The sequence below is a fragment of the uncultured Phascolarctobacterium sp. genome (assembly GCF_934190775.1).
Lineage (GTDB): Bacteria > Bacillota > Negativicutes > Acidaminococcales > Acidaminococcaceae > Phascolarctobacterium_A.
This window is the reverse complement of record NZ_CAKPTG010000003.1, coordinates 57,672-115,342: the sequence shown is the minus strand read 5'-3', so window position 1 is coordinate 115,342 and position 57,671 is coordinate 57,672. Positions and strand designations below refer to the sequence as shown.

53 protein-coding genes and 9 tRNA genes (2 of these 62 cut by a window edge) are annotated in these 57,671 nt (G+C 42.4%); 7 read left to right on the top strand and 55 right to left on the bottom strand.

The window, feature by feature from the left end; all coding sequences use genetic code 11:
* The 12 genes from Q0G26_RS02575 to Q0G26_RS02520 all read right to left on the bottom strand — a co-directional run.
* Positions 1-857: the 5' portion of a phosphoadenosine phosphosulfate reductase family protein gene (locus Q0G26_RS02575; protein ID WP_293828312.1), read on the bottom strand. 1,504 nt of this gene lie to the left of the window's left edge; only the first 857 of its 2,361 coding nucleotides appear in the window; it begins with the start codon at positions 855-857; the stop codon falls past the left edge of the window.
* Between the two features lies 1 nt (position 858).
* Positions 859-4,107, bottom strand: coding sequence for a hypothetical protein (locus Q0G26_RS02570; RefSeq protein WP_293828310.1), 3,249 nt, complete (start codon positions 4,105-4,107; stop codon positions 859-861).
* The gene (locus tag Q0G26_RS02565) at positions 4,107-4,334 is read right to left on the bottom strand and encodes a YdbC family protein (RefSeq protein ID WP_293828307.1); all 228 of its coding nucleotides are present in this window, start codon (positions 4,332-4,334) and stop codon (positions 4,107-4,109) included. Before Q0G26_RS02565 ends, Q0G26_RS02570 begins: the two co-directional genes overlap by 1 nt.
* Positions 4,335-4,430: 96 nt before the next feature.
* Positions 4,431-4,643, bottom strand: coding sequence for a helix-turn-helix transcriptional regulator (locus Q0G26_RS02560; protein WP_293828302.1), 213 nt, complete (start codon positions 4,641-4,643; stop codon positions 4,431-4,433).
* Between the two features lie 291 nt (positions 4,644-4,934).
* Positions 4,935-6,659, bottom strand: a complete 1,725-nt coding sequence (locus Q0G26_RS02555) for an N-6 DNA methylase (RefSeq protein WP_293828300.1) — start codon at positions 6,657-6,659, stop codon at positions 4,935-4,937.
* A gap of 403 nt (positions 6,660-7,062) precedes the next feature.
* Positions 7,063-7,212, bottom strand: coding sequence for a hypothetical protein (locus tag Q0G26_RS02550; protein WP_293828298.1), 150 nt, complete (start codon positions 7,210-7,212; stop codon positions 7,063-7,065).
* Positions 7,213-7,304: 92 nt separating this feature from the next.
* Positions 7,305-7,526, bottom strand: coding sequence for a hypothetical protein (locus Q0G26_RS02545; protein ID WP_293828295.1), 222 nt, complete (start codon positions 7,524-7,526; stop codon positions 7,305-7,307).
* A 542-nt stretch (positions 7,527-8,068) separates the two neighbouring features.
* Positions 8,069-9,208, bottom strand: a complete 1,140-nt coding sequence (locus tag Q0G26_RS02540) for a type II toxin-antitoxin system HipA family toxin (RefSeq protein WP_293828293.1) — start codon at positions 9,206-9,208, stop codon at positions 8,069-8,071.
* Positions 9,186-9,473 (bottom strand): helix-turn-helix transcriptional regulator, encoded by a 288-nt coding sequence (locus tag Q0G26_RS02535; protein WP_366517726.1) that lies wholly within the window; start codon positions 9,471-9,473, stop codon positions 9,186-9,188. Before Q0G26_RS02535 ends, Q0G26_RS02540 begins: the two co-directional genes overlap by 23 nt.
* 633 nt (positions 9,474-10,106) lie before the next feature.
* Positions 10,107-10,343, bottom strand: a complete 237-nt coding sequence (locus tag Q0G26_RS02530; protein WP_293828291.1) for a hypothetical protein — start codon at positions 10,341-10,343, stop codon at positions 10,107-10,109.
* A 44-nt stretch (positions 10,344-10,387) separates the two neighbouring features.
* Positions 10,388-11,128 (bottom strand): ParA family protein, encoded by a 741-nt coding sequence (locus tag Q0G26_RS02525; RefSeq protein ID WP_293828288.1) that lies wholly within the window; start codon positions 11,126-11,128, stop codon positions 10,388-10,390.
* 129 nt (positions 11,129-11,257) lie between these two features.
* Complete coding sequence (locus tag Q0G26_RS02520) at positions 11,258-11,629, bottom strand: hypothetical protein (RefSeq protein ID WP_293828286.1); 372 nt, start codon at positions 11,627-11,629, stop codon at positions 11,258-11,260.
* Positions 11,630-11,772: 143 nt separating this feature from the next.
* Between Q0G26_RS02520 and Q0G26_RS02515 the strand changes: the two genes are divergently transcribed.
* On the top strand, positions 11,773-12,246 hold the full coding sequence (locus Q0G26_RS02515) for a hypothetical protein (RefSeq protein WP_293828284.1): 474 nt from the start codon (positions 11,773-11,775) through the stop codon (positions 12,244-12,246).
* Positions 12,247-12,429: 183 nt separating this feature from the next.
* Here Q0G26_RS02515 and Q0G26_RS02510 read toward each other — a convergent pair whose 3' ends face one another.
* The 4 genes from Q0G26_RS02510 to Q0G26_RS02495 form a co-directional block, all read right to left on the bottom strand.
* Positions 12,430-13,140: a Fic family protein gene (locus Q0G26_RS02510; protein ID WP_293828282.1), complete on the bottom strand. Its 711-nt coding sequence runs from the start codon at positions 13,138-13,140 to the stop codon at positions 12,430-12,432.
* 5 nt (positions 13,141-13,145) lie between these two features.
* Positions 13,146-13,505 (bottom strand): helix-turn-helix domain-containing protein, encoded by a 360-nt coding sequence (locus Q0G26_RS02505; RefSeq protein ID WP_293828279.1) that lies wholly within the window; start codon positions 13,503-13,505, stop codon positions 13,146-13,148.
* 1,015 nt (positions 13,506-14,520) lie between these two features.
* A complete protein-coding gene (locus Q0G26_RS02500) occupies positions 14,521-14,967 on the bottom strand; it encodes a hypothetical protein (RefSeq protein ID WP_293828277.1) in 447 nt (148 codons plus the stop codon).
* 58 nt (positions 14,968-15,025) lie between these two features.
* Positions 15,026-15,214 (bottom strand): hypothetical protein, encoded by a 189-nt coding sequence (locus Q0G26_RS02495; RefSeq protein WP_293828276.1) that lies wholly within the window; start codon positions 15,212-15,214, stop codon positions 15,026-15,028.
* Positions 15,215-15,696: 482 nt separating this feature from the next.
* Between Q0G26_RS02495 and Q0G26_RS02490 the strand changes: the two genes are divergently transcribed.
* A complete protein-coding gene (locus Q0G26_RS02490; protein WP_366517725.1) occupies positions 15,697-16,953 on the top strand; it encodes an ISL3 family transposase in 1,257 nt (418 codons plus the stop codon).
* A 657-nt stretch (positions 16,954-17,610) separates the two neighbouring features.
* Here Q0G26_RS02490 and Q0G26_RS02485 read toward each other — a convergent pair.
* From Q0G26_RS02485 to Q0G26_RS02425, 13 genes are all read right to left on the bottom strand, one after another.
* A complete protein-coding gene (locus Q0G26_RS02485) occupies positions 17,611-21,942 on the bottom strand; it encodes a hypothetical protein (RefSeq protein WP_293828274.1) in 4,332 nt (1,443 codons plus the stop codon).
* 886 nt (positions 21,943-22,828) lie between these two features.
* Positions 22,829-23,368, bottom strand: a complete 540-nt coding sequence (locus tag Q0G26_RS02480) for a transposase (RefSeq protein WP_293828273.1) — start codon at positions 23,366-23,368, stop codon at positions 22,829-22,831.
* A 101-nt stretch (positions 23,369-23,469) separates the two neighbouring features.
* A tRNA-Leu gene (locus Q0G26_RS02475) sits at positions 23,470-23,558 on the bottom strand.
* A 36-nt stretch (positions 23,559-23,594) separates the two neighbouring features.
* Positions 23,595-23,668: transfer RNA gene (locus tag Q0G26_RS02470), tRNA-Cys, on the bottom strand.
* A gap of 8 nt (positions 23,669-23,676) precedes the next feature.
* Positions 23,677-23,751 (bottom strand) — tRNA-Gly (locus Q0G26_RS02465).
* 4 nt (positions 23,752-23,755) lie between these two features.
* Positions 23,756-23,831 (bottom strand) — tRNA-Phe (locus Q0G26_RS02460).
* Positions 23,832-23,836: 5 nt separating this feature from the next.
* Positions 23,837-23,913 (bottom strand) — tRNA-Asp (locus Q0G26_RS02455).
* A gap of 53 nt (positions 23,914-23,966) precedes the next feature.
* On the bottom strand, positions 23,967-24,659 hold the full coding sequence (locus Q0G26_RS02450; RefSeq protein WP_293828272.1) for a hypothetical protein: 693 nt from the start codon (positions 24,657-24,659) through the stop codon (positions 23,967-23,969).
* A gap of 1 nt (position 24,660) precedes the next feature.
* On the bottom strand, positions 24,661-25,551 hold the full coding sequence (locus tag Q0G26_RS02445; protein WP_293828270.1) for an amidohydrolase family protein: 891 nt from the start codon (positions 25,549-25,551) through the stop codon (positions 24,661-24,663).
* A 33-nt stretch (positions 25,552-25,584) separates the two neighbouring features.
* On the bottom strand, positions 25,585-26,895 hold the full coding sequence (locus Q0G26_RS02440; RefSeq protein WP_293828268.1) for a nucleobase:cation symporter-2 family protein: 1,311 nt from the start codon (positions 26,893-26,895) through the stop codon (positions 25,585-25,587).
* Positions 26,895-27,482 (bottom strand): xanthine phosphoribosyltransferase, encoded by a 588-nt coding sequence (locus Q0G26_RS02435; RefSeq protein ID WP_210684181.1) that lies wholly within the window; start codon positions 27,480-27,482, stop codon positions 26,895-26,897. Before Q0G26_RS02435 ends, Q0G26_RS02440 begins: the two co-directional genes overlap by 1 nt.
* Positions 27,483-27,624: 142 nt before the next feature.
* A complete protein-coding gene (locus Q0G26_RS02430) occupies positions 27,625-30,078 on the bottom strand; it encodes an SMC family ATPase (RefSeq protein WP_293828253.1) in 2,454 nt (817 codons plus the stop codon).
* Positions 30,075-31,241: an exonuclease SbcCD subunit D gene (locus Q0G26_RS02425; RefSeq protein ID WP_293828251.1), complete on the bottom strand. Its 1,167-nt coding sequence runs from the start codon at positions 31,239-31,241 to the stop codon at positions 30,075-30,077. Before Q0G26_RS02425 ends, Q0G26_RS02430 begins: the two co-directional genes overlap by 4 nt.
* 231 nt (positions 31,242-31,472) lie before the next feature.
* Here Q0G26_RS02425 and Q0G26_RS02420 point away from each other — a divergent pair.
* Positions 31,473-31,546 (top strand) — tRNA-Gln (locus Q0G26_RS02420).
* Between the two features lie 3 nt (positions 31,547-31,549).
* Positions 31,550-31,624: transfer RNA gene (locus tag Q0G26_RS02415), tRNA-Glu, on the top strand.
* Positions 31,625-31,980: 356 nt separating this feature from the next.
* On the opposite strand, the gene Q0G26_RS02410 is transcribed toward Q0G26_RS02415, so the two are convergent.
* The 13 genes from Q0G26_RS02410 to Q0G26_RS02350 form a co-directional block, all read right to left on the bottom strand.
* On the bottom strand, positions 31,981-35,277 hold the full coding sequence (locus tag Q0G26_RS02410; protein WP_293828249.1) for an autotransporter outer membrane beta-barrel domain-containing protein: 3,297 nt from the start codon (positions 35,275-35,277) through the stop codon (positions 31,981-31,983).
* Between the two features lie 273 nt (positions 35,278-35,550).
* Positions 35,551-35,778, bottom strand: coding sequence for a hypothetical protein (locus Q0G26_RS02405; protein WP_293828247.1), 228 nt, complete (start codon positions 35,776-35,778; stop codon positions 35,551-35,553).
* 25 nt (positions 35,779-35,803) lie between these two features.
* Positions 35,804-36,802: a nucleotidyl transferase AbiEii/AbiGii toxin family protein gene (locus Q0G26_RS02400; RefSeq protein ID WP_293828245.1), complete on the bottom strand. Its 999-nt coding sequence runs from the start codon at positions 36,800-36,802 to the stop codon at positions 35,804-35,806.
* Complete coding sequence (locus tag Q0G26_RS02395; protein ID WP_293828243.1) at positions 36,799-37,413, bottom strand: DUF6088 family protein; 615 nt, start codon at positions 37,411-37,413, stop codon at positions 36,799-36,801. The genes Q0G26_RS02400 and Q0G26_RS02395 overlap by 4 nt, the downstream gene beginning before the upstream one ends.
* Positions 37,414-38,158: 745 nt before the next feature.
* Positions 38,159-38,446, bottom strand: a complete 288-nt coding sequence (locus Q0G26_RS02390) for a helix-turn-helix transcriptional regulator (RefSeq protein ID WP_366517724.1) — start codon at positions 38,444-38,446, stop codon at positions 38,159-38,161.
* 240 nt (positions 38,447-38,686) lie between these two features.
* Positions 38,687-39,493 (bottom strand): hypothetical protein, encoded by an 807-nt coding sequence (locus Q0G26_RS02385; protein ID WP_293828239.1) that lies wholly within the window; start codon positions 39,491-39,493, stop codon positions 38,687-38,689.
* A gap of 88 nt (positions 39,494-39,581) precedes the next feature.
* Entirely contained in the window at positions 39,582-40,070 is a 489-nt protein-coding gene (locus tag Q0G26_RS02380) for a hypothetical protein (RefSeq protein WP_293828237.1), read from the bottom strand.
* Between the two features lie 53 nt (positions 40,071-40,123).
* Positions 40,124-40,249 (bottom strand): hypothetical protein, encoded by a 126-nt coding sequence (locus Q0G26_RS02375; protein ID WP_293828235.1) that lies wholly within the window; start codon positions 40,247-40,249, stop codon positions 40,124-40,126.
* A complete protein-coding gene (locus Q0G26_RS02370; RefSeq protein ID WP_293828233.1) occupies positions 40,242-40,463 on the bottom strand; it encodes a hypothetical protein in 222 nt (73 codons plus the stop codon). The genes Q0G26_RS02375 and Q0G26_RS02370 overlap by 8 nt, the downstream gene beginning before the upstream one ends.
* A gap of 401 nt (positions 40,464-40,864) precedes the next feature.
* On the bottom strand, positions 40,865-41,494 hold the full coding sequence (locus Q0G26_RS02365) for a hypothetical protein (RefSeq protein WP_293828231.1): 630 nt from the start codon (positions 41,492-41,494) through the stop codon (positions 40,865-40,867).
* 231 nt (positions 41,495-41,725) lie between these two features.
* A complete protein-coding gene (locus Q0G26_RS02360) occupies positions 41,726-43,159 on the bottom strand; it encodes an aspartate ammonia-lyase (RefSeq protein ID WP_009146231.1) in 1,434 nt (477 codons plus the stop codon).
* Between the two features lie 184 nt (positions 43,160-43,343).
* On the bottom strand, positions 43,344-43,916 hold the full coding sequence (locus Q0G26_RS02355; protein ID WP_293828229.1) for a carbonic anhydrase: 573 nt from the start codon (positions 43,914-43,916) through the stop codon (positions 43,344-43,346).
* 35 nt (positions 43,917-43,951) lie between these two features.
* Positions 43,952-44,986 carry an alcohol dehydrogenase gene (locus Q0G26_RS02350; RefSeq protein WP_366517723.1) on the bottom strand — a complete coding sequence of 345 codons (1,035 nt, stop codon included), beginning with the start codon at positions 44,984-44,986 and terminating at the stop codon, positions 43,952-43,954.
* A gap of 232 nt (positions 44,987-45,218) precedes the next feature.
* On the opposite strand from Q0G26_RS02350, the gene lgt reads away from it, so the two are divergent.
* From lgt to Q0G26_RS02335, 3 genes are all read left to right on the top strand, one after another.
* On the top strand, positions 45,219-46,034 hold the full coding sequence (gene lgt, locus Q0G26_RS02345) for a prolipoprotein diacylglyceryl transferase (protein ID WP_293828225.1): 816 nt from the start codon (positions 45,219-45,221) through the stop codon (positions 46,032-46,034).
* 77 nt (positions 46,035-46,111) lie between these two features.
* Positions 46,112-46,188 (top strand) — tRNA-Arg (locus Q0G26_RS02340).
* 152 nt (positions 46,189-46,340) lie between these two features.
* Positions 46,341-46,949 (top strand): nucleotidyltransferase family protein, encoded by a 609-nt coding sequence (locus Q0G26_RS02335; protein WP_293828223.1) that lies wholly within the window; start codon positions 46,341-46,343, stop codon positions 46,947-46,949.
* Here Q0G26_RS02335 and Q0G26_RS02330 read toward each other — a convergent pair.
* The 13 genes from Q0G26_RS02330 to rpoD all read right to left on the bottom strand — a co-directional run.
* Positions 46,915-48,321 (bottom strand): nucleobase:cation symporter-2 family protein, encoded by a 1,407-nt coding sequence (locus Q0G26_RS02330; RefSeq protein ID WP_293828221.1) that lies wholly within the window; start codon positions 48,319-48,321, stop codon positions 46,915-46,917. The two genes, Q0G26_RS02335 and Q0G26_RS02330, sit on opposite strands and share 35 nt — an antisense overlap.
* Positions 48,322-48,742: 421 nt before the next feature.
* The gene (locus Q0G26_RS02325; RefSeq protein WP_293828219.1) at positions 48,743-49,711 is read right to left on the bottom strand and encodes an XdhC/CoxI family protein; all 969 of its coding nucleotides are present in this window, start codon (positions 49,709-49,711) and stop codon (positions 48,743-48,745) included.
* Positions 49,708-50,520 (bottom strand): selenium-dependent molybdenum cofactor biosynthesis protein YqeB, encoded by an 813-nt coding sequence (yqeB, locus tag Q0G26_RS02320; protein WP_293828217.1) that lies wholly within the window; start codon positions 50,518-50,520, stop codon positions 49,708-49,710. The genes Q0G26_RS02325 and yqeB overlap by 4 nt, the downstream gene beginning before the upstream one ends.
* Before the next feature lie 3 nt (positions 50,521-50,523).
* Positions 50,524-51,225: a selenium cofactor biosynthesis protein YqeC gene (gene yqeC / locus Q0G26_RS02315; protein ID WP_293828215.1), complete on the bottom strand. Its 702-nt coding sequence runs from the start codon at positions 51,223-51,225 to the stop codon at positions 50,524-50,526.
* Positions 51,226-51,318: 93 nt separating this feature from the next.
* Positions 51,319-51,738, bottom strand: a complete 420-nt coding sequence (locus tag Q0G26_RS02310) for an OmpH family outer membrane protein (RefSeq protein WP_293828210.1) — start codon at positions 51,736-51,738, stop codon at positions 51,319-51,321.
* Between the two features lie 76 nt (positions 51,739-51,814).
* Entirely contained in the window at positions 51,815-52,546 is a 732-nt protein-coding gene (locus Q0G26_RS02305) for an aspartate/glutamate racemase family protein (RefSeq protein WP_293828208.1), read from the bottom strand.
* 10 nt (positions 52,547-52,556) lie between these two features.
* Complete coding sequence (locus tag Q0G26_RS02300) at positions 52,557-53,282, bottom strand: amino acid ABC transporter ATP-binding protein (protein WP_009146220.1); 726 nt, start codon at positions 53,280-53,282, stop codon at positions 52,557-52,559.
* Positions 53,275-53,931, bottom strand: coding sequence for an amino acid ABC transporter permease (locus tag Q0G26_RS02295; RefSeq protein WP_249747942.1), 657 nt, complete (start codon positions 53,929-53,931; stop codon positions 53,275-53,277). The genes Q0G26_RS02300 and Q0G26_RS02295 overlap by 8 nt, the downstream gene beginning before the upstream one ends.
* Positions 53,932-53,946: 15 nt before the next feature.
* Positions 53,947-54,783 (bottom strand): ABC transporter substrate-binding protein, encoded by an 837-nt coding sequence (locus Q0G26_RS02290; RefSeq protein ID WP_293828205.1) that lies wholly within the window; start codon positions 54,781-54,783, stop codon positions 53,947-53,949.
* 120 nt (positions 54,784-54,903) lie between these two features.
* Complete coding sequence (locus Q0G26_RS02285; protein WP_293828203.1) at positions 54,904-55,740, bottom strand: polysaccharide deacetylase family protein; 837 nt, start codon at positions 55,738-55,740, stop codon at positions 54,904-54,906.
* Positions 55,737-56,594 carry a polysaccharide deacetylase gene (locus Q0G26_RS02280; protein ID WP_293828201.1) on the bottom strand — a complete coding sequence of 286 codons (858 nt, stop codon included), beginning with the start codon at positions 56,592-56,594 and terminating at the stop codon, positions 55,737-55,739. Before Q0G26_RS02280 ends, Q0G26_RS02285 begins: the two co-directional genes overlap by 4 nt.
* 174 nt (positions 56,595-56,768) lie before the next feature.
* Positions 56,769-56,843: transfer RNA gene (locus Q0G26_RS02275), tRNA-Ile, on the bottom strand.
* A gap of 54 nt (positions 56,844-56,897) precedes the next feature.
* A protein-coding gene (gene rpoD, locus Q0G26_RS02270; RefSeq protein WP_293828199.1) for an RNA polymerase sigma factor RpoD crosses the window boundary here: on the bottom strand, positions 56,898-57,671 show its 3' end. 834 nt of this gene lie beyond the right edge of the window; only the last 774 of its 1,608 coding nucleotides appear in the window; its start codon lies beyond the right edge, outside the window; the stop codon is at positions 56,898-56,900.

Sequence of the window (57,671 nt, the reverse complement as noted above, 5' to 3'; positions counted from 1 at the left end):
TCAGCTGAATTCCATTCAAGGATTGGATGACAGCTATACTGACCTCTTACCTTTTCCCCAAGACTCACATCATCATATTCACTACGCGATGCGCTTTCATCTCCTCGAACACCAGTAAACGCCATACCTCTGAAGTGTGGGTTCTCCATATATTCTCGTAACAGAATGATCTGTGGAGCAGTTTTATGAACGCTACAGCACCATCTCATGGTTTGTGCAGGAGGTCCGAATTGGCGCCACGTATATTCTGGGTCAAAGTCACATTCTGATCGAAGAAATTCAATCTCGGAATCTTCACAGAACTCCCTTATCTTTTCTGCTATCTTATAGGTGTCCGGAAATTCCATTCCCGTATCACCAAACAAGACCTTAAATTTGTTATGCGGAAGCGCTCTCTGAACCAGATCGAGTGCTACAATACTGTCCTTACCACCGCTGAACGCAACATAAAAGACATCCACCTTATCCATATATTCCACATAGGTGTTGTAAATCTTCTTAATTGTCTCTGCCGCAAGCTTCTCTAAGAGATCGCTGTTTTTTTCTACCATAGCCGGGATGTCAACAAAGCGCAGAGGCATTCCATTTGGCTCAGGTTCTTCCACAATTACGATTTCAGGTGCGGTACACATACTTCCGCCCTTCGTCTTTGCAACAAGCCTTCCTCTATAGAAATAATTGTTGGCCTCTGCCCACATATAAGGATACGCATCATTCTTGGCATAGTTCCAATATTGATCGAATCCCAATATATCCAGTTCTTTGTAATATACCGGTCGAGGCTCCTTGCTGAATGAAAGCGGTGAGCTATTCAGCAACAATCCGCCTGTCTCGATATCCCAGCTATATGAGTACATATCAATCAGTGTCCTTCCTGTTTCTTTGTGCGTTTGCCTGAATAATGAGTGATTCAATGTTGGAGTATCTGCGTCTCGCAAGATATCCAGCATCACTCAGGAGCTGAAGTGCAGATGCCTTATTCAGCTCAATACTGCTTTTAGCAAGAAAATCCACGATGAAATCATCAAAAGTCTCAATTCCTGCTTTGCGTTTTACAATAGCACCTGCACATTCAGTGCCATTGTAGTTGCTATGCAAGAGCATATATTTCTGACTATACTCTGCAACATATTGCTCCAGCAGATAACTATTCCACGGGAAGCCGGCATACGGAAACACGCCAAAATTTGTAACTTCCGGAATAGATATATAGTCCTTTGAACAAACACGGTCAAGTGCCTCATCCGTTTCGGAAATAGAAAACTGTGCCCGATTCTTTGCAACAAATTGTTCTTTGCTGATTCGCAATGAGTTAGCGTACACAGAGTCAAAGTAAATTACTGTGGCAAGCTCGCTTGCAAGGGATTGAAGCTCTACCAATGTGAAACTATCATGCGTCTTGGCATAGCTTGTAAACACATCAGCCATGGACAACTCTTGACCAGTACGGCTAATAATATTTCCCTTGAACGAAAAGCGATCGCCAAATTTGTATTTCAATGCGTCCCGGAAGCCATAAACTGAGCAGAAGCTGTTGCTTTCGATGATGTAAGGATATTTGACCTTGATAGCATCATACAATTCATTGCCTCCGACAAATTCCTTTTCCTCGATGGAATAAGTAATGATAGCAGCGATGTCTTCTAACTCCTCATTAGAAAGAGCAACAGAACTTTCATGGAAGTATTCTCCCTTACCGTTATTAACGAACTCCGCATTACTTGCAAGAATAGACTTGATCTTGCTTTGAGGTAAATGCGACAATTCGGAAAACAATTTCTCGTAGGTCATTGGACGAGCGTGTTCCTTCAAGCACTCCCGAACCTCAGACAGCGGATCAATCTCAACAAAAGGCTTTTGAGAAAGATAACTTCTATTGAAAAACACACCGCTCATTCCCAGGTGCATCAGGTATGTACGGAGCATTTCTGCATCATGGATATGATAATCCAGAAATGCTTCAGAAAAATCGTTATAGATTGCCTGATAGTAGAGCGCATGTTTTCCATTTGCAAAACTCTCATTGATATATTGGAGCAGAGATTCACGCAGATCATCACTTAGCATTACATCAGGCAAGAATGCTTTTCTGTCATAAAGGAGACACATCTTCTTAATGTTCTGAGTAACTTGTTCATCAGAGTCTTCAAGCTCCATCCCATTGATGGTCGCATAATATCTCCGGAACTTTCTTAGCTCCAGTGAGGATTCCATACGAAACCCCTTTCTGAAATTCTCCTTGAGGACGGCTGAGTATTTCTCAATCCGAACAACTTGCTCGCTCCTGCCTGGCTCCGCCTTTACAGGTACACTTATTGATTCAGTGCCCAAGAAAAGCATGAATTTATTCAATGCAGCACGAAAGAGATTGTGCTGTCGGGTGTTATACCCCTGGAACTGCTCGTTTTCAAAAAGCAGCTTAATCGTAGCTTGTGCTTCTGCACGATTTTCTGTATAGAGCCTCCAGGACGAAAAATCGTGTTCTCTGGCAAATGCCTCACAGTTGTGGATTGCAGAAGAATAGCTACTACAACTCGCTTCTACCATCTTCTGTTCTTCCTTCAAAAAATGCGAAAATGTCGTCGCATTAATTGCACTATTGAACGCAGTTAACTGAGTCTTTACTGTTTTTTTACTTGCTGAAGGCGTGGTTTCCTTCTTTTTGTATTTGATTACAATGTTCTCATAATCCACACCACAAAGAACCAGCATGAACCCCATCTTTGCTACAATGTCACTTGCACTTATATTGGTTTCCAAAACAAAATCGGTTTGGGGAACAACCTTCGGAGCAATCATCAAATTGGAATCAGCAATCATGGCGAGCTCAATTCGACGATTACTCCGATTACTCTTAGTAAAAGACATACCCGGTTTGAACACATGAGGGTAGTCCTCAATCAGTGTAGCAGTGAAGTTGACATACAGTTCTGTCCAAGAAGAACCACTTGCTTTCTCTTCATCGAAATAGGTAAAGTAAATCGGCTTTGTGTACGCAAGATTATTGCGGTTATTGAAATCAACAACACCAAATTCCTCTTTATAAGCAGGTTCTGCTTCAACATGACTTTCTTCGTCTTGGACATCGGATACCGCATCCTGCTTCCGATCAGTGTATGCTACACTGTGATCGACAATGTCTGCCGAAAAGATATATTTATCATCAATAGGTTTTGACCAACTTGCGTTGTCAAGAATTTCTTCCACAACAGAAGGGCGAGCAATTCTTCCGATTTGAGTTTCAACCTCAGTGATTGAAACACCACTATTCGATTGGGAAGAAAGCTCTTGTAATGCATTGAACATTCTCTTGAAGATAATAGGATATTTTTGATGAAGACGATTATCCTCATCTGTCCTTGCCATAGAGATGGTGATGGGCTCTGTTTCGTTTCTATGTTCAGTCGGTTCGACACTCTTCTCGTCATTCAACCTCAAAGTGGACGAAGAAGTGATTTGTTCTACAGATTCTATTGCCTTATCAAGAAAACGACCTTCATAAATAAACTGAAGATAATACCTTCCCGCAGAAAGCGTTTTATCAAAAATCTTTCTGTGAGTAATCCTAAAAAACTTGTTTTGCTCAATAGTTCTTTGAACTTTGCGGATCATTAGTTCATCTGTGGTTTCAAAAAGCGGTTTCTGTAATACTTTTGTTTTTATACAGAAAGCCTCAATCTGGGCATAGCAAGGATACAGTGCAGAAAGTTTAGCAGGCGACACCTTCTTAGCAAGGTATTCAAAAAATTTTAATTCGACAGAGTTGTTTGCTGCCACCATGCCCTTTGCCTCCTTTAGCAGTTTTTCGTACTGTGAATAATCCGATTTACACATTTCTGCAACTTCAGAAAACAGCCTTGTTGCCGGCTTGAAAACGGTATATCCGCGATACGCCGACTCCATACTCTGTATCTGAAATGTAATTCCGTTAACATTTCGGAATAAGTTATCTATCTCCAGCCCACGGTTCTGAGCCATCTTTCTTAGATCTTCCGACACGCGTTTTACAACAGTTGAACTAGCCATTCCTTTTTGTTGTACATCAAGCACTCCTTCTAAAAGTAAAGCTGCTTCATATTTATCCCATGCCGGAGGCCTTGCTCCCATTACAAAAGTTCTCGAAGAACTGATTCAAGTTGAACCAATTCTTCTTTATTCAGAGTCACACCCTTACCCATTTTTTCGTGATTGGGATCCCAAGACCGAATGTCATATTTAGGTGGTGCTCCGTTATAGGAGACAAAGTTAAGTTCCTTTGTCCAACCACTCTTATCTGTTGAAAGAATGGCAATATGTTGTACAATCTCATACTCGAAAGAATCTCTTCTTGCCATAGTAAATGCCCCTTTCGCTAGCTCTCCTCATTTGTGAGTTGATGTTGTTATTCGCCATTTTTTCAACATCTATATATCACATTAAGCATCCAATAGTTAGGACTTATCATCTGGAACGAACTCCATAATATCATCCATCGAACAGTCTAAGGTTTTACAGATTCTTTCAAGCACATCAACAGTTACATTTTCACCTCTATAGAGCTTGCTTACTACGTAATGACTGACCTTTGCTTGCTCTTCCAAATCTTTCTTTTTCAAATCCTTGTCAATAAGCATTTTCCATAATTTTTTATAGCTGACTGCCATAGTATGAACCTCACCTCAATTATCAAATGGTATAAGAACTCTATCGTTTATTCTATCATAAAATCCTCGTCATTTCAACCAAAAGTGTTTGTTCGAACACTTTTGCTGCAACGTTTTACAATCTTGGGCAAGCAATGAGGCTGGGAAAAACCACCCTCTCAAAAAAACTCGATAGCTCTTCATTAGCTAAATCCACCTAATAGAAGCGATAGCTTTTTCTAAGGCACACTCGGAAAACTCCTTCATCAAGGCTTCAAAAAAATTCATACATCTGCATTTCATTTAACACGTTCACTCACCAGCCTTTCCGTTGTCAATTACATGGCGCAGTCTGTCCTTAGCATTCATGATTTTCAAATTCAAAATTTTCAATTCGTCAACAATGCTAAGATATTTTTCTGCTATTTCATTTTGTTCTTCCATATCAGGAACAGGTACAAGCATCTTTTTCAGACGTTCCAAGCTGATAACTTGCATTGCAACTCCGGTAAGCAATGCGCTCAAACCGGCTATGCCTTGTTCACTTTCAAGGTACGCTTTAAGATAAATCGGGTTAATTTTACTCGTATCGGCACGAAGAATAAGCAAGTTACCGACAGGTAAAACCTTAGTCCCGGCTTGTTCGTTAAACAATGCCACTTTAAACGGCGAACCATTACGCGACAAAATAATATCGTTGTCCTCCAACAGATATTTCTCGTATTTTTTATCAATGCAACTGATTTTAGGTAAACGATTGTCTACCATGCCATCATGTACTTCCGAAAGGCGCAAATAGTAATTCGTTGAAGCATCGTTTTCATCTACAGATAACTTATCTAATGCAGAAGCGGTGATTGCAACACTTCTTCCGAATCGTACAAGTTCTTCCAAAGGTTTTCCGTTTTTAATTGTATCTTCCGGCACAGCCAGAAAACGTGTAGGCAGCAAAGTATAGTCGCTTTTGCTGAGATCATCCACGGTAACGCATACGCTTTTTTCACCGGGATGATTATAAGCGTCAATAATCGCCTCAATGTTTTCTTCAGAAAACTCATTTTGACGTCTTCCGGGTGTAAACATATCAGAAGCATCAACCATCTTCACTTCTTTATTTCCCCTACTCAGCACTACCATTACAGGTTTTATACTCATATAAGAATACATTTTGGCTGGAAGAGCTATTACAGCCTCTACCAAACCATTATGTACTAAATACTTTCTAACCTCACGGTCCTGATTGGTAAACATGCAGCCTTCAGAAAAAAACGCCACAACTTTACCGTCCGGTGCAATATTGTCCAGAGCCAGCAAGCCACAAACCCAATCCGCTGCTGTACCGCTTCGCAAGAACGGGTAAATATCGCTGAGTTCAGGAAATTTATCGCTAAGCATTCTAACCCTTAAGCCAAAAGGGTGAGTACTGATAACGAAATCATAATCAGCTTTTCCACGCCCAGCAAGACAGTAATCAATAGGACTACGTCTGATTACTTCTATCTGAGCACCAAGTGCAAACGCTTTAAATTGGGAAATAAGTACTCCGTCACGACTTAATTCCAAGCCTGTAACAGCAAGGTTATTGTGCCGGCAAACAAGGCCGGTTAATGTATCACCGGAACCGGAATACAACTGCAATCCTTTGCCTGGTTCGGATTTGATACGCAAAAACCTTTCAGCAAGTTGATTTAAACTTGCCGGTAAGTTACACGAATTTGTTCTTGCGTCATTATCGGAAACGCTTAACAAGACTTGTAAAAAGTCTTCCGTTTCATACATTTCCAAAAGCTGTTTTACATCATCCCAAACCACGTCTACTTTCGTACAATTACGAATATCAGCTTTTATATTTTCAGGTAAAGATGCAATAGCTTCTCTATAGGTGACGATACCTGCTTGCAGACTGCTTGCTGCAAACAATACCAAAGTAATAGCAGCCTTATCCAAGGCAGTATAACCGGGCAGCAAAATTCTTAAGCCTTCCTCGATTTTCTTAGACAGATTTTCTGCTTGTTTACTAAATTCGTTATTTAACAATTAAAACACCTCCATAGCGTTCGCAAAAAGTTGGTCGCAACTTTCATTTATATTATAAGCATACCCCACTTTGTTGTCAATAGTTTTGTATAACTTTTTTCTATAAAGTTTTTAGAAACTATTTTCGAGGTGAGGTAATATTGCGTTTTGTCACTACCTTTCTACAAGCACTATCACCAATATGATTCAAAAATAAGCTATTAAACCACAAAGCAGGAGCCGCCGTACCTATGTACAGCAGCTCCTGCTTTTCATTCGAATCAATTTGTAACAATCTCAACCGTCTTACCCTTAAATGACACGCTATAACAAAAGCTCTAACATCTATTGAAAATGTACAAACAGACTTAAAATAACAGCTTTGTGAGATAGGGTACATATCATGACTTTAAGGCTTATGTTGTTATTTTATTGCGTTTTTAAGCATAAACCGAAGAACTAGATAGCCAAATAAAAGCTTGCCACCCGTATGCGTGCTAAGCAGTCCGCTATAAATAGCAAACAGCAGAAATCCCGCTGCGAGTACATCCGTTGCTTTAATGATGTCTTTCATGCTCTTCCCCCACCTTCGCTATTATACATTATATAACAGTTTAATAGTAAACTTCTATGCACATTTGCTAACATTAATCAAAACTAGGGCTTTTATTTTTTGTATTTTCCCTCAGCCAAATCACTTAAAGCCTGCTGGCACTCTTCTTTCGATACATGCTTTACTAATCTGGCAAACTCGCGAATCAGTTCCCATTCATCTGGAAACGCTCTCAGCTGATGCTGCGGACGCTGAACACTGACTTCCTTTGTTGTTCCTACCGGTCGCCCTGCTCCAGTACGTTTACCACCCCAAGTATTCTTTACCTCTTCCATATCTTTTACCTTCTTTCAAATCTTTTAATTCTCTTGCTCATCTTATGCTACTTTAATTATAGCATAAACATGAAAGTTTGCTATATCATTATTTTAAATTTAAACACAAAAAAAACTGATTGACTTCTGCAAGTTCAATCAGCATTTTTATTCTATATATTGTTCCAACATAATTTATGTTGGTGCCGCGGAACCGAACCATGACAAATCGAAACACATTAAACCCGTTCAAATATCCTTTGACTACAAATATTATAGCTCAAAACAAGCACTTTATTCAACTGAAATTCTATCAGGTTGTAAGAAATTCTCGCGGAGCCGACGTCTTTTCCGGCGCCTGCCTTGATACGGATTCACTTCAAAAAAGGATGAATCTGAAAACCCTGGTTTCTGCTTGTAACGGGAGCAGAAACGGTTTGAAGCTCATCCTTTTATTTTTATGCGTTCATGATATAATGAACCATCTCGTATAATATATTTGCAATTCAAAATCGCCACGTTTACAACGTAAATTTTGTTTCTTAAAATTTAAATATTAAACCTTAAAATCTTTTAGAAAGAATTTCTCCTAAATCATCTTCGACACAAGCCTGAACCTGCTGCGCTATATCTTCAGCCAGCTTTAGATTCATACTAAGATTCTTCGCAACTTCCAATATATCCTTCATGCCCGGATTTTTGCCATTACCAGCAACCGTTGTAGCATGCTCTCCGCCTATAGAATAACTATACGTCAAGTCATAGGCAGGCGATAAAAGCCATTTTTTCTCATCATCCGAATATATAAACGAAAAGTTTTTAGAATGATCGTCGCGGTTATGCGCAAAAACATTAAAGCACATTAACCTAAACAGTTTTTCAAGCTCCTGATAGTCCTTTGTCAACGTCAAAGTTAATTTTCCCAAGATAATATAATCAAGATTAGGAATCCTATGTGACGTTTCCAGAAGAGCACTTACCGAAACCATATGAATTCTTTTTTCACCTTCAGAAGTTTTCACGCGATCAAATCTTTTTGTACCGAAGTAACCCTCACAACGCGCCGAAGGAAACAAATGCGTTTCTGACATACTTATCCCACATTTTCTGGCACAAAGAGAATACTTGTACTCCTGCAAGCCTATATCCGGTTTATCCATAGAAGCAGGAAACTTTATAATCCAATTTTCTCCATCAACCTCTGTAAGTATTTTAGGTCTTGCACCACCTGAAGAGCCACCTAAAGAAAACAGTTCATCAATATTATCATTATACTCAGAAGACAGTATCAAACTGCACTCTTCAGCCAGCTTATCCAAATCAGCAAAACCGCTTTTCTCAGAAATATTATACTCAGGCTCATAAGACAAAGCGCCCATACCGGATGCGCCGACAATCGCCAAACGCTCAAGATTACCTACACTATGGGGATTTATTTTGTTTTTCAGTAATAAACGATCCAGCAGCAGTCTGCCCCATCCATCAGGCAAGCTGTCTGCAAAAACGCCAAACAAACCATCAAAAGGCTCTTGCTTAGCAATAAAAGGCTCTTCTCTTAAAGGCAGCGAAAAAGGACTTATAGAAAATCCATTACTCAACCATTCCGGATCATAAGCAAAAGCGGTCAGATAACGCTGATACCTAATTATATAGCCTACCAGCTTACCATTATAAGATACCTTAACCTTGTTGATTTCTTTCATTTTCTATCTCCTCAAGTGACAAATAAGGCACGTTGCTGAAAAGCTGCTTCAGCTCTTGTTCAACATTCAATGCGATAGCAATTTTAGTCAGAGATAATAAGGAAATTTCACCTGTACTCTCAAAGCGCTTCACAGATCCTAAGCTTACTCCTGATTTCTCACTTAATTTAACCTGTGAAATTTTGCGCCGTTTACGTACAGTACGAACGCGAGCTGCAATTCCTTTGTTAATCTCATCTGGGGTAGCTTCCAAAAAATCAAACATATCCATAGCTAATATTTTATCTTAAAAGCATTCTTTTTGCAAGTTTCAACTAATATATTAGCTATTGTATTTGACAGTTACCAAGCTAGAAAACTGCACCGCTCCTCCGTCGACAGCTTTGTTCACCTAAAAAAGATGAGCCTGCCATCCCTGGTTCCTGTTCGTGACGGGAGCAGCCACGGCTTAAAGCTCATCCTTTTATTTTGCAACTATGACATACTGCTTTACTTAGCAATAACACTTATCTACCTATATTTTATTATGAAATAATTAAAAGCTAAACCAAGTACTTTACGTTAATATAAGCAGCCTTTGTTCCACGTCGCTCTCCAGCGCCTATACTCTACTTCTTATGCGTGCAATTAGAACTAGCATATAATTTCATACAGCCTGAACAAGAGGTTAAAGTACTGTCTTTGTAAAAGCATCAGCCAATTCCCTCATATTATGGAGCATAAAACCTAAATAACTCCTAAACTTTTTCAAAGAAGAAATAATACGCCAAAAAGCTGCCTGCTGCTCAACAGCCGGCAGCTTTTGTCGTAGAAGGATTTATTGAAAAGTTTAAGTTAGAATGAACGAACCAGCAAATGCAAAAAAATGAGTAGCTTTTACTCATTTTCTAAGTAAAAGCTACTCATCCAGCTCTTTATGCACCAAGCTCAGGATAAAAGCATTCTTTGAAAGCCCTCTTTCTTTGGCGGCTACCTCGATTCTTTTAAACAAAGCATCTGGAGCAGAAACTGTAATTCTTCTGCTACCCTCCTTTTGTAAGCATTCCTCCTTTCTGTTCATGAAGAAGCCTGTAACCTTGTCTTTAGCCGAGGTTTTCTTCTCTGCCTTTTTTAAACTGCTTGCAAAGTCCCCCATAAAATCTCCTCCAACACGCTATCAGCTGTTCACCTGCTACACAACTAAATCTCTAATAATTCATTCACAAAATTGCGATAGTCAAGAGCAGCGTTACACCTCGGTGCATATTCCAGCAAACTCGTCTTCAGCATCTGCGCCTCCTTCACCTTTTGGCACTGCCTGATTTTAGATGTAAACAGCCTGATATGCTTACTATCTGCAAGCCTTTGATACTGCTCTGCAACCAGTCTGTCCAGCACATATCTTTTTTTGCTCATAGTAATCAAGATACCGGCGACTGCCAATTTTTTATTTTGCTGTCTAACAGTATCAATGGTATTAAGGACATCCCTGATAGCCAAATCACAAAAATCGCCTAGAACCGCCGGAATAACAACCAAGTCACTAGCTACCAGAGCATTAACAGACAGCGACGACAATGCCGGTGCCGTATCAATAATCACATAATCAAAATACCCGCTGACCGGCGCCAGCACCTTTGCCAGCGCATTGCTTCCCAAGGCAGCCTGCAGCGCAAACAGGGATCTGTCAGCAGGCAACAGTCCCAAACCAGCTTCAGTTCTCAAGATAGCATCCTTAATATTAGTTTTTCCGGTAAGCACATCGGCAACAGGGCACTTAGGCTTATCTACTGCAAGCCCGTGCGTCAGGTTGCGCTGCGGATCAAAATCAACCAGCAGTACATCATATCCACGCTGCTGCAAAATTTCTGCAGTAATAACCGCAGATGTAGTCTTGGCAACTCCGCCCTTTTGGATATTAAAAGAAATCGTTTTAGTCATATTAAACCTCCAAATGTGTTAAAACTACTCAATTTCTACTTAAATTCTACTCAATTTTTACTCATTGAGGACATTATAGCACCCAAAAGGTTAACAAAAAGTTATTCGCTTTGCCAACATTTTTCCGTTCTAGGAGTCACTTCTCGCCTTCCTCTTCAATTCTCTCAGTGCGATTGACATACCATCAATTAAAGCCTCCCTGCTGATATGATTCTCATACATTACCATAACCAGCTTAACAATTTCCATCGCATTATTCACGCCCACGAACAGCTCAATTGTGTCGTAGTAGCTTTGCTTGCCATCGCCAAACACATCATGGTAGTTCACCAGCAAATCTACACTGTAGCATTCAAGGCGTCTCTCTTTAAGCCTCATAGCGAGTGCATACGCTGTACCAAACACAGCATCCTGCACATTTTCATAAGCCTGTCCCTCAGGAAACCTTACCGTTTTAACCAATGCCCTCGGAATTACTTCAAAAGCATGCTTTTTCTGCATTTTTCTCACCCTTTCAACAAATCACACGTACACCTATCATTATATGCTGCATTCATAGCATTTTTAAGCAAACAACACGCGAAATCCTTAGAGGCCTCAGCTTTCGCTTTACATAGATAATAAATTTTTTCAAGGAGTATCCCATGAACCTAACCTATGACGTTATTATAAACCGAACACCCTATGGTCTTATTGCAAGCGTTCCTGCCCTAGATTTACGCATCATCCATAATGACAAGGAACTGAACGACTGCCTTGCGCAGCACTCTGCTATGTCCCTCAAAGACTTCTTCGCACTCTACTCCGACACCTTCTTAGTCAGCCTCAGCAGCAGAATAGAAGAAGAAATCTATTGGCTCGCTAAGTACATTCTAGATGCAGAAGGCTATATTCCTTATACCAACGTTGAACATAAAAGCGCCGATAAAGAGCATTGCTCTATCAGGATAACTACTGCTATCGAAAGAGGAAAAACTCCTCGAGTTGACCTTAAAATCGTCAAATCGATGCTCAAAAAAATCCGCATCAGGCATAACCCCAAGCTTGAGCATGATCCATACAACGGCTATCTTAAGCTCAGAAAGCTCAAGCGTAACCGCAAGCCAAAGCAACCCTAAAGCAAATTTCATATTCGGCCTTAAGGCTTAACCACTAACCCTCATACTGAACAGCAAAAAGGCTGACGCCTTGCGTAAATGCGAAGCGTCAGCCTTTGTTGATTTTGTCCATACTTATACAATTTTCACTAGGAACTATAATATATAGGCAAAAGCTTCTGCGCACGCAGCACAATACATTGCCTACTTTTTAACAGAATACTTTGCTTTGAATGCATCATAATCCGACTTTGCAATTCTATAGCTCTCTTTATTCTCAGAATTACTTTTTACAGATTCATGAGCATTCTTAATTCCCAATATAGCGTCAGTTATAATACGAGTAAGGTACTCCTTTTGTTCATAATTCGCCATCACTAAAGAATCTCTGACGTACATTGGGTTATTTCTGATTAACTCAATATGAAACTCTATATTGTGAGCTTGCAAATAGTGCCATAAAAATGTCACGCAGGTTCTTGTATTTCCTTCTCGAAATGGGTGAATACTCCACAATTCTACAAGAAAATCTACTACTATTGAAGGCAAAGCTTTATCTTCTTTATTCCAGTCAATCTTAGCATATTTGTCAAAAAAAGCTTTAAGCTTTGCCTCTATATCTTTGTAATCAGCATATTCTGCTGAACCACCTGCTAAAACCCTTTCGCTCTTATACAAATTTTCATCACGAAAAAGTCCTGCCCAATTATATAAATCTAAAAATAAATACCTGTGTATAGCAATCAGATGCTGAATATCAAACGTTGCCTCTATTCGCTCCGGTCTGATATCCAAACCTAAAAGCTTGACAGTAACCTTTTGTATTTCTAGCTTTTCAAGTAAAGCTTTATCATGTATATTGTAATTATTGATTAAGACATCACTATTAGGATAGCAATATTTTCCATTATCCATATACCTTACGCTCCTATGTACTCAAGACGATTAACCTTGTTTTCGATTTCGCTAAGAGTCAGCTTACCATTAATATATAACTCAAGCGCATTCATAAACTCTTCATTAGGCCCTTCTGTAGCAGTAAGAACTACAGCCAATGCACGTTCAACACTTTTTCTTCTTTTTTCACACTCATCAACATAATTACTGTCAATGATAATTCCCTTATATTCTAAAATCGTTTCTATCATATCCACCACATAACTCGGAGGATTGCGTCTACCATGCTCCCAATCCTTTACTGTTGCAGCAGGAATACCAAACATTGCTGCAAATTTATTCTGACTCAGTCCGGTGCATTCTCTAAGCTCACGTATGCTCACAAAAATCATCTCCTTATCATCTATTCTATAATATATTATAAGGCATTGCCTACTGTTTTTCAATATCACAGAGCCCTCCTCCTGATATCTATTGTCTACCAAAAAAATCAACGCTGATTGCTACGAATATCTTCAAACAATTTCTCTTCTGCCAATGCAAAAAGGCAACGCGCAACTTTTTTTCCACGATTAACTCACGCAGATATGCTATACTTTATTCATCGGTTGAACACCGACACGCTCCTTGAAAACTGTTTTGACAAATATATCGTATAACTCGGTGCACTAAAGGATTGTCAATCCCTCCGAGAATACCGGAAGCTGTGACCAGGCTGCCTGCAGGATACTGCGGCAGTGAGGTTTCTGTTGCTCCGCGAGGACTGATGGAGAAGCCCAAAAGGCAACACAGAACGGTATGTGCGGATCTTGGTGCCGATTAAAGCTCGAAGGATTCTGGCAGCGACAATAGACGCTAGCTCGAAAGGCTAGAAAAATCCGTGAAACCTGCAGCAGGGATGCTGCAGCGAACTTAGCGGAAACTCCGAACCAAGCTGTTGGTAGTGAAGCGGAGAAATCCGTGTATAACAGAATTCTGAGGAAAAAGTAGCTCAATACCCAAAGTTATACTGGTCTTGAAAACCAGAGATAGAAAACATTTTTCTGAAAGATGGGTGAAATTTGTTGGTAACCATTCCCGCGGCAGGCAAAAGGGGCAGGAAGCTTAGGGTCGCTCCCAAAGGCTCAGACCTGTCTTCTGCGTGGCTGAAGAAATCGGAAACCGTAGATTGCGTAAGGCGAAGGTCTATATGATATATTTGTCAAAGCGGTTTGTCATTTGGGCATAACCAAACGCAGCTATTAGCAAGCTTCATGCTTGTGTAATAGCTGCGCTTTTTTGTTGCCACGTATCATTGCAGGTTATCTGCCAGAGCTTACGCTCGCGGCAATGGAACTGCTAATACCTCCTGCGGTACACTTTTACGTGCTACTGCTAAGGCCACATTTGATATCAAAATCAGCTTTGATATTTTTCAAGATTATCTAGCATTGTTTTAATTATACCATCAAATGTAGAATCGAATTCTTCTTTTCTTATTTTAAATTCAAATCCACTTATACTATTCCCAAACGATTTAGTTTTCTTCTCTCTTTCAGGCATGCTAATTCTATATAACATTTTTTCATCATCATAAGTTATTTGAACAACATAATGTGCATCAAAAAACTTATTCCAAGTCTTATATTTTGTAAATATAAAAGCATTGCATTTTTCTTTATCACTCTTATACTCTGATAAGCTTAAAGCCATTGCGTCTTCAACAGACTTTTTCAGACATGATACATCTGTAATATCAGTAATGTTCCCAATAGCTTCGCCAAATCCAATTTTATTAGTATGATACACCCAAATAGAAAGTCTATAAGTTTTGCGTTCAATATATATCTCCAATATTCCCTTCATAATTTCGCCTCCTCGTATTACAACCATACTACCTTGTTAGTACAAAGTCAAACTCCCCTCACTCCAAGCACCTCTCTGCCAGCTCTTTCAGCGTATAAGCATCAAGCTGCTCAAAGAAAAAGGCTCTCTGCGAATGCAAGGGCAGCGACTTGCTTACTGCCAGATTGTACTCTGCACCTTTCGCAAAATCCATTGCAATAAGCTCAAGTTGCTCGCGCCAAAGCGCTGAGGCTCTGTCAAAAAGCATAGCTTCGACCTCCCTGCTGTCACAACCTTACTTTAAATATTATTTTAGCGCCAACTCGTGTTTTTAGCAAATTTTAGACTGGAGATGTAAAAAGGCGCAGCTACCAGCACGCCTTCATGCATGTGTAATAGCTGCGCTTTTTTTTGCATTAGTCCATTACTTGTGGTTGGGTCGACCTTGTCCAATTTTTGTGCTCGATTATGACCTGGTACATTTTGTGGTTTCGCTAGTACATTCTTGTGCTCGAGCTAGTCCAAATCTGTGGGTCAACCTAGTACAACTTTTGTGGTCATAGGCAAAAATTCCCTGTTCAACAAAAAACAATAATGGCTTGTACAGACTAAAATTTCTGCACAAGCCACATCTAAACAAATAAATCCTCCTTCGTTAAAATAGTAATTGCCTATATTACTAAGACGAAGGAGGACTTTTTATCTATGCGTCAGTTTATCACAAATATGCTTAACATTCAATAGGATAAGATTGAGGAACTACAAACCATTGCGCAGTCCGACGGCTCAATCATTATTAATCTTAAGCTAAAGGTTACCTCTAAGATTTGTCCGTTCTGTTCCGGACCTGTAAAAATTCATGGTTACTACCCCAGAACTCTTACACACTCTACACTGGTAAACCGTAAATGTAGCATTGTTTATTGCCAAAGAAGATTCATTTGCCCCAAGTGTTCTTATTCTTTTAACGAACACAATCCCTTTACTAAAGCCAATGACGGACTAACTCACGAAACTAAAATTAATATTTTGAAAGATTTAAAGCACCCTGAAGACACTTATACCAGTGTTGCTGAACGATACCATGTTTCCAAAGCTACTGTTCTAAGATTATTTGAGAAACACGTAGATATTATGTGTAAGCCTTTACCAATGGTATTATCCATGGATGAGCACTATTTTCCTGAATCTGATATGGATTCTCTTTATTGCTGTCTGCTCATGAATTTTATTACAGGTGAAGTAATAGATGTACTTCCTACACGCAGAAAGCATTACCTTATTGATTATTTTACCTCTATCCGTGGAGATATTCAGAATTACACTCTCAAACGCAGTGAACTTAACAATGTAAAGTATATATCTATGGATCTGTATGACAACTTTAGGGATATTGCACAGCTATATTTCCCAGATGCTATTGTTTGTGCAGACAGCTTTCATGTAATCAAACACCTTACAGATGATTTTAATAAGATTAGACTAAGATGTGCCAGAAATACTGAAAACCATACTCATGAGTATCTTCTCAGAAAATTTAATTTCGTATTTCACCATACTACAGACTTAGATAATGAACCCAAATACAATAAAGCCTTAGGCCGCTATGTTAATTTAAGAGATATCCGAGACTTACTGTTTGCTCAATTTCCAGAGTTGGAAATTGCTTATAACTTAAAAGAATTGTACCTGAAATTTAATCAGAGTGGAGAATATTACAAAGCTTCCGGCAGTCTCGAAGACAACTATGAGTTACTTAAGAACAGGTTTGGCGACTCCGGAATACCTGAATACAATGAATTTTATGGCCTCCTCGTTAATTGGAAACAAGAAATACTAAACTCATTTACAGCGATTAATGGTAGGCGCATAAATAACAGTTACATTGAATCGAAGAACAGAATTCTGAAGAAACTTATTATAAATGCCAATGGCTTTAGAAATTTTAAGCGAACCCATAACCGAATCCTTTATTGTCTCAACAAATACGATAAATTCACTCTTTAAAAACAAAAATGGCTGGTGCAATACGCTCCAGCCATTGAAAACCCAATAGCATGGACTAGGTCGACCACAAAATTTGGACTAGCCCAACCCACATATTGTAATAGGTTCACCACAACTGTGAACTAGGTCGACCCACACTCATGTAACAGCCCGACCCACAAATTTGGACCAATGCCTTAAAGCCTAACCACTACTTTTGCCATAGCGAAACCACAAAATCTGTTAAGGCCTAACCACACAAACGTTAGAGCTCATACCACAACTTTTGGGGGACACCCGTATTTAGTCCATGTTCTTTCTACTGCCAAAAAAATAGACCTGTCTCAAAAGGACAGCGTTGATTTGCTGCTACCAGAAAATGCACCAGCTGAATGCAGCGTAAATTTTACGAAATAAAGATTTATACTAGGACCGCCATGCGGTCCTGATTCTTTTCATACCCGGTAGATTTGACGCTTACGTTAAAATGTTTAGCAATAAAGTTTCAGCTTAAGATAGGGAAATTCCCTTGCTGAAAACAGGGAATTTATTCGCTCTTTTTGAGGAATTTGGGTTGACAAAATACAACCGATGAAACCGGTGGCACCAGTTACCAGAATGGTTTTGTTTTTTAATGGGGTGTTAATTTCTAAAATTTGTGTTTACTCCTTCCAAATTTCAAACATTATATCTTCTATTTGATTGGTATAAATGACCCTCTGGATGCCCCGACTCATATGCATATAGCCCAACCCATTCACAGAAAGTAGTCTCTTTTTCCTGAATGTCTTTTGCACCACGAGCAATCCATATAAGTCTCAATCCCTTTTGTCTTAAGTATTCTTCTAGCAACTCTTTTCTAACAACAAGTCCGACCTTTTGATTTGTAAGAGTTGTATCAAATGCAGCTAATTTACCATTTTGATCAAAAAAATAACCGTCATATTCCAACTGCTTCAATCCCATAGTCCGAAGAAAATCTATACTTGGCATTTCAATATTAATTGAATCTTCTTTAGAGGCATCATATTCTTCTTCCCACAACAAGCGCATAGAAGCAGACATGATATTATCTATAGTCTCTATGATTTCTTCCTCTTCGGTAAACTCTTGCACTTGAATTTCTGGTTCTAGATTTTCATCTATATCATTTTCTTCCGTTGATGATTCTCCGCTATATTTTCTTAAAAGCCGTTCTATTACTTGACTGTCAAATAACGGGATTTCTCTTTTTTGGGTTACAGTTCTTGTTTCACCTATTCTAACACGTATCTTGTGATTGCACCAGTCTTCAAGGCTATTCATTCCTTTACTCCAAGGATATTCTCGATTATACAAAGCATAGGAGTTTGGATTATCATTTAAATCGCTCGTTATAAAATCAATGTTTCTGTCCGCAATAGATGACAACTTATTTTTATTATCTTCTGTTATAAAATACGCATATACAAGATTCCATTCTGATATTTTTAGTTGAGCATTATTCTGATGTTCTATTTGCGAATATCGTTGCAAAACTACCCATGCCTGATCTTGCGTGTCCTTTGGGCATAGTTGTTCTATTTGATTTGCAAAAAAATCATCTAGCGATGTAACCCAATCACGCTGTTGTTCTTTCGAATCCAATACTTGACTTTGAAGTTCTTCCTGTGCATTATTCATGCCATCTTTATAATTCTCGAATTCGGGAGCATTCGGCAGCAACATAAAACAATTATTCAAAGTTGGATCGAAATCTCTAACGTAGGGCTCCCAAGCACCTTGATATTGAATCATCCTAGGTTCTGAATTAAAGCGGTCTTTCAAATCAAAATGATCAGATACTCTAGCTAACACATTATAAAATGTAATCCACTGATATTTTTTCCCAATTCGTTCGACCTTGATCACATTATGTCTGCTATAATTGCCATTTAAATGTGCATCATAATCCTCTAGATATTCATTATCACCATACCCTAACTCATTCAATATATAATCCATAGAATAATTGAAAATATTTACTTGATCCGTATCAAAATCTGAGAGGGCTGCCTGGTAGACATACCGGCCAAAATCTCCATACATTCCCATTCCTTCAAAGAGCATAGAATATAAGATCCTTTTTACGCCAGTTCCGACATTTTCAATATGTTGATAATCCTTTTCAATAATTGGAATTGGTTCAGATCTATACGGTGGTACGATAGTATCATAATTAATTTCTAAGTCATTCAGTGAAAACTCATAAATGAATCTATCAATGATCAATCTTGCATAATCTCTCAACAATATATCTGGATACACTTCATCTTTTGAAAAAATCGTATCAAACACATATTTACATAAGCTACGATACTCCATTTCACATTTATCGATGCGTTTGCAACAAGCACCAAATACCACTCCATATAGTCGTTGAGCAACATATGGATCATTTACCGTTTCAAATTTTTTTAAAATGGTTTCTGCCAATTCAAAATACTGCTTTAGTATTTCCACCATAGCTTTAGATGTAATATCTCTAAACCATCTGTTAGATGAGGTCAGGCACCAAGAAAATAATGTTAATACTAGTTCAACTTGTTTTTGATTTACAAAATCAAAACCTTCGCCTTTGTTTAATAATATGATGAGCTGTACAATTCTATCATCAGAGTCTTCATAAAACCCATTTATATACGTTGTCCAAATGCTATCTCTCCGTGATATCGAATATCTCATCAGCCATTCATGCAACGTATCTGCATTTAGGGAATGCGCTGTCTTGATACTATTATTAATGAACGTTGGGAAAATATCTTCTGGATACATTTCATATTGTATACAAAGTGTCAACAACTCTTCTAGGGAAAGATATACAATATTTCTCCATTGTAAAGATTTTACATATTCAGCGAATAACTCTCTTCTATCCTCCTTATTAACAACTGTTTCCAGCGTATCAATGCATTCCTCACCGTATTTTTCTGCATAAGCTGCACAAACATTTACATAAAGTGATCGATTTTCATATTTAACTTGGCCATAATTATCTGGCTTTAATAAGTCATTTATTAAGTAGTTTTTCAATTCATCTTTCGTTTTGTATTTTGCCACAGCGGCTTTTGCACAGAAGATATCGTTCATTTGGTCGTATGCAAAATACAGTGTTTCTCCATCGTTTCTTATGAAACTATGTAAAACGCCTTCTTGAAGCATTTTTGTAATGTACGGTCTAGAAACGATCCCGATATTTTGCCACACTGATAAACGTTCAATTTCTTCTTTCAGAAATGTTTTCTTACTTGAAGCTAATACATGTTCCGATATTGCACCAACCACGTTTTGAAGAATTTCTTCTTCTAAATCATATCCTTTAACTTCAAGCACTTGCATGATTTTCTTGTTGATTTTAAGATTCTGCTGATTCAACAAGCGCATATACAGAACTGGCAATTCAGCATTATCTCCAACATAAGTCTGACAATACAATGTTAAGAATAGCGGATTTGTAATATCCTGCGACAATATTTGCTCTGGTGTAAAAGGTATTTTATAGTAATTCAAAAATTCTCGGACAGATTCAATTGTCTTTCTTTCAAATCCACGATGTTCATATTGGATCACATTAAACCTTGTAATTAAATTCTTATCTGCAAATTTTGTTTCATATTCTGTACGATAAGAGATAATTAACTTAACATAAGAAAGCTCACTTACTTTCTGAAGTATTCTTGGAAGTGCATTTTTCCATAAATCCGGTTTCCAGCTTTCATTAATTGCATCGATCATTATGGGGACTATATAATTCTGAAGTTTACCAATATTTTCTAATATATCGAGTATTTCTTCAAACGGGACCGCAACTTCCCGCATACTATCTTCAATCTGTTTTATTATGTCTGATGTGGATGTGTAATCCCCACCAAGCAACAACAGCGCTGGCTGCTTATTGCTTATAAGTTGGTGTGATTTACTAGCCAGTAAGTGTGATTTGCCAATTCCAGCTCTTCCTCTTAGAAACAATATGTTTTTTCTCAAGAGGGAAATCTCCTCTTTATTCATAAAGAGAGAATCAGCAAAATCAATCAAATCCATACATATATTTCGACTTGTGACTAGGTTACCTATTTTACCATATCTTTTCTTGTTCTCTTCAGTTGTTGTATTCTTGACTTGACGCAATACATCCAATTCTTTATTTGATTCAACAACAACACTATTAAGTCTTATAAGATCATCTTGCACCGCATTATGTACTCTATCATTCCATGAAATGGCGTCTTCAATACTAATACCATCCACACTGGCAATATCTGACAGAATTTTAATCAATTTATTTAGATAATCCTTGTGTTGCTGATAAGTATAATCTTGAACTTTTTCTTTTGCCGTTTCAAGCATTTTTTCTTTTCTGCTATTTAGAATTTGACATCCGGCATTATCACGAAGGAAAAGCGAAATTATGTCTTCTGCCTCTGTAGATACATTCAAATTCGCATTAAAGCGATCTCCCAACTCAAGTTCTGCTATTTCCTGATGTTTTTCGAACCATTCTTCAGTTAACGCATGACTTTCAAAATAGTATAATGCTAATTTAGCGTATTTAACACGAAGCAAATCTAAAATTGTCTCATTTGTAATCGGTATCAGATTAATACCAGCTTTATTGAGATTCTTCTCTATCCTCTTATAACTTTCTGACGATGTCGTCAATGATTTATTACTATATAAATATACAGTCTCAATTTTCCCAGTATAATATTTTATGATTTTATTTGTTGATTGTTCAATTTGACTATAATCCGCCTGATTATAAAAATATTTTGCCTGAAATCCCACGTTTTGTTTCAAACGCTCTGAATACACGGGTGTTGTTTCGATACCTGGATGATTTGGATCACTATGCAAATAAACAGGACTAGAATTATCCGAAAGAAATTCTTCCCAAAACAACTGACGGCACAAATCCTCAAATCTCAAATTTACACTTTGGGAATCATTACAGCATATAATAAATTGATCCCACGTAATTCTCTCTGCTGACAAATTTGCTCCTCCTTCAAAAATCTTAACCATTACTAATAACCAATATGATGGTGTGCCAGAGATTCGAACCCTGATCACTCCTTCATAAATACACTAGTCCATGCTGATGTACTTATGAAGGAGAACACTCTACCATTGAGGTAACTGTATATAATATACTAAAAGTACCTAAAAAAAGCATCAAAATTCCCTAATATCAGCAAGGAAATTCCCTGAAAAACGCGTAAGATCTTGCCATACCATACCAAATAATTTATCCTTTATTTGTCAGCTACTACGAATAAAGGAGGAAAGGTAGATGCTCAAAATGTCCCAAGTTAATTATATCAGAGATTTATATAATCGTGGATGCCGAATTTCAGAAATTACTCGTGAAACTGGTATAGATCTCAAAACTATTCGCAAATACATCTCTAAGGACGATTTTTCAGAGAAACCACCGATTAAAACAACTCTCCAATCTATTTTGGATGAACATAAGCAGACGATAGATGCTTGGCTTGAAGAGGATAAGAAGGCATTCAGATGTAAACCGTACCCTTTGTCAAGGACATTTTGAATTAGTGTAGTGCCTATTTTTTAAACATCTACACAAAAGCAAATCCCTTAGTTCAAGACATGCCTTTATTATGCTACCCATAAAGTAGACACAGAACATTATCTATATCCGTATTAACTGCCATACCAATTGGTGTGGTATTTTCCTTATTTATTTTTTGAATTTATATCAACTGCTCTTTTGCCGGTACTGTCAATAGTTTTGCGCAAATTTCTTCAGACATCCTAGCAGAAGTTTAGTTATATAAGTTTAGCGGTTAGTGCACTTCACCGTTAAATATCAACTAGCTTCTGCTTTAGATACCTTTGCTTATTAAGTTAGCTGTTTTTAAGATATTTTTGCTTCACAATACAGTTCTTCGGCAAGCATATCTGTTAGATGTTTCATGTTCAAGTAACGTTTTTTGCCCCAATCATTGCTGGCTATATAACGCAATCTTGCACATACAAGCATCAATGCTGATTCACCATCAGGAAACGTGCCAATCACTCTTGTGCGACGCTTTATTTCTCTGTTTACACGTTCAATAACGTTATTGGTACGTATACGCAGCCAATGCTCTGACGGAAAATCCATATAGGTTAAGGTTTCCTCTAAACCATTTTCTAGTTTGTCTGCAGCCTTGTTAAGTTTCATCTCACGTAATCTGGAAATTACTGATTTTCCCTTTTCTTTAGCTGCTGCTTTATTCTCCTGAGCATGAATTGCTTTTAGCATCTTGGCAACTTCCTTGACAGTTTTACGTGGTACTACAGAGAATATATTACGGTACATATGCACCGTGCAGCGTTGGTATCTGGCATTTGGAAACACTTCACCTATGCTTTCTACCATGCCTAAATTTTTAGGAACTGCCATACTTTCCACAGTATAGCAGTTCCTGCTTTTTTACGCACAAAAAAACTGATTGACTTCTGCAAGTTCAATCAGCATTTTTATTCTATATATTGTTCCAACATAATTTATGTTGGTGCCGCGGACCGGAATCGAACCGGTACGGGTATCACTACCCGAGGGATTTTAAGTCCCTTGCGTCTGCCAGTTCCGCCACCGCGGCAGACATAACTACTTAACACCTTTTAAGAAATAAAAATGGAGGCGACACCCAGAATCGAACTGGGGATAAAGGTTTTGCAGACCTCTGCCTTACCGCTTGGCTATGTCGCCTTAAAAGGTGGAGCGGAAAACGAGATTCGAACTCGCGACCCCCTCCTTGGCAAGGAGGTGCTCTACCACTGAGCTATTTCCGCAATATGGTGCCTCAGCACAGAATCGAACTGTGGACACAAGGATTTTCAGTCCTTTGCTCTACCAACTGAGCTACCGAGGCATGATTGGCGACCCGGATGGGACTCGAACCCACGACCTCCGCCGTGACAGGGCGGCATTCTAACCAACTGAACCACCGGGCCAATCAACTACGAATTATATTATACAGGGTTGACCTCGTTTTGTCAACAGCTTTTTATACTTTTTTTAAACTTTCCAATGTGGCCATTAAATTTGCTTCCATATGCACCTGCAAAGCCTGCAGCTTATCCTCTGCCGGCACGTTGCCCAGCACGTCAAAAGCGTCTGTAGTCAAGGGCAGATGAATCTTGCGCATTTCTGCAAAAAGCTCATCGCGGAAAATGTTATAAGAAAAGTATATCTGATTGCCATGCTTGAAATCAGTGTAATCTAAGAAAATATAAGAACCATTGATATAAGGCAAAGGATTATCCGGCGTAATATACAGCTCATAATCGCCTACCTGAGATGGCAGTGTACGCCAGTAGTCCCACTTCTCAAAATGCAGTGCTTTCGCTTCGTATGGCAGCGTATGCACAGTTTTCTTGTCCATGCTGGCCAAAATATCCGGCAAACTCTTGCGCATCATATCAGCAAAATGCTCACGGTCACGACAGAAGAAACGCACATCGCGAAACGTATGCAGGCCAACAGTTTTTACCGGTACATAGTCAAAGGTTTCTTTTGTATAAGTCAGATCAAGACGACAATGCGTTGCTTCATGCACGTAGGCTGCAATATTCAAAATCTGTCCATCGATACCGGAGCCCGGCACAAGAGTATAATCTCCGATTGTTGCAGGCAGATTGCGTACAAAGTCCCAATCCTTAAGTCCTGCTTCTATTTCTTTAATGTCAGCCTGTCCCATCTCAACCTCCGCTCTTTTCCAACAGCTTACCGATTTTGCTATAGATTCTTACCGCATTGTTATAAAATACATTCTCGTGATAGCATTCAGGAACAACATGACTAATCATCCAGATGTACAGAGGAATATTCACAAGCGGCCAGTCACTGCCATACATGATTTTTTCATAATTGCCAAGATAATTCAGCCAGGTATGCAGCTGGCGCAAAAAGCCACGCTGTCTTTCGAGCAGCATCAGCGGTTTCGGATTGCCCTCCACCAGACCGGAAAGGTCGATGCAGACGTTGGCGTTCTTGCAGGCTACCTCTGCCGCATCAACAAACCAGGGACAACCACAATGCGCTATGACAAAGGTTACGTCAGGGAACGCCACTGCCGCTTCATCAACAGTCAGCGGATGTGAGTATTTCAAAAGACCGCTGGGCCAGGCAGTATCGCCTGTGTGAATTGCAACGGGCACATTATAGGCACGCGCCAGTTCAAATAGCGGCCAATGCCTTTTATCGTTGACATAGACAGCATTATAACCAGGGTAAAGCTTAATACCCAAACAATGCGGATCTTTAATGAAGCGTTCAAATTCCTGTGCCGTTTTTTCCGCATTTGCTTCGGTTATTGCCTCGCTGTTTACACCCATGCAGTAACCCATGTTCTGCGGCTGATTGTAATGCTCCTCGTCAAAGGGCGCTGCAAGGTCAATCATGCGCGGCGTGACACCGCCATATTTCGAAGACGTATAATTAGTGTTGCCCATAGCTACAGAAAAGACGATATTGTTTTCTTCGCATATCTTCTGCCAGCAGGCCGCTGTATTTTCATAGCCTGCATTAGCTGCAACCTGCACAAAACCATCAACATTGTAATAATGCATATGGGCATCAATAATCTTCATTTGTAACCCCTCTTTATTTTAAAACACGTATCGTTATTCTTCTTCCTCTTTAGGCAGAATGATATTTAACACCATAGCCACGATAAAAACTACGGCTACACAGTTTTCTGCAAAAACATTCTTAATCAAATCAGGGAAAATCTTAAAAATTGCCGGCGTCTGAGTAAAGCCGATACCGATGCTGAGTGCCAGAGAAGCAATCGTTACATTACGGGAATTGTAGCCGCAGTTAGCAATCATCTGCACGCCGCTTACTACGATAGAGCCGAACATCATCAAGGTACAACCGCCCAAAACTGCCTCCGGCAGAGATGCCAGCAGCACGCCCAGCGCCGGGAACAGACCTGCCATAATCATAATAACAGCGCCTGTCATGACTGCAAAACGATTTACAACCTTTGTCATAGCAATCAAGCCAACATTCTGGCTGAAAGAAGTGATAGGCAGGCAACCGAAAACAGAGGACAAGCTGCTTACCAGACCATCGCAGACAATGGAGCCGGAAATTTCTTTTTCCTTAACATCACGACGCAGACCGATAGCAGTCATGGCGGAGGTATCACCAATGGTTTCCGTAGCGGAAACCAGGAATATCAAAAAGAAAGCAAAAATTGCATCAGGATGGAATTCCATAGTAAAGGGCAGCAGTTGAGGAATAGCAATCAGCTTAACCTCTGCCAGCTTGCTCATGTTTACCATGCCCATAAAATAAGCAACAACATAACCGACAACTAAGCCAAACAGCACGGAAAGCTGTTTATAAAAGGATTTGGCGAAAATATTGTAGGCAATGCAGCTTACCAGCGTAATAGTACCTACAATAATATAAGGAGCATCACCAAAGTTGGGATTGCCGAAGCCGCCACCGAAGGAGTTAGCGCCTACCGCCAGCAGAGAAAAACCGATGGAGGTAACAACGGTAGCAGCAACAATCGGCGGAATCAGACGACGCCAATATTTTGCGCCCAGGCCTAAAATGCCTTCCAGCAAACCGCCAACCAGTACCGCACCCATAACGCCGCCGTAACCGTATTTAGCACCGATAACGCAGGCGATGGATACAAAGGTGAAGCTGATGCCCATAACGATAGGCAAACCGCTGCCGACACGCCAGACAGGATAAAGCTGTATCAGGGTACCGATGCCTGCTACCAGCATTGCCGACTGCACCAGCGCACCGCTCTGCTCTACCGGCATTTTTACCACACCGGCTACAATCAGAATCGGAGCGATATTCGCTACGAACATCGCCAGAATATGCTGCAGGCCAAAGGGAATCGCCTTGCTTACAGAAATTTTGCCGTCTAAGTCGTAAATCGGATCAGTATATTGCTTTTCGCTCATTATTCTTCCTCATGTCTGAACACTACTGTGTTTGTTTTGGCATCCATCTTATCAATAATAGCTAAGGAATGCAGGTTATAGCCGGCTTTGCGCAGCTTGTCGCCACCGCCCTGGAAGCCTTTTTCTACAGCAACGCCAACGCCTTCAACAGTAGCGCCGGACTGACGTACAATATCGATAAGGCCTTCCAGCGCACAGCCGTTAGCCAGGAAGTCATCAATAATCAGCACGTGGTCGTTTTTAGACAGGAATCTTTTGGAAACAACAACGTCGTTTGTTTTGCTATGGGTATAAGAATAAATTTGAGTGAAGTAAACATCCTTATCCATATTGCTGCCGCTGGATTTCTTGGCAAACACTACCGGAACACCAAAATACATTGCCGCAACGCAGGCAATACCGATACCGGAGGCTTCAATAGTCAGGATTTTAGTAATATTCCTGTCTGCAAACAAGCGCTTTAATTCTTTACCAAGCTCCGCAACAAACGGCACATCAATCTGATGATTTAAAAAGCTGTCAACCTTGAGGACGTTACCGCTTTTGATAACACCGTCATTAACAATTTTTTCTTCCAATAATTTCATCGTCAAGCCCTCCATACATTTTGTTTTTCAACTGCTGCTACGAACATGTCAGCAATCAATTTGTCTTTTAAGTATAAAGATTATTTTATCACACTGACAATCTATGGTAAAGTGATTTTCTGCTTCCGCAGAGATATTTTCCTTAGTCCACCACCAGTGCAACCTCGCTGCCCGTCCCCTGCAGGCCGCGTTTTTTTCTGACGAGAATTTTCTTGTCGATCATTTCCTGCAAATCGTGTACATGCGAAATAATACCTACAAGGCGATGGCCTTCACTGAGGCCCTGCAGCGTAGCAATAGCCTGCTGCAGACTGCTGTCATCCAGTGAGCCGAAGCCTTCGTCGACAAACATCGTATCCAGCTGAATGCCGCCGGCGCAGGACTGCACCTCATCCGCCAATCCCAGCGCCAACGCCAGCGATGCCATAAAGGATTCGCCACCGCTTAAGGTTTTGACGCTGCGCAGATTGCCGCTATAGTAATCCTTAACCTCCAAATCGAGGCCCGTTTTGCTGTTGCCAGTCTTGCTGTCCTCGTCCTGCATTTTGTCGCGGCACAGCTCGTACTGCCCGCGGCTCATGCGCAGCAGCCTGATATTGGCACGCTGCAGAATTTTATCGAAGTAGTGCATCTGCACATAGGTTTCCAGATTAACACGTTTTTTGCCGGTCAGCGTACCGTTCAGCGTTGCAGAAAGACTGTTGATGAAGCTATATTCCGCTTCACAGGCTGCCCTGCGCGCTTCGTAACCGCTGACCTCCTGCTTAATCTGACGATTCTTTTCAATCGCAGAATACAAACGCTTGCCCTGCAAATCCAGCTCACGCAGCTGCGCCAGCAGCTTTGCGTGCTCCTGCTGCAGCTCCTGCTCATTTACATCAACCAACAGCTCCTGCTGCTGAGCAAGCTGCTTGTTAAGCTCCTGCAGCTGGCCTTCGGCACCAGCAAGCTGCTGCCTCATGCTCTGCGCTGCAGCCTCCGCCTGCTTGTCAGCAGTCTTCTGCTGCTCCAGCGTTTTCGCCAGCTTATGGTATTGCTCCACCTTTTCCTGCAAAAAGCCCATCTTCAGGCGCAGATCCGTAATCTTATTGTTAACATCCTTCAGCTCTGCCTGTACTTTTTCAGCAATCAGCTTGAAATCATCACAGCCAAGCAGCTCCATGCCCTTGCCTATCAGCAAGCCTTTATCCAGCTCCAGATGTTCCTTCAACGCTTTGCCTTCACCAACAAGTCCGTCTCTTACCTTCTGAGCGGCCTCAGCCTTAGCGCGTGCCTGCTCAACATCGTTTTCGGTAGGTGCGTCCTGCGCCAGCTGCACAGGCTGCGGATGCTCGCAGGAACCACAAACCGGGCAGGGCTTGCCAGGCTTCAGCTTATCATGCGCCAGAAGGCCCGCCTGTGCGCCCAAAAATCTGTCAAAGCAAACGTCGCTGAGCTTATTGAGATGCTCATATTCCTCGCTAGCACGCTTATACTCCTGGCGCTTCTGCAGCAGTGCAACCTCCTGCCTTTGGTAACGCTGCTGCATATCCTGCAGCTGTAGCAGCTCCCTTTGACGTGCAGCCAGCTGCTGCCTTTCTGTTTGCAGCTGTGCCAGCTCCACCTCGCCCTTTTGCGCTTCGTTGACCTCTGCCTCTAATTTTTGCAGTACCTCCTGCCTTTGCACACTTGCCGCTGCTTCCTGCTCTATCTGCTGCTGCATGCGGGCAATTCGTGCTTCCGCATTTTGGATTGCCTGCAGCAGTTGTTGTTTTTTAGCCAGTGCTCCCAAGCTGTCCTGCAACGCAGACACTTCCTTGGCTGCAGCAGTCTCCGCTGCTGCTACCTGCTGCTGCTCCTTTTCATCCAACGCAATAAGCGTATCAACCAAAGCCAGCACCTCGTCCACGCAGCCCTCATAGTGACGCAGGGCCAAACTCTGCAAATGCTCCGTATACGCAGGATAAGCACAGCAAATGCCGTTCAAAGCCTGCTCGCTTCGGCGCTGCTGCTCAAGAAATTCATTGCGCTTGGCCGCAGCGTCCTGCTTCAGCTTATCCTGCAGCTGCTGGAAGAAGTATGTATGAAACAAATCGCGGAAGATTTTACTGCGCTCATCCGTATTAGTATCCAAAAATTTGCGGAACTGCCCCTGCGCAATCATCGTTATCTGCGTAAACTGCTTATGATTCAGCCCCAACAGCTCCACAATGCTCTTATCTACATCTGACATTCTTGTCACCGGTACGCGTCCATCGGGATAGTAAAGCTCAGCGCCAGCCTTCTCCTTAGTCATACCGGTGCCGCGCTTCGCCGGGCGGCGATACTCCGGGTTACGTCTTACCTTGTAGCACTTGCCATGAAAGGAAAACTCCAGCTCCACAAACGTCGGCGTATCTGCATCAGCATACTGGCTTCGCAGCATATTGGCATCACGCACACCGCCGCTCGTCTGTCCGTACAAGGCATAGGAAACAGCGTCAAAAATCACGGTTTTACCGGCACCTGTATCGCCGGTAATCAAGTACAATCCCTGCTCGCCCAGCTTGGAAAAATCTATAACGGTTTGGCCTGCATACGGACCAAACGCACTCATAACCAGCTTCAGCGGTCTCATAAGCCTTCACCTCCAAAATCTGCAAGCAGATCAGTAAGATACTGCTTCTGCTCTTCACTCAGCTCCTGATTATTCTGCAGGCGATAAAAATCACCAATAAGCTCCAACGGCGTTTTCTCCTCAAGACTTGCCGCCAGCTTCAGCTCCGCATTCGCCTGGGTACGCTTATTATCGTAATCAAGCTGCAGCAAATTCTTATAAATAGTCTGCAGACGCTGCATAGCATTAGTCACATCATTTTCGTCCGTAAGCGTCAGATAATAAAAATCCTGCAGGCATTCATTTTCATCCATGGGAAACATAACATAATTGGGCTTGGCCATTAAATGTTCAAAGGTATCCTTCAAATAGCGTACCTCGCGCAGCGGCGTCAGCGGCAGCTGCGTAACCTTCGTGCTGCCCTTGGCAGCAAGCTCCACCATCGTCACAGACTTTTGCTGCTGCCACTCGCTAAAGGAATACTTCAGCGGCGTACCGCAATAACGAATCCGCTCATCACCACCGACGTTTTGCTGATTATGGATATGCCCCAGGGCCACGTAATCAAAATCAGCAAAAACCTCCGCACCGATATTATCCAGACCGCCCACATTAACAGCCTCACTGCCAGCAGTGACAGCACCAGTGACAAACTGGTGCGCAACAAGAACATTGCGCTCCGCCTGCAGCAATGGCAGCTGCGCCACAGCATACTTCACCGCATCATGATAGCTGCTAATCTCTGCAGCAGCCTCCTCCGGTGCCCAATGCTTCACCACAGCAGGCTTCAAAAACGGCAGCAGGAAAATATTCACCTTCCCAAATTCGTCCTCCAGCACAAGCTGCTGCGGCTGTCCGTTATAGCTGCCTGCAAAATGAACGCCGCTGCTGCTCATCAGCTGCGCACCGAACGCCAAGCGCTCTGCCGAATCATGGTTGCCGCTGATGATGCATACAGGCACCTTGAGCTCCGCCAGCTGATTCAGAAAATCATCAAATAAAACGACAGCTTCTGCCGGCGGCACCGGTTTATCATAAATATCTCCGGCAAGCAGTACGCAATCAGGCTGCTTGGCGCAAATTATCTGTACAATCCGTTGTAAAATATATTTCTGGTCCTCATAAAGAGAAAACTCGTTGAGTTTTTTTCCTAAATGCAGATCTGATAAATGTAAAAGCTTCATGCTATCACCCCTAGTCACGAATATTTATTCACTGTTATATAATCATTGTATTATCTTGATTTTATCATGCTAAAGCATATGCGTCAATCTATAATTCAAACAAACGTTGCCCGTCTTCTGCCAACTTTTTTGAAAAAAATTATATTTTTTTCAAAAAAGTACTTGACCAATCCTTATCCTTCTGCTATAATCGTTATTGTTCTGATGAGCGTGCTCAAAAAGAACTGCTACTCCGGGATGGTGTAATGGTAGCACAAGTGACTCTGGATCATTCGGTCTGGGTTCGAGTCCTAGTCCCGGAGCCAAATGGCGCTATGGTCAAGCGGCTAAGACGTCGCCCTCTCAAGGCGAAATCAAGGGTTCGATTCCCTTTAGCGCTACCAGAAGTTAACGCTGATGCTTATGCATCAGCGTTTTTTATTGTATAAATGTAAAGCAAGCACAAACCGCATCTTGTTATGCGGTTTTTTTGTGCGTAGAAAGGAGAAAATCAGCTAAAAGTTTTGCGACTGAAAGGTAGCGCTCTATAACTCTGATGCTCTGTTATCAGATTTTTGTACGGAAAATATCTATTTTGGTATCTTAATCCCCCTATGCCAATCAATAATTTTCATATTTGAAAAGCCATGTCTTACCGAAAATCAGTAAAACATGGCTTTCTCTGTAAATCTGCGTTAGTCCATTACTTATACTTAAAGATTCCCTAGACTAATGCTATATTTTTATTCTTGAGTCTTTATCAGAAGCTGAAGTTGAGGCTCAGGTTGAAGCCTACACCCTTTTGCTTACCAACAGAGCCGTTAACACCAAGGCCCAGTTCGAATTTGTCGGAGTTATTAACTCTCCAGCCAAGCTCCATAATACCGGTATCGCCCTTCATGGAAGGAGCAGGTGCGGAAGCAGAGCCAAGGGTTGTTGCTACAATCGCATTAGATTCACCGTCAAATTCATGCTGCCATGCCAAGCCCGCATAAAAAGCGTTCTTATCGCTAAGTTGATGCGTATATCTTGCACCAAGACGAGTACGCAGAGAGGTTGTAGCATCGAAATCATAGGTTGCGCCAGTGCCTACAGTAACCTTATCACCCTGTTGACGAGTGTAGAACAGCTTGCCGTAGTAGTCAAGGGTATCCTTATCGTTCAGCTGAACAACTTTACCCATGCCAAGATGTGCTGCGTAATAGGTTGCATTGCTGTCGTATTTGATGCCGCCTGCAACAGCAGATTGATAATCGGTGCTCATTCTGCCTGCACGCAGGGAGCCTTCATAATAGAGGCCATCATCATTGAGCTGCTTAGCCATCAGGCCTGCACCCCAGAAGTGTGCATCGCCATCGCCGTGCGTACCATTGTCGAGATAGGAGTCGTAGCTGCCGCGACCGTATTCAATAACAGGCGCAATTAACAGCTTACCGGTATTGTTGTTGATTTTCTTTGCAAAGCCAAGGTTCATGTTCCATGCTTTGAGGTCAACGTGAGAACCGGTATCGAGCTTTTGATTGTTAGCGCTCATGGTGATAAACGGATTAACGGAACCTTCTTCCTCACCGTCAACAGCCAATGCAGCGTTTTCATAGCCTGCAGTTGTCAACAAATCATGTCCCAGATTCAGCATAGTGAGCGCAGCGGACTGTGTTTCAACTGGAGATTTTGCGTCAGCATCAGCATAAAGGCTACCGACACCAGGAGTTGTGCCACCGCCGCCCGGAGGTGTTGTGCCACCGCCACCCGGAGGTGTTGTGCCACCGCCACCCGGAGGTGTTGTGCCATTGATAACTCCGACTAACTTATTGCCATCAGTTCCAACAGTAACCTGTATTCCCTGATCAATTGAGATTAAGCCATCAGTCAAGGTTCCTGTTGTGATATTTTCAGCCTTTAGTGCGCCTGCAGTAATCAGGTTGATTTTATCATTTTCGTTTAATTTAGTACCAAGCTCTACGCCAGCCTTAATCTCTGCGTTATTGATAAGAGCAGTACCTGTTACTTTCAGCATAGTATCGTTAGCAACAAGATCTTTGGTGATAAAGAAGTTGAGCTTATCAAAATTTTGAATGCTTTTTGCTTCGTTGCCTTTTCCAACTACTTCCAGAGTGTTGTTGGTAATATTGGCTTTACTCAGATTATCATAGCCACCGTAAACATCACCCTTGATTTTCGCACCATTTTTGAAAATGACTTTATTATTTTGGATTTTTTCAGATATAGCACCGTCGCTTTCCATATAACCACCATAGACATTTTCATTAACAGTACTATTATCAATAGTTACAGTATTATCCAGGCTGTTGCCTTTAAAGGAATAACCGCCATAAACATTTTTATTAACGCTACTGCCATCTGTGATGCTTATAATATTACCAATGCTATCTTTAGCTCCATAACCGCCATAAACATTCTCATTAACACTACTATGGGCAATATTTACTTTGTTGCCCTCGCTAATTCCTGCTACAGCTACGCCACCGGCAACATATTCGGTTACAACACCAGCACCCTCGATTGTTACTTCATTCTTTTTGCTGTCACCTTGCTCTGAATAACCACCAGCTACACTAAGTTTAACCTTAGAAGCATTAGTAACTCTTACCTTGTTCTCATTGGTGTTCTGAATAGCATAGCCTCCATATACATTACTCATAATTACGCTTCCAGCACCAATTGTAACATTGTTTTTTTCAGCACTGCTATTATTATCATTATCTGCATAACCACCATATACAGTATCTTTAATTGTACCTTCGCTAATCCCTACGCTATTTTCCTTACTATTTGTGTCGCCTTTTCCTCCACATACATTAGCAGCACTGCTCTTGATAATCCTGACAGTATTGCCTTCGCTATTACCTTTTACAGCAACACCACCGGCAACATTAGCGGTTACTACGCTCCCACCATTGATTGTTACTTCATTCTTTTTGCTATCAGCTTTTAAAGAATAACCACCAAAAACATTTTCGCCAACCTCAGCAACATTACTAAAGCTTACCTTATTTTCGTTGGCGTTATGATTAGCATAGCCTCCATAAATACTACCACTTACTTTGCTTCCAGCACTAATTGTAACATTGTTTTTTTCAGCACTGCTATTATTATCATTATCTGCATAACCACCATATACAGTATCTTTAATTGTACCTTCGCTAATCCCTACGCTATTTTCCTTACTATTTGTGTCGCCTTTTCCTCCACATACATTAGCAGCACTGCTCTTGATAATCCTGACAGTATTGCCTTCGCTATTACCTTTTACAGCAACACCACCGGCAACATTAGCGGTTACTACGCTCCCACCATTGATTGTTACTTCATTCTTTTTGCTATCAGCTTTTAAAGAATAACCACCAAAAACATTTTCGCCAACCTCAGCAACATTACTAAAGCTTACCTTATTTTCGTTGGCGTTATGATTAGCATAGCCTCCATAAATACTACCACTTACTTTGCTTCCAGCGCTAATTGTAACATTGTTTTTTTCAGCACTGCCATTATTATCATTATCTGCATAACCACCATATACAGTTTTATTGATGGTACTGTCGCTAATCGTTACATCGTTTTCCTTGCTGCTTGTGACACCTTTACCACCATATACTATACCGTTTACTTCGCTATTAGCTTCAATGATAACATGGTTTTTCATAGCGTCTGCAGCACCGGTGCCACCACCACACACAACATTCCCCAAAGTATTACCGCTAATCGTTACAGTATTCTCTCTGACATTACCATAAAAAGAATATGCACCACATACGATGTTAGTTTCAACAGTACCGGTAATAGTAACATTGTTTTTAAAGACTTCCGGCGGAGACACATTTGTATTATTATAACCACCGTAAACAGCATCATAATTACCAGAGTCCAGCAAAACATTAGCACCTGTTACCATATAAGTCTTGCCATTATCACCAAAATAATTATCTGCCCATGCGCTCGGAATTACCAGTACCCCTCCGGCGCACAGCAGTCCACAAAGAATACCGCTGATTTTTCTTTGCATTTGTTTTTCTTTCATCTTAGCCAAAAACTTCATATTGAAAGCCTCCCTTGAATTAAGATGCAACATCTTCGTTACCGTAAGTATAGCACTCAATAGTCTTCTACACCCCACCCCAACCCCCTATTTCTGGTAGGATGATGGGAGAAAATATAAAATTTTTATAGAAAAGGCGAAAATTTTAATAAAATCACGGCTAAAATACTAATTGACGAGTGCGACTACTTACTTTTATATGGGCATCAAAAAAATAAAGCCTAATGAGTTCACATCATTTGCGTAACTCATTAGGCCTTTCCATATTCTTGTCTATATCTTGTATAATTCGTATCCTTTATCTGTCTTTACCAGCTTACCGGAACTAAGCCATTCATTCCACGCTTTACCGGCAGCCAAAACCAATGCTTTCTTCTCCTCAGGAGTCCTTACCCTGCCACGAGTACGTTTATAGGTTCTTGCTTCCGGTGTTAAATTTCTTAAATCAGTTCTTCTTTTTTGCATCCACGCAGATAAATCTGTTACCTTATCTATACTCATAATCGGCAAGCTCCTTTCAGCGTCATTACAGTGCGTTAATTTCTCTTTCCAATTGATGCACTGCATTCATAACTGTTTCAAATGTTGGAATATCGCCATACAGCATATCTTTCATTGCTTCATAGTCAGCAGCTAAAGCCCTAAAGCGATACTCCGGAGGAACCAGCTTCAAGGTTCCCGGTATAGCTTCCTGATACTTTGCCCAAGCCCTTGGATAAAACTTCATTTTGAAATCCACTACTGTTTTTAATAATTCCAACTGCGCAAAAGCAACTTCCTTCACAGATGACATTGACATACGATACAGGTCATAGTAATGCCGTGAATAACGCTGCGGCATTTCCGAACTTTCAGGTCTGTGGGCTTCATGGTGCAAAATTGTTGCCTTCTCCCAAAAAGTCCGCTCCGGCGCAACAGTCAGTATTGCTGTATCCTTTTGCTCAAAAATTTTTGGATAATATATCGCAGCATATGACTCTATCTGAGCAATTTTTGCAGGTGTCCAAGCTGCCAGTGCACCTATCTCTAAACGAATTACCTGCAATGTCGCCGGATTCGTAAACAAGTGCGGATAAGCAAAAATAACTGTCTGTTTGTCTTTTTCATCTATGTATATATTCGCCTCACAGTCAAGCTCCTTAGAAATCTCTGCTTGAATAACAGGACAAAACTGTTCTGCCAGAAAAACCTCTGCCCTTGCATTTGCTTCTTTGTTAAAAGAATCCTGTTTTGTTTTAGAGCGCTCTTCCCATGGTTCATCCTTGCCATACCCTAGCACACGCCAATCCAAAATAAGATCTATGTCTTCTGAAAAACGGCTGATCAGGTTGAATGCCTTGGAAAGACTGGTGCCACCTTTAAACGTAATAGAATCTTTCCACGGACAGCGATGGAAAAGATAATCAAGCGTAAAACATACCCAAAAATCTTTTTCTACGATGGTATCATTCAATCCCATTTTATCTGCAGTATTTCGAAACAGTTCTCTCCGATCACTTTCCGGCAATCTTGCTACATTTATCATTGAGTGCCACCTCCACACATTTTACGTATCGTATCATAAACCCAATCCGTAGCTTCTGTTGCCTCTTTCAGGCAGGCTTGTTTTTCGTCATCAGATAGCTTTTCAGAAAGTGTCTGTATGATATCCGGCGTTACATTTGATTTACCCAAAGTTTTTAGTGCTTGAATCACCAAGCTCGTCATATAGGATAGGCCTGTAATCTCCTTGTTAGTTCTATGCTTAAACTCCAATTTTGTAGAGTTCCATTCATATGTCTTATAAGGTCCATCGCTGATGTATGACCAAACTGCTGTTACCTGTGTCGAAATTCCCAACAAATTAAGAGCTGTATTTCCACATGGCGCAATAGTCCAATGATAACTTCGTGCCAATGCTTTTGCTACAGCGTCCGGAGAAACAGCTACATATTCATCAAGTAGCTTGCTGTACTTTGGTTTTTCATATACACCTTTTAGTATTCTACGTAATATCCCAGCCTGTGTTAATCTATTCAGATTTCGTCTAATCGTTTCTGGCTCAGCAATATCAGCAAAATCAGAATTCACAAAAACTGCACCATAGTTTGCATTGCTAATTCTATCTTGAATCTGTTTCGAGAATCCTTTTGCCATTATGCTCGCCTCCTTTGTCCCGAATATTATATATTATTCGGGACATTTTTTCAACAGAATTTCTTGATCTTGCCAATAGCATTACCTATTAACGGAGTTTCAATCACCTTCTTACAACCTGAGTATATTCAAAAGCATCAAACACTTTGTCCCGTTTATTGTATATTATTCGGGACATTTTGTGCAATCAATAATCAGATTTAGTCACTCACCAATATTTCATTTTGATTATTACAGTGCTTGCTCCGTTTGGCAATTTAGGAAAAGCAAGAAGAATTAATTGTTTTTTCTCTGCTTTCTGGTATGGTATAACAGATTTTTACTAATTTAATACCAGTATGAGAGTAAACTACTTAAATTTTTTGTGAAAAATAAACTGATGATACTAAAACACCAAATTTAAGACAAATTCAGACCGCCAACAAGCGATTTTGGACGTTTAAATCCTAAAAATTCCCGTTCACGAAGTTTTGCTACTGAAAGGTAGACCTTTAGCGCTACCAACGAGATTAACTTGTGTAAATTCAGAAAAAATAAAGCCTAATGAGTTCACATTATTTGCGTAACTCATTAGGCTTTTACTTTCATGATATTTTATCTTTTTAAAATAAATTCTCCTAAATCATCTTCGACACAAACCTGAACCTATTGCGCTATATCTTCAGCCAGCTTAAGATTCATACCCAGCTTCTTCGCAACATCCAAGATATCCCTTCATACATGAATCTTATCATTATAAAATACCTTAATCTTGTTGATTTCTTTCATTTTCTATCTCCTCAAGTGACATATAAGGCACGTTGCTGAAAAGCTGCTTCAGCTCTTGTTCAACATTCAATGCGATAGCAATTTTAGTCAGAGATAATAAGGAAATTTCACCTGTACTCTCAAAGCGCTTCACAGATCCTAAGCTTACTCCTGATTTCTCACTTAATTTAACCTGCGAAATTTTGCGTCGTTTGCGTACAGTACGAACGCGAGCTGCAATTCCTTTATTAATCTCATCCGGGGTAGCTTCCAAAAAGTCAAACATATTCATAGCTAATATTTTATCCCAAAAGTGTTGTTTTTTGCAAGTTTTAGCTAATATATTATCTATTGTTACTGATAGCTAAAAAGCTAGAAAAATCCTAACTTTCTCCATCAACAATTAAAGTAATCATTATAACATCCTGATATTAGCAAATAGCAAATTGTTTGTCACGAATTATATATATTTTTCGTGGCATTTTACACACTCTACAAGCAACTTCCTTTTAAATTCCTCACTGAGTCAATTTTCCCTAGATTTATCCGGTTTCTTCAGATCATTATTAATCTTCATTACTTGTTCATTTAACCACTCTTCTTGTTTCAGATAATCTTTTTCCTGATTTACAAGCAGTCTGTAACATTCAACTACCTCATTGTCAACACAGTGCGCTTCTATTTGCGCTTTTAGCATACCCATATAAAATTGTAATGCTGTATCCGGAAAGAGTAATTCTGATTGATATTTTTTCTTCATGTTAATTAAAATATTCATTTTTGTATTAGCTAACGTTTTTTTGGCACTATAATATACATCACCATATAATCCATCAAAATCATCTTGTTTATTATTAGCATCAATGTTTTCTTCTTCAGGTATATTATACAATCCTAATTCTCTTAATTTATCTCTATAGAATTTCAACGCACCAGCGGGGAAAAACGTAGAGCCTATCTGCGCCAAACCTAAATCTGATTCTTTTTCTACAGCTTTAATTATTCTTTTATCTTCACCATCTCCCCAATGATAAATAATATATTTATTGTTATCATCCAAATCTCTCTCGTACTGATCAGGCCAAACAAAATCTTTTATGTTTAGTTTACCAATTTTTCTCCAAATTTTATCTTCAAATATCATTATCGTAGATATTATTTTTCCATTCTCTATTTCTTTAATACTACATCCTTGTACAGTTGGCTTTACAGCATATAGTCCAAACATCTTAAATCCTATAGGTATATGCTTTGCTAAGTAAATTAAGTAACCCTTATTTTGATACTTGTCTATAACAACCTCTAAAACATCTCCTTGTTTCAATCTGGCCATTTAATTAACCTCCCTCATATAGTAAAATCAGCCACACATTTAACGTATAATTCAATTGCGCAACTCATTGTAGTAGATTACATAAATTTCATTTTGTTTTCATTAAGATATTCCATTCAGTTGTTCCTGATTTCACATGAAAATTGCTTAACTCAAGGATCATATTTGATTTTTCATATTGCAAATCATTTTTCTTCAGCCAGCCGTTTTTTTCTAAACTTTTATTATAGATTTCTAATATATCCTTTTTTTCCTTAGTGGATTTATTGTGCCGTATAAGCTTTGCACTTTTACTATTCGATTCATATTTATCAGGAGAAGTCTGTGTTAACCATGTAGGTTTTTCAACAACGAATTCTCTTCCGTCAAAATCTCGCTTTTCTATTTTTACTGTTAAATCTGAAACGTACTCTATTTTATATAATTCTTTTTTTAATCTTTCAATTTCTGCAGAATCATCTAACATTGCATTTTTTATAAAAAATATTGCGAACAAAGCAAAAACAATAAGCAGAACATAGTTATTGAATTCACTCCCTCTCCAATGAAGTTTTAAAAGTGTTTCCTTCTCTAACATCTCACAACTCCTCTTATAGTAACCAGCACATCTACAACATAACTTTACTCTGCTTATTTTTTCAATACGTTTATGGTAAGCACAATAATTTTCATACCATTAAACTCCATCAATCCAAATAAATTAATAGCCATATTCTGGCGCGGAATGCACAACCTGCCAAATTTTTCCTTAGGCAAAATAAAAGCCTCCTAACGACCTCACTGTTGCACTTTTAGCCATAGACTGACTAACGCCATGCTGCAGATCATATTCAGCGCGTTTGGAAGCTTGCTTTTGCTCCTTATGAGCAATAATTTGTTGTTGTCTATCTGCCAATACAGCACAGGCGAACGCAGGCAAAAGAAAAACTACCACTATAGCTTTTGACGAAAATACTAATCCATTTCCCACAAAATCACCTACTTAAAACGTTCTGTATAACCAGTAACTTTAGTTAAAATACTCCTAAGATGATTCTATCATATAAATTCCACTTTGTGAATAAACTTGTGATTTAAAGAAATAAATAAAAATTTTATAAGCCTCATTAATAAAAAAAACAGCCTGGAAAAATCCAGGCAAATTGGAACAGAATGCATATGAACAAGGTATACATATTTAGGCATGCGCATTGGGGATGACTGCACGCTATGTACAATTTCATTATAGTGCATTTCTTCACTATTATCAAGTTTATTTTATAAAGTTATAATATAAACAACCTATATTTTCACTTTGTATTTTCAGTTATTTGTTTTATTTTAACGTAATATGCACTTTTTTAACCAATGCCCGCGATCTTCCTATGAACATTACAATCTGCGCATAGCAAATCCTTGCGCAGCATCATCCCACAAAAGCTCCAGCTGCAAATCCGTGAAATATCTTCTCTGCATGCCGAAGGTAGCTTCCGGAGGCATATACTCATACTGACTAAGCAAAATAAAACGTCCGCTGCCGTCCGTGTTAATCTTGGTTACAATTTGCCGCCATTGGTCAATGGCATAACCGTTTTTAGCCAAATCTTCCAAGGTTACATAGGTCACCCATTGTCCGTTTTCCTTACCGATAAGCCAATAACCGCAGTTCTGCTCATGAGCGCCAATAGTAGCATTTATTTCAAAAAATATATTTTCCGGATTTGCTGTAAAAACATCCCGCACCCTATAGCCAACCATTCCCTGCTCCGCAGGAACAAATGTCTTATAAACATCTTTAGTATTTTTGTTCATCAGCTGCAGAGTGCCATCATCAGCAAGAAAGAATTGCACTCCTTCCTCCTCATCACTGATTTCCAGCTCTCTGCTGTTCATATAGAGAAATGTTCCATTATCAGCAGTCAGAAATTCTGCTGCCCGAACCTTGGGAGCATCTGCAAGCAAGCACACGAGGCAAAGTAAAAATAAGGATAAGCAGGAAAATAATTTCTTATGAATACGCATATTCATCGACCTCCTAAATTAGTTTCTGTCATTATAATTATAGCAACAAGAAGCTCTTTTCACCCCACCCCAAAGCATGATTTCGGGTAGGACAGAAGAAATTTTCTTATGCTAAGCAACAAACTTTCCCAAGCTCAAACAAAAAAAGCTGCAGCCTGCTCCCGTACTCAGGAGCATAGCTGCAGCTTTTGCTTTTATTCTACTGTTATAACAGAACTGCTCTCTTGTGCTTTACACCAGTTCTTCTCTGGACTCATGAATCTTCTTCAAAAGCTCCTTACCGGCAATACCCGGTCTGGTCATTTCCGCAGGAGCAAGGATAACATCCAAATCCTCTTTACTCAGCACCTTGCGTTCTATGAGCAGGTCCTTAATGTTTCTGTTGGTTGCCAGCGCCTCCTTCGCCAAAACGGAGCAGGTTTCGTAACCGATATGCGGCAGCAGCGCAGTAACAATGCCCACGCTCTTATCCAGCCATTCCGCACATTGAGCGCGGTTAGCCTTGATTCCGTCTACGCAGCGGGTACGCAGCGTATTAACGGCATTGGTCAGGAAACGTAAGGAATTGAAAATATTATAAGCCATCACAGGCTCCATAACATTAAGCTGGAACTGGCCGTTTTCTACACCGAAGGCCACAGCCAAATCGTTGGCAATTACCTGATAGCAGGTCTGGTCCACTACTTCGGGGATAACGGGGTTAACCTTACCAGGCATGATAGAGGAACCGGGCTGGCGCGGCGGCAACGTAATTTCGCAGAAGCCTGCCCTCGGACCGGAGGCCATCAGACGCAGGTCATTGGAAATTTTAATCAAGGAAAGCGCCGATGTTTTCAAGCTGGAGGACAAATCGGTGAAGATATCCGTGTTACTGGTAGCATCAACAAGATTGTCCGCGGTAGTGAAGCTCTCGCCGGTAACCAGCGTAAGCTGCTCGCAAACTTCTTTGATATATTCCGGATCGGCATTCAGGCCGGTGCCGACTGCTGTTGCGCCCATGTTCATGGTGTGCAGCAGCTCGCAACTGCGGCGGATATAGTTACTGCGTCTGCGCATGGAGGAAGCAAAGGCTTTAAACTCCAGGCCTAAGGTAATAGGCACAGCATCCTGCAGATGGGTACGGCCGATTTTCAGCACATCCTTGAATTCCTCGCCCTTCTTATCGAAGGAATCTGCCAGGTTTTCCAAGGCAATAATGAGCTGTTCAGCACGCATTAGAGCGCAGACACGGATGGATGTAGGAATAACATCGTTAGTGGACTGCGACATATTGGCATGGTTATTAGGGCTGATATAATTATAATCGCCGCGCGGACGGCCGAGAATTTCCAAAGCACGGTTGCAGATTACTTCGTTCGTATTCATATTGAAGGATGTTCCTGCACCGCCCTGAATAGGATCGGTCGGGAACTGGTCGTTCAGCTTGCCGCTGATGATATCATCGCAGGCCTGCACCATAGCATTGCCGATTTTTTCATCTAAAAGACCGATTTTCATATTGGCTAAGGCCGCAGCCTTTTTTACCATACCCAAGGCTTTGATAAAAAGCGGATCGGCAGTATAGCCTGTAATTTGGAAATTTTCCATGGCGCGCATGGTCTGTACACCATAATATGCATTATCAGGAATTTCTAATTCACCTAAAAAGTCGTGTTCTTTACGCATAATACATTTGCCTCCTTCTCCAAAAGCGTGTAAAAGCTGCTTTTAATCGAAATCTGTATTATGTATACATAATACAATTAAGGTGCTGTTCTGTCAAGCGTATTATTGTGAATTTTGAGAAATTAAGTTACAAAAAAGAACTGCCTCAAGACGCTAAGCTCAAGGCAGTCCAAAATAATCTGCTTTAGATAAAATCTACCACACCATTCTCCAGATGATACATAGCACCGATAACGCGCAGGCCTTCCTGATGCTCAACCTTTTGAATCTCTAAGCTTGCTTCGATTTCCGCTTCACAGCTTTTGACATTCAGGCAGGCAGCCTTATACGGGTCGCACTCGTCGCCAATCGCTGCTTTGATTTTATCCGTAATAAATTTGATATAGCCCTCCGGATCATGATTGATTGCAGCATGCACCGCACCGCAATGCGTATGCCCCATAACAACAATCAGTGGTGCTCCCAGATGACTGGCAGCGTATTCGATACTGCCCAGCTGATGTTCATCAATCACATTACCGGCAATGCGGATTACAAACAGCTCGCCGATGCCTGTCATAAAAATATTCTCCGGAATTACGCGGGAATCAGAGCAGGTAATAATAATCGCATAAGGCTTCTGCCCGTTAACCAGGGTTTCCGTTCTCCTGGCCTGCGAAATATCCTTATTGTTGACCTTGGCATCAATATATCTGGCATTGCCTGCTTTTAATTTTTCTAAGGCCTTTGCTGGTGTTGTTGTTATATGCTTAATCATAAAATCGCCCCTCTTATAGCATGCTTTGCAAAAAATCACTCGCTAATCGCTATCTTGATAACTCCGTCTAATCTGTTTTCGAAAATTCGGTAAGCCTCCTCGATATCCGCCAGCTTGAAGCGATGCGTAATCAGCGGCGTGGTATCAATTTTGCCTTCTTCAATCAGGCGCAGAATCTCCGCACAATCACAGCCATCCACGCCACCGGTTTTGAAAATAAGGTTCTTGCCGTACATATCGGGCAGAGGCAGGCTCTGTGCTTCATCATAAAGCGCCACAACCGTCACAATAGCGTTCGGACACGCACATTTCCACGCGAGCTGGAAGGTATCGCGACCGCCGGCAACCTCCAAAACAACGTCCGCACCGCCATGGTCGGAATGCTTCATGACAAACGCTTCGCATTCCGCAGGCTCGCAAAGCAGTACATCGGGATAATACTTTCTGACAAACTCCGCTCTGTCAGCATCCTTCTCACAGATGATAATGCGCTTCGGCTGCTTCAGCATAACGCACAGCAGGGTGCAAATACCAGTCGGACCGGCACCGATAATCAGCACGGTATCCTCCTCGGTGATTTCCGAAATACGTGTTGCCCAAAAGCCGGTAGCAAGAATATCGCCTACAAAAAGCGCCTGCTCATCGCTGACATTGTCAGGAATTTTGTTAAGGCCCTGATCGGCATAGGGTACACGCACAAATTCCGCCTGTCCGCCGTCAATGCGGCAGCCAAGCGCCCAGCCGCCATGAGGATCGGTGCAATTATTGACAAAGCCCTTCTTGCAGAAGAAGCATTCGCCGCAGAACGTTTCTACATTTACCGTCACGCGGTTACCGGGCTTAACGGTTTTTACGTCAGCGCCGACCGCTTCTACCACCCCCACCATTTCATGGCCCACGGTAATTCCCGGCACAGCACGAGGTACCGAACCATGTTTAATGTGCAAATCACTGGTGCAGATGCTTCCCAAGGTTACGCGCACAATAGCATCACGCGCAGAAACAAGCTGCGGCTTGGCCTTTTCCTGCAGAGCAAACTTACCGTGTTCAATATAAGTCAATGCCTTCATCATTTACAGACCTTCTTTCTCTATTTTTGCTTCCATAAAGCTCATATCGCTTCCCTCATTATATCATAATATTGACGCTGTGGATAATGACATAAGCAACATGTCACTCAATACTATATTTACCGTTAAAGACAATAAACACGGCGAATAAAGAAATCACAACTTTTTCGCTGATAAAAATGCCGGAATGTGTTAAAATATTAGTTAGATTTTTTAGGAGGCTTTATCCATAATGCATCAATATCTCTTTTTTATCGGCGATTTTCCCATACGCATGTATGGTCTGATGCTCTGTACAGCAATATTTTTAGCTACCGGCACTGCCTACTTTTTGGCTAAGCAAGACGGACGCTGGCACGAGCACATTTTAGACATCGGTATCTACGGCGGCTTTGCCGGTCTCATCGGCGGCAGGCTGTGGGATGTTTTCTTCTTCGACTGGGATTACTACAGCCATCATCTGCTGGAAATCCCCTTCGTCTGGCAGGGTGGTATGGCCGTGCAAGGCGGTATGCTGGCAGGCATTGCGGCAGGCATAGTTTACTGCAAAATGCATGACATCGACTGGGTAGCTCTGGCGGATATCATTTCGCCTTCTCTGCTTATCGGTCAGTCCATCGGACGCATGGCCAACCTGCTCAACGGTGACGCCTTCGGCACACCTACCGGCGGTAGCTTCGGTATTCTGTACCCGGAAGGCACGCTGGCCTACAAAACCTACGGCCCCGTACCCCTGTGGCCGGCAGAGGTTTGGGAAGGTCAGCTGGATATCGTCATTTTTGCTTTGTTGCTTTTGTTCCGCACCACGAAGCACGCTCGCGGTCAGGCTTTATGCATGTACGCCATGCTTTATTCCGTAGTCCGCTTCTTTTTGGAAATGCTGCGCGGTGATTACGCCGAACCTTGGATGTTCGGACTGAAGTCCGCTCAGGCAACCAGCTTAGGCTTCTTCCTCGTTGCCTTAGGCTTCTTCATTTACTGTGGCTGGCTGGAAAAACATCAGCCTGTTGCCAAAGAAAAAGCTGTCGGCAAAAAATCTAAAAAATAATTTCAAAAAAGTGTTGACAAGAAGCGTACTTTTCGCTATAATATCATTGTTGCTTGAAACAGCAGCAACGCTGATGTGACTCTGTAGCTCAGTTGGATAGAGCGTTTGACTACGAATCAAAAGGTCGCAGGTTCGAATCCTGCCAGGGCCACCACTTGAAACTAAACTCTGTAACTTCGGTTACAGAGTTTTTTTGTTTTTGCGGATAAAATATCTTCTTCCGCTAACCGGCATTCCCCCGCTTGTTAGCTCCTGCTTTCAGATTTATAATAAAGATATATATAATCAAAACCGTGAGGTAGACCTATGAACGAAAAATTTTCTACAATAGCCTGCATCATCCTGGCGTCTGGCGTAGGCCGCCGCTTCGGTGCCAACAAGCTGCTGACAGCCATCGACGGAGCGCCCATGCTGCAGCACATCCTTGATATCAGCCAAGGACTTTTCGCCAAGCGTATCGTTGTTACACGCCACAAGGAGGTTGCAAAAATCTGCGAGCAACAGCAAATCCCCTGCCTGCTGCACGACAAGCCCTATCTGAGCGACACAGTGCGCTTGGGCACAGCTTATATAGAGCAGCATCTGCCTCAGGCCGAGGGCCTGCTCTTCGCCGTTGGCGACCAGCCGCTTTTACAACAGGCTTCGCTTATACGTCTTGCTGAAAGCTTTTCAACACAGCCGCAAAAAATCCATCGCCTGTATTACAAAGAAACTCCCGGCAATCCTATCATCTTCCCTGCAAGATTTGCCGACGAGCTGCAGCAGCTGCCGCAGGATAAAGGTGGTTCCGTACTGACAAAAAAATATCCTGAACTGGTAGTAAAAGTACCGGTTCAGGATATCAACGAACTGCTGGATATCGATACCCAGCAGGATAAAACTAAGCTTGAGCGTCTTCGCCCCTATTCAGAATAACATTCAGCAGAATTGCTACAAAGGCTGCCGGAACAATGCCGGATTCACCGAACATCATGCGCATAGCCTCCGGGCAGTGTGCAAGAATGCCGGGTGTAGCGCCCATGCCGTAGCCAACGCCTAAGGCAACGGAAATAATCGTCAGGCTGCGCGGATTGAGCTTATCCTTGGTAACCAGCTGAATACCGCTGACAACAATCGAGGAGAACATCATTACAGCAGCGCCGCCCAGAACGGATTGCGGCATAATGGAAACCAAAGCGCCCAGCTTCGGAATCAGGCCGCAGAGAATCAGGAATACCGCACCGGTTGCCAAAGCAAAACGGTTAACAATCTTCGTCATCGCAACCAGACCAACATTCTGAGAGAAGGAAGTATTAGGCAGTACGCCGAAGACAGCAGCAATAGCAGAGCCAATGCCGTCACAAATAACGCCGCCGGACAATTCCTTATCGGTAGCTTCACGGTTCAGACCGCTTTCAACAACTGCGGAAATATCACCGACAGTTTCAACTGCGGTAACAACAAACATAATCAATACCGGCATAATAGCACGCATATCAAATACGATATCAACCGGCATAAGCTGAGGCACAGCGAACCAGGAAGCGTTCGCTACCTTATCCCAATGCAATACCCAGGATTTGGTGTATTCCACTCCGTCAGGCGTAACTGCGGTTGTAGGCAGTACAAAGCCCATGAAAATCGCAGCAATATAGCCGGCGATAATACCAAGCAGAATGGAAGAAGAGCTCAAAAATCCCTTAGTGCCATGCTTAAAGAAAAGAATAACGCAAAGCACAAACAAACCAAGCAACAGGTTTTCGATAGAACCGAAGTCCTTCGTCTTGAAGCCGCCGCCAAAGGAATTGATACCTACGGAAATCAGCGACAGACCGATAGACAGTACAACGGTACCACAGACAACAGGCGGGAAGAAGCGACGGATGCGCTTGAGCACAAGACCAAGCACTGCTTCAAAAACACCGCCAATAATCGAGGCACCCATAATCGCGCCATAGGCGACAACACCGCTGCCCAAGGTTGCAACGATACCGGCAAACACGCCGATAAAGCCGGAGCTTGTACCCATGATAATAGGCACCTTGCCACCGCAGGGACCAACGGAATATAATTGCAGCAATGTTACCAGACCTGCAACAATCATAGCATTCTGAATCAAAACAACCTGCAGCTGTTCAAAACCGGCACCGCCGACAATACCGCAGGCACCGCCAATAATCAGAACCGGTGTAAGATTGCCGACAAACATTGCCAAAACATGCTGCAGACCTAAAGGAATAGCCGAGCTCAAAGACAGCTTGCCTTCAAACTTATAGGCTTCCTCAGACAGTTTAACAAACTTAGACATATAAGCACCCCTTCATTTTTTCATGCATCTATTTTATCGCATATCAGGCAATATTGTAAAGAAGATTACAGGAAAAATCCGTATAAATTTTATCAGATAGCATTTTTCGTTCGCAATTTAAGATAATGATATAAAAACGAGCACCTACGACGTACTTTTGCTACGTTGAGGTGCTCTTTTTTATATAGATGAAGTATGTGGGACAATACATTTACCTCATCAGCAGAACGCGGAGAAGGTATCAGAGACGAAGAAGGAGCACCGACGGCGTACTCCCATACTGCTGCTACACCAAAGCATATATAAAATTTCTTCCCCTTTACCTATTAACAGAACGCGGAGAAGGTACCGGAGACGACGAAGGAGGGCCGACGGCGTACTCCCAGTACGTCGAGGCTCTCCTGATGAAGTACACGGTGCTTTATCCACGTTCTGAAACGCGTTCTGCCCTAGTTTGGATTAACTGTGCTGCTATACTCACCGCAATCTCCGCCGGCGTTTCACTGCCTATGTCGATTCCAATGGGCGTAATCACACGAGCGAGCTGCTGCTCGCTGTAGCCATCTGCCAGCAAAGCTGCTCTGGCCATGGCAGCTTTATTTTTGCTACCCATAATGCCGATATAACCGACAGGCGTAGTCAACAGATAGCGCTCCACATTAGCGTCATGCACGTGACCGCGCGTCATAACTACCGCATAATCCTTTGCCGTCAGGCTGCAGACCTCCTGCAGCTTAGTAAAATCAACCTGCTGCACATGCTCCGCCTGCGGAAAGGCTGCGGCGTCCGCAAACTCTTCCCTATCGTCCAGGACGATGCATTTAAACCCGAGATGGCACAAAAGCGGCACCAGCTCACGCGCAACATGACCTGCGCCGAAAACATAAACCGCACCGTCATAATCAAACTGCTCTGCATAATAAGTGCAGCCATCTATATTGATTACACCTCTGCGACCTGCAAGCTGCAGGTCCTTTTTTATTTGCGGTAATGCATTGCCCTCACCCAAAGGCAGTAAAAACCACCAAGGAGCACGTTGCTTCATTGCACTAAGAGCTTCTTCTGCCAAATCCAGCGTTTTCTCCTCCGCAGGCAGATAGCAGAACTGTACCTGACAGCTGCCGCCACAGGCCATGCCTGCTGCCGGAGAAAGGTCAAACGCTTTGACAAAGCTGCCGCCACCGCAGCGCAGACGCTGCTGTGCCAGCTGCTGCGCTGCGTATTCCATACCGCCGCCGCCAATGGTTCCGTAAAGCAAACCCTTTGCTCCGACCAGCATATAGGCGCCGCTGGTACGCGGAGTAGAGCCTTCACTCTCAATAAGTGTAACAAGATAACAAGGCCGTGAGCCCAAAGCCTGCGAGCGTATTCTTTTCATCAGATGCTTCATTTTTCTTTCTCCTGTGCATAACGGCAAACTAATTCCAGGACGCTGCCGGCAATGCAGCGCGCCTTATCCGAAATTGTAAAGCAGTTGGCCAGCTCCTCCTTACGCGGGTCAATATCAGCAATTTTAAAGCCCTTGGTAACAGCAAAGCCATCGCGAATCATGCCGCGAATCAGACCGGAGAGAGTTGCCTTTACCGCCACCTGATTAGCGCCGTCGGTAATAGTTGCAATAGTTTCGCCCTTTTCCACAATGCTGCCTATATCATGAACAACGTGCAGAACGCCTGCGCAGGGTGCGTGCAGCACACGCTCCTTGCTATAGCCTGCGATATTCCCGGGCACACCGCTGTTAGGTGCAGCACTGCCGCTGCGGATAATGCGTCCCAGATTATGACCGCGCTTCGTTTCTACAATTACGTCGACATCTGCGCCCACGCTGAAGCCGGGGCCTAAAGCAATAACCAGCGGTGCCATGGCACTGTTTGTTCCCAAGTTGCGCTTGGCGATAATCGCATCAATCACAATATCAGGCGCAAAAGCACGCACACTATCCGCTGCTTCATCAACCAGCACCGGAACTTCATCATGCTCCCAGACAGCGTCTGCCTCCGCCAGTGAGTTTATCTGACGTGCAGTCAGTCCTTCTACCTGAGCGCTGCCCTGATACACCGCTTCGCACAGCGCTACCTGTCGACGAATCGCCGCAGGCTTGGCGCATTCCAGAACCAGCACCTTAAAGCCTGCTCCCCACAAGCGATGGATAACGCCTGTTGCCAGGTCACCGCCACCGCGTACAATAATCTTCAGCATTTGCTATTCTCCCCTTCCACGAAGCCATATTTTTCGCTCGTCCATGCCTGCACTCACTAACAGCCGACGTATTTCTTCCTGTTGCGCTGCTTTTAGCAGGTCACATTTATTCAATACAATATAATAAGCACGTGTACCGACATTTTTGCGTGCTCCCTGCTCTGAAAGCAACAAAGCAGTCAGCATTTGTTCATCAATGACAGAATCTAAGCTGCAGCCCAAAAGCTCTGCCGCCAGCTGTGGACGCTGGCAAGCCTGCGCCAGCTGGCGGCCCAAGGCGTCCATGCCTGCAACAGCCAGTACCATATCACAGTCAGGCAAAAGCACAGGCTCATGCGCTGCCGGTGCCTTGCAAGGCTTATGTCTGGAACCGTCGGCTTCACACAAAATCACGTCAGCCTGCAGCTGCAGCTCGTTATACAAGCCTTGCGGCGGTGCTGTCAGCTTACCTGTTGACAGCTCCGGTGTACCGATAACAGCATAACACCCCTGCTGCCATAAGCTGTGTACCGCTGCTGCATCAGCAGCAAAGCTGCCGTCCGCAGGCTGCAGGATATGCGTACTCGTCAGCACCAGCACCTTGCGTCCGCAGGCTGCCCAAGCCGCTGCCAGCTCATACATAACCGTCGTTTTACCGCCGCCACCGACAAGGCAGATAGTATGTTTTTTCCCGTCATTTACAAAATCAAAGGGACAATGCGCCATCTGCTTCACCTCACACCAAATTTACTTTTATTATAACACACTCATTAAAAAAGGCTGTCGCTTGCCTGCGACAGCCTTCAATAACGATAGTTTTTATTTGCCTTGAGCAACAGCAGCGATAACTTCTTCAGTCAGGTCCTTGCCGCCGAATACAACAGCACTGGCATCAACTACATTATTAATACCATGAGCCTTTGCTACCTGGCCAATAGTTTTGCGGATTTTTTCGCGAATAGGATTCAGCAGGGAAGCTTCCTTCTTATCTACCTGAGCAGATAATTTTTCTCCCAGCTCACGTCTGCCCTTGTCATCAAGGTTCGGAGCCTTTTGGTTGAATTCATTTTCAGCCTTTTGGCGCTCCAAATTAATAACACTCATAGTAGTCTGAATATCAGGATAGCTACGGAAAACACGTTCAACATTTACATAACCCAAATCTTCCGCAAAAGCGCTGGTTGCGCAAGCTAAAGCCATAACCAAAGCCATAATCAAAGTCAATAAGCTCTTTTTCATTAAAACAGTAACCTCTCTTCTTAAGATTTTAGTACTGATATTATCTTACACTATTTCCTATGGAAAAGCAAGCTGTTTATAATTGGCCGCTCTGCCACGTCCGTTTACGCAACGGCGGCGCAGGATAAGCCTTGCGGCTTGTTTTTAGCCCCTGGCGCACAAGGCATTCTGCCAGCGCCACCGGTGCCACCGCCGGGTCAACAACCGGAACGCCAAGACGCTCACTGAGCGGGTGCGCCAAACCTAAAAAGGATAAGCAACCCAAAAGCAGTACATGCACTCTGCCTGCCACCAGCAAATTTTTGCCGGCTTCTGTAAGCAGGTCCAGCACTCGCTCACGCTCTGCCCACAAATCGACACCGCGGGCCTCAATGCCGCCGATTGCAGCAATACGCGCAGGATCAACGCCGCACTGAGCGACAAAAAGCTGCTTTTCTGCATAGCGTGTCGTATCTGCCAGCAAAAGTCCGGCCTGCCTGCCTACAAGCGGAGCCAGAAGACAGCTCGCCTGACCACCGCCAACTACTGGTATGCTTACCACCTCACGGCAGGCATCCACCGCGGGATCACTAAAGCAGTACAGCACGACTGCATCATAGCCTTCGCTTTCCGCACGCACGGCCATTTTGATAATCTCAGGTGCCGCAAGCGCAGCATCCAGAGCAGAATCAATTTCGATATGATTTTCAACAAGGCACTCCATGTGCAGCTCCACATCAGGACCTACATGCGCACTGAGCAGATGACAGCGTGCTGCCATCTGCTCAGGAGTAACCCCAAAGTCAGGATTAATTATAAATATTTTCATTCGTATATCCTTATACCAAAACAGAAGCAAGGAACTTCTTCGCGCGTTCCGTTTTCGGATGATTGAATACTTCATCCGGCGTACCGCTTTCAATCAGGTAACCGCCGTCCATAAAATAAACTGTATCAGATACGTCCTTGGCAAAACCCATTTCATGGGTAACCAGAACCATGGTAATACCGGTATTGGCCAGTTGCTTGATAACATCCAGTACCTCCTTGACCATTTCCGGGTCAAGTGCGGATGTAGGCTCGTCCAAAAGCAGCACCTTCGGCTCCATCGCCAAAGCACGCGCAATCGCTACACGCTGCTTCTGGCCGCCGCTCAGACGGCTGGGATATTCATTGGCTTTGTCGGAAAGATTAACCTTGGCCAACAGCTTCATAGCCTTTTCTTTGGCCTCCTGCTTGGACAGACCGTTGACTACGCGGGGAGCGTAGGTCATATTCTCCAGAACAGTCATATTGGCAAAAAGATTAAAATGCTGAAACACCATGCAGGCATTCTTGCGGATATCTTCAATTTTAATTTTGGAATTTACGATGTCCTTACCTTCGAATAAAATCGCTCCGCCGGTAGGCTGCTCCAGCAAATTAATACAACGCAACAGCGTAGATTTTCCTGAACCGGAAGAACCGATAATAGTCACAACCTCACCTTTTTTTATTGTCAGGGAAACATCCTTAAGGACCTCTAAATTACCAAAGCTTTTAGACAGGTGTTGAATCTCAATCACTGACGCGCACCTTCTTTTCTAACAAACCGCCCAAAAAGTTCAGGGCCATAACCAAAACATAATAAACAGCAGCAGCTACGATAAAGGCTTCAAACGCACGGAAGGTTTTGGCCTGAATCAGATCCGCCCAACGCAGCGTATCGGCAACACCGATAACGGAAACAAGGCTGGAATCCTTCAGCAGCATAATGCTTTCGTTTACCAGGGAAGGCAAAGCATTCTTAATAGCCTGCGGCAGAATAATATCCAGCAGGAAGCGATGCTTAGGCACACCCAAGGACATTGCGCCCTCCCACTGACCTTTGTCGACAGCAAGAATGCCGCCGCGCAATGCTTCGGAAATATATGCGGCACTGTTCAGGCCAAAGGAAAGCACGCCTGCCTCCAAAGCAGAAATAGTATAGCTCGTCAGCTGCGGTGTCGCAAAGTAAATCAGCATCAGCTGTACTAAAAGCGGTGTACCGCGGAAGACCGAAATATAAACCTTCGCCAGGAAGGAAAGCACTCTGTTCTTGGACAAGGTTATCAGCGCCAGGATAAAGCCGCCGAAAAAACCCATAATCGTAGAGAAGAAAGTAAATTTAAGCGTAATCCAGACAGCGGTTGCCAAAAGCGGTATATAAGGCTCCAGAACGGAAAAATCTAACATCTGCTAATTCACCTCTTACAGCTTAGCAATATCCAGCTTTGCAATTGCAGCTTCGTATTCTTTAGTGCCTTCTTCACCCAAATGAGCTACGAGAATTTTGTGCAGCTCGCCGTTGGTACGCATTTCCTTCAGGATTTCGTTGATTTTTTCAACATCCTTGGAATCCTTCGGCAGTGCAATAGCAAAGGTATCGTCTTTCACTACAGCTCCTTGCAGAACGTGCAGCTCCAGATCAGGATTTTGTTTTACAAAAACAGCAGCTTGGGAAGAATCAAACAGACCTGCAGCCAGACGACCGTTTTTAATATCCTGAACAACCAGCGGAGTGGTATCCATTTCAACAACTTCGATACCGCCTACAGCCTTCAGCTCTTTAGCATAGGTAGTACCCATAGAAGCACCGGCTTTTTGGCCCTTCAGCTTATCCATAGCGTCATAGCCTGCACCTTTTTTGCAGAGAATAGCCTTCATCGGGAAATAATAAGGCTTGGAGAAGGATACAACCTTTTCACGCTCAGAAGTTGGGGAAATTGCGGAGATAATAACATCAGCACGACCACTTTGCAGAGTCGGCACCAGAGAAGCGAATTTCATATCGGTGAATTCGATTTTCTTGTTCATCTTCTTGGCGATGTAGTGAGCGATATCAATATCAACACCTTGGTAATCCTTGGTGCCTTCCTTTACGGATTCAAACGGCGGGAATGTGGAGTTGATAGCAACAACCCATTTGTCACCCTTGCCTGCATCAGCTGCAGCATCTTTTTTCTCGCCACCGCAGCCTACCAGCATCATAGCCAGCATTGCTGTTGCCAGGAAAGCAAAAATACTTTTCATTGTAAACTTTTTCATTAGAAAAACCCCTCTCAATTTTTAATATCTGTTTACTCCGTACATTTAATGAGTAAACTTGCTCATATAATGAATTATTATACCATAGAATTAACGACACTGCCAACAGAATTTTTTAATTCAGTAACGAACCTCAATGTCATAGCCCTTCTGCTTTAAAACATGTTTAGCACAGGCTTCGTCAGTAGTAATCCAGGCTCCATTTTCTTTTGCATAATGAATAAATGAACGCAACGCGCGAACATATCCCGGACGTCCGATAAACTGCGGATGCATAACGAAATTAATGATGCGACCTTCGTCTGCCAGTCCGTCAAACTCATCCTGCCAGATCTGCACCATTTCGCGTCCGCTGCGCAGGTAATAATGCTCAGGATGCTGCAGCGTATACATGTCATAGGAGGTATCATCAACAATGCCATCCTTCGGCAGCTCCACGATAGGTATTTCCTTGCCATCCATCTGCAGCAGAAAAGGCCCGTCATTGTTGCGCCAGTTGGAGGAATAAATACAGCCGCGATCCAGCCACAGCTGCTTATGAAAATCATGCACGATACCATCAGGCATACGCACACCTACAGGACGTTTGCCGGTAAGCTTGCGGAAGATAGCGTCAACCTTATCCATCAGTGCATTTTCTTCTTCGTAAGTATCCTTTACTTCATGCAGATAACCGTGATAGCCGATTTCATGTCCCTGCGCTGCAATATATTGAATGATTTCCGGATGAATCTCAGCAGTATAGGCAGTAGTGAAAAAGGTTGCCTTAAGACCTTCCTCATCCAGCATTTTCAGGATGCGCGGCAAGCCCTGCTTCGTAGCATAAAGACCGCGGGACATGTGCACCAAATGACGTTCATTGATATCGTTGCGTGTAAGCCACAGCGTTTCCGCATCAATATCAAAGGAAAGCAGTAAGGCTATGCGCTTATTATCAGGCCAGTTCCAGTTCATCATGCTTCGCCTCCTTCCGCACGTTTAGCGTAAAAATCTTTTACATAACGTGCTACCTCTTCGCAGCTTGCAAACCATGCGCCGTTCGCCTTCATATAGGCGATAAAGCGCTCCAGCATGCGCACGCGGCTACTGCGGCCGATAAGCTGCGGATGCAGCTTGAGTACGAAAACTTTGTCGCCCTCATTAGCAAGCTCGTCAAAATTATCCTTCCAGATATCGTAAACGTAGTCCACCGGATAGCTACAGGTGATAGTAGCTTCATCCGCATAGGAAAAATAGAACCAGGAAAAATCATCCAGTGTCGGCTCAGTAGGAAGCTCCACAATCGGGTAGTCATCATGCACATACGCCCAGTCACAATCCTTAAGCGTAGAACCGTATAAATATCCACGTTCAGCCATCAGCTGCATGGCACAGTTTGGCAGTAAATCCAAAGGACCGCGATAGCCGACAACCTTGCGTCCGCTAATTTTCTCCAGAAGCGCCTCACTCTTAGCCATGTTCTCTCTTTCTTCGGCAGCAGGCATATCTACAGAAGCTTCATGCAGATAGCCGTGATAGGCAAGCTCATGGCCTGCGTCCGCTATTTGCTGCACCTTATCGGCGTAAAGCTCCGCAATGCGGCCGGGAACAAAAAAGGTAGTTTTAAGCTGTTGGCGTTCAAGCATATCCAGACACCGCTTTAAGCCCTCATCAGGACCGTATTGGCCCCTGCTGGTATCTGAAAAGCCGATGGTGCGCTTGCCGATTACAGATTTACGCAGCAGCTCCGCATCAAAATCAAAGGTAACCATAACGGCGATACGCTTGCCGTCAGGCCAAACCATACCGTCACCATTTTTTAAAGTAAACATTCTTACCTCCTTGAGAATTATTCAAACTTATTCAGTGAAATGAATCCGCATTCCTAGTAACTATTTAATTATGTCACTATAAGCAGATAAATGTCAACTCACAGAAATTAAAAACGCAGGCCATACGACCTGCGTTTATTCATAGGTTTGTTTTAGTTTGCTGATGTAAGGTATTGGTGGGCCCAGTAGGGTTCGAACCTACGACCAGCCGGTTATGAGCCGGCGGCTCTACCACTGAGCTATAGGCCCATGCAAGCTACCAAACAGTATTATTTTATAATAGTTATAGTTGTTTGTCAACTATTATTCTAAGAAGTCTTTCAGCTTTTTGCTGCGGCTGGGGTGACGCAGCTTGCGCAACGCCTTAGCTTCAATCTGACGGATACGCTCACGGGTTACACCAAAGTGCTGGCCAACCTCTTCCAAAGTACGGCTGCGGCCGTCCTCCAGGCCAAAGCGCAACTCTAATACACGTTTTTCACGAACGGTAAGCGTTTCGAGGACTTCACCTAACTGCTCACGCAGCAGAGTGAAGGAAGCAGCATCAGCAGGTGCCGGTGCGTCATGGTCCTCAATGAAATCGCCCAGATGTGAATCCTCTTCTTCACCGATAGGAGTTTCCAGAGAAACAGGCTCCTGCGCGATTTTCATAATCTCGCGTACTCTGTCAACAGAGGTATCCATCTCCTTGGCAATTTCTTCCGGCAGCGGCTCACGACCAAGCTCCTGCAGCAGCTGGCGGGAAACGCGGATAAGCTTATTAATCGTTTCTACCATATGTACAGGAATACGGATTGTACGTGCCTGGTCTGCAATCGCACGGGTAATAGCCTGACGAATCCACCAGGTAGCATAGGTACTGAACTTAAAGCCCTTGTTGTAGTCAAATTTGTCTACAGCTTTAATCAGGCCCAGGTTGCCCTCCTGAATCAAATCCAGAAACAGCATGCCACGACCAACATAACGCTTAGCAATGCTTACTACCAGACGCAGGTTGGCTTCGGACAGACACTTTTTAGCGTCATTGCCCTGGGTTTCAACTGCCTTCAAAAGCTTTTCAAAATCTTCATCTATGTT

Coding starts and splice junctions, on each gene's coding strand:
- Q0G26_RS02570 (WP_293828310.1), bottom strand. CDS start 4,107: ATGGGAGCAAGGCCTCCGGCATGGGATAAATATGAAGCAGCTTTACTT.
- Q0G26_RS02565 (WP_293828307.1), bottom strand. CDS start 4,334: ATGGCAAGAAGAGATTCTTTCGAGTATGAGATTGTACAACATATTGCC.
- Q0G26_RS02560 (WP_293828302.1), bottom strand. CDS start 4,643: ATGGCAGTCAGCTATAAAAAATTATGGAAAATGCTTATTGACAAGGAT.
- Q0G26_RS02550 (WP_293828298.1), bottom strand. CDS start 7,212: ATGAAAGACATCATTAAAGCAACGGATGTACTCGCAGCGGGATTTCTG.
- Q0G26_RS02545 (WP_293828295.1), bottom strand. CDS start 7,526: ATGGAAGAGGTAAAGAATACTTGGGGTGGTAAACGTACTGGAGCAGGG.
- Q0G26_RS02540 (WP_293828293.1), bottom strand. CDS start 9,208: ATGAAAGAAATCAACAAGGTTAAGGTATCTTATAATGGTAAGCTGGTA.
- Q0G26_RS02535 (WP_366517726.1), bottom strand. CDS start 9,473: ATGTTTGATTTTTTGGAAGCTACCCCAGATGAGATTAACAAAGGAATT.
- Q0G26_RS02530 (WP_293828291.1), bottom strand. CDS start 10,343: ATGGGGGACTTTGCAAGCAGTTTAAAAAAGGCAGAGAAGAAAACCTCG.
- Q0G26_RS02525 (WP_293828288.1), bottom strand. CDS start 11,128: ATGACTAAAACGATTTCTTTTAATATCCAAAAGGGCGGAGTTGCCAAG.
- Q0G26_RS02520 (WP_293828286.1), bottom strand. CDS start 11,629: ATGCAGAAAAAGCATGCTTTTGAAGTAATTCCGAGGGCATTGGTTAAA.
- Q0G26_RS02515 (WP_293828284.1), top strand. CDS start 11,773: ATGAACCTAACCTATGACGTTATTATAAACCGAACACCCTATGGTCTT.
- Q0G26_RS02510 (WP_293828282.1), bottom strand. CDS start 13,140: ATGGATAATGGAAAATATTGCTATCCTAATAGTGATGTCTTAATCAAT.
- Q0G26_RS02500 (WP_293828277.1), bottom strand. CDS start 14,967: ATGAAGGGAATATTGGAGATATATATTGAACGCAAAACTTATAGACTT.
- Q0G26_RS02495 (WP_293828276.1), bottom strand. CDS start 15,214: ATGCTTTTTGACAGAGCCTCAGCGCTTTGGCGCGAGCAACTTGAGCTT.
- Q0G26_RS02450 (WP_293828272.1), bottom strand. CDS start 24,659: ATGGGACAGGCTGACATTAAAGAAATAGAAGCAGGACTTAAGGATTGG.
- Q0G26_RS02445 (WP_293828270.1), bottom strand. CDS start 25,551: ATGAAGATTATTGATGCCCATATGCATTATTACAATGTTGATGGTTTT.
- Q0G26_RS02440 (WP_293828268.1), bottom strand. CDS start 26,895: ATGAGCGAAAAGCAATATACTGATCCGATTTACGACTTAGACGGCAAA.
- Q0G26_RS02435 (WP_210684181.1), bottom strand. CDS start 27,482: ATGAAATTATTGGAAGAAAAAATTGTTAATGACGGTGTTATCAAAAGC.
- Q0G26_RS02430 (WP_293828253.1), bottom strand. CDS start 30,078: ATGAGACCGCTGAAGCTGGTTATGAGTGCGTTTGGTCCGTATGCAGGC.
- Q0G26_RS02425 (WP_293828251.1), bottom strand. CDS start 31,241: ATGAAGCTTTTACATTTATCAGATCTGCATTTAGGAAAAAAACTCAAC.
- Q0G26_RS02410 (WP_293828249.1), bottom strand. CDS start 35,277: ATGAAGTTTTTGGCTAAGATGAAAGAAAAACAAATGCAAAGAAAAATC.
- Q0G26_RS02405 (WP_293828247.1), bottom strand. CDS start 35,778: ATGAGTATAGATAAGGTAACAGATTTATCTGCGTGGATGCAAAAAAGA.
- Q0G26_RS02400 (WP_293828245.1), bottom strand. CDS start 36,802: ATGATAAATGTAGCAAGATTGCCGGAAAGTGATCGGAGAGAACTGTTT.
- Q0G26_RS02395 (WP_293828243.1), bottom strand. CDS start 37,413: ATGGCAAAAGGATTCTCGAAACAGATTCAAGATAGAATTAGCAATGCA.
- Q0G26_RS02390 (WP_366517724.1), bottom strand. CDS start 38,446: ATGTTTGACTTTTTGGAAGCTACCCCGGATGAGATTAATAAAGGAATT.
- Q0G26_RS02385 (WP_293828239.1), bottom strand. CDS start 39,493: ATGGCCAGATTGAAACAAGGAGATGTTTTAGAGGTTGTTATAGACAAG.
- Q0G26_RS02380 (WP_293828237.1), bottom strand. CDS start 40,070: ATGTTAGAGAAGGAAACACTTTTAAAACTTCATTGGAGAGGGAGTGAA.
- Q0G26_RS02365 (WP_293828231.1), bottom strand. CDS start 41,494: ATGCGTATTCATAAGAAATTATTTTCCTGCTTATCCTTATTTTTACTT.
- Q0G26_RS02360 (WP_009146231.1), bottom strand. CDS start 43,159: ATGCGTAAAGAACACGACTTTTTAGGTGAATTAGAAATTCCTGATAAT.
- Q0G26_RS02355 (WP_293828229.1), bottom strand. CDS start 43,916: ATGATTAAGCATATAACAACAACACCAGCAAAGGCCTTAGAAAAATTA.
- Q0G26_RS02350 (WP_366517723.1), bottom strand. CDS start 44,986: ATGAAGGCATTGACTTATATTGAACACGGTAAGTTTGCTCTGCAGGAA.
- lgt (WP_293828225.1), top strand. CDS start 45,219: ATGCATCAATATCTCTTTTTTATCGGCGATTTTCCCATACGCATGTAT.
- Q0G26_RS02335 (WP_293828223.1), top strand. CDS start 46,341: ATGAACGAAAAATTTTCTACAATAGCCTGCATCATCCTGGCGTCTGGC.
- Q0G26_RS02330 (WP_293828221.1), bottom strand. CDS start 48,321: ATGTCTAAGTTTGTTAAACTGTCTGAGGAAGCCTATAAGTTTGAAGGC.
- Q0G26_RS02325 (WP_293828219.1), bottom strand. CDS start 49,711: ATGAAGCATCTGATGAAAAGAATACGCTCGCAGGCTTTGGGCTCACGG.
- yqeB (WP_293828217.1), bottom strand. CDS start 50,520: ATGCTGAAGATTATTGTACGCGGTGGCGGTGACCTGGCAACAGGCGTT.
- yqeC (WP_293828215.1), bottom strand. CDS start 51,225: ATGGCGCATTGTCCCTTTGATTTTGTAAATGACGGGAAAAAACATACT.
- Q0G26_RS02310 (WP_293828210.1), bottom strand. CDS start 51,738: ATGAAAAAGAGCTTATTGACTTTGATTATGGCTTTGGTTATGGCTTTA.
- Q0G26_RS02305 (WP_293828208.1), bottom strand. CDS start 52,546: ATGAAAATATTTATAATTAATCCTGACTTTGGGGTTACTCCTGAGCAG.
- Q0G26_RS02295 (WP_249747942.1), bottom strand. CDS start 53,931: ATGTTAGATTTTTCCGTTCTGGAGCCTTATATACCGCTTTTGGCAACC.
- Q0G26_RS02290 (WP_293828205.1), bottom strand. CDS start 54,783: ATGAAAAAGTTTACAATGAAAAGTATTTTTGCTTTCCTGGCAACAGCA.
- Q0G26_RS02285 (WP_293828203.1), bottom strand. CDS start 55,740: ATGATGAACTGGAACTGGCCTGATAATAAGCGCATAGCCTTACTGCTT.
- Q0G26_RS02280 (WP_293828201.1), bottom strand. CDS start 56,594: ATGTTTACTTTAAAAAATGGTGACGGTATGGTTTGGCCTGACGGCAAG.